This is a genomic window from Staphylococcus sp. GDB20D11A (genome assembly GCF_016893255.1).
Classification (GTDB): domain Bacteria; phylum Bacillota; class Bacilli; order Staphylococcales; family Staphylococcaceae; genus Staphylococcus; species Staphylococcus aureus.
The window spans coordinates 1-57,671 of sequence record NZ_JAFEPJ010000007.1 but is presented as its reverse complement, the minus strand read 5'-3'; the positions used below and the strand labels follow the sequence as shown (position 1 = coordinate 57,671).

The 57,671-nt window shown below is 31.9% G+C and carries 55 protein-coding genes and 2 pseudogenes (1 of these 57 running past the window's edge); 25 read left to right on the top strand and 32 right to left on the bottom strand.

Translation table 11 applies throughout. The features are described from left to right. Positions 1 to 98: the 5' portion of a hypothetical protein gene (locus JV528_RS05415; protein WP_204177541.1), read on the bottom strand. Its footprint begins 427 nt before the window's first position; 98 of the gene's 525 nt are visible here — the first part of the coding sequence; it begins with the start codon at positions 96 to 98; its stop codon lies off the left edge, out of view. Positions 99 to 218: 120 nt separating this feature from the next. Here JV528_RS05415 and JV528_RS05410 point away from each other — a divergent pair, with 120 nt between their 5' ends. Further along, positions 219 to 782: a thioredoxin family protein gene (locus JV528_RS05410; RefSeq protein ID WP_000182842.1), complete on the top strand. Its 564-nt coding sequence runs from the start codon at positions 219 to 221 to the stop codon at positions 780 to 782. A 65-nt stretch (positions 783 to 847) separates the two neighbouring features. Here the strand turns inward: JV528_RS05410 and pmtD are convergent, their stop codons facing one another. From pmtD to JV528_RS05375, 7 genes are all read right to left on the bottom strand, one after another. Further along, complete coding sequence (gene pmtD, locus JV528_RS05405) at positions 848 to 1,588, bottom strand: phenol-soluble modulin export ABC transporter permease subunit PmtD (protein ID WP_001221658.1); 741 nt, start codon at positions 1,586 to 1,588, stop codon at positions 848 to 850. Next, positions 1,588 to 2,460 carry a phenol-soluble modulin export ABC transporter ATP-binding protein PmtC gene (gene pmtC, locus JV528_RS05400; RefSeq protein ID WP_000763048.1) on the bottom strand — a complete coding sequence of 291 codons (873 nt, stop codon included), beginning with the start codon at positions 2,458 to 2,460 and terminating at the stop codon, positions 1,588 to 1,590. The genes pmtD and pmtC overlap by 1 nt, the downstream gene beginning before the upstream one ends. Further along, positions 2,457 to 3,137 (bottom strand): phenol-soluble modulin export ABC transporter permease subunit PmtB, encoded by a 681-nt coding sequence (gene pmtB, locus JV528_RS05395; RefSeq protein WP_000645730.1) that lies wholly within the window; start codon positions 3,135 to 3,137, stop codon positions 2,457 to 2,459. The genes pmtC and pmtB overlap by 4 nt, the downstream gene beginning before the upstream one ends. Next, positions 3,138 to 4,034, bottom strand: a complete 897-nt coding sequence (gene pmtA / locus JV528_RS05390; RefSeq protein WP_204177542.1) for a phenol-soluble modulin export ABC transporter ATP-binding protein PmtA — start codon at positions 4,032 to 4,034, stop codon at positions 3,138 to 3,140. Further along, complete coding sequence (gene pmtR, locus JV528_RS05385) at positions 4,031 to 4,411, bottom strand: PSM export ABC transporter transcriptional regulator PmtR (RefSeq protein ID WP_000691584.1); 381 nt, start codon at positions 4,409 to 4,411, stop codon at positions 4,031 to 4,033. Before pmtR ends, pmtA begins: the two co-directional genes overlap by 4 nt. 257 nt (positions 4,412 to 4,668) lie before the next feature. Beyond that, a complete protein-coding gene (locus tag JV528_RS05380) occupies positions 4,669 to 4,845 on the bottom strand; it encodes an SE1626 family protein (RefSeq protein ID WP_000681966.1) in 177 nt (58 codons plus the stop codon). A gap of 241 nt (positions 4,846 to 5,086) precedes the next feature. Continuing rightward, positions 5,087 to 5,185 carry a Trp-rich small protein gene (locus JV528_RS05375; RefSeq protein WP_000990056.1) on the bottom strand — a complete coding sequence of 33 codons (99 nt, stop codon included), beginning with the start codon at positions 5,183 to 5,185 and terminating at the stop codon, positions 5,087 to 5,089. Between the two features lie 198 nt (positions 5,186 to 5,383). On the opposite strand from JV528_RS05375, the gene JV528_RS05370 reads away from it, so the two are divergent. Next, positions 5,384 to 6,670 (top strand): aminotransferase class I/II-fold pyridoxal phosphate-dependent enzyme, encoded by a 1,287-nt coding sequence (locus JV528_RS05370; RefSeq protein ID WP_204254811.1) that lies wholly within the window; start codon positions 5,384 to 5,386, stop codon positions 6,668 to 6,670. Positions 6,671 to 6,939: 269 nt separating this feature from the next. Here the strand turns inward: JV528_RS05370 and JV528_RS05365 are convergent, their stop codons facing one another. Together JV528_RS05365 and eap are read right to left on the bottom strand one after the other, a co-directional pair. Further along, complete coding sequence (locus JV528_RS05365; protein WP_025174644.1) at positions 6,940 to 7,230, bottom strand: MAP domain-containing protein; 291 nt, start codon at positions 7,228 to 7,230, stop codon at positions 6,940 to 6,942. Positions 7,231 to 7,240: 10 nt separating this feature from the next. Beyond that, positions 7,241 to 8,680 (bottom strand): MAP domain-containing protein, encoded by a 1,440-nt coding sequence (gene eap / locus JV528_RS05360; protein WP_204177543.1) that lies wholly within the window; start codon positions 8,678 to 8,680, stop codon positions 7,241 to 7,243. A 388-nt stretch (positions 8,681 to 9,068) separates the two neighbouring features. Here eap and sph point away from each other — a divergent pair, with 388 nt between their 5' ends. Further along, positions 9,069 to 10,061, top strand: coding sequence for a sphingomyelin phosphodiesterase (gene sph / locus JV528_RS05355; protein ID WP_000239607.1), 993 nt, complete (start codon positions 9,069 to 9,071; stop codon positions 10,059 to 10,061). Positions 10,062 to 10,632: 571 nt separating this feature from the next. On the opposite strand, the gene lukG is transcribed toward sph, so the two are convergent. Both lukG and lukH read right to left on the bottom strand, forming a co-directional pair. Further along, complete coding sequence (lukG, locus tag JV528_RS05350; protein WP_000595389.1) at positions 10,633 to 11,649, bottom strand: bi-component leukocidin LukGH subunit G; 1,017 nt, start codon at positions 11,647 to 11,649, stop codon at positions 10,633 to 10,635. Between the two features lie 21 nt (positions 11,650 to 11,670). Further along, complete coding sequence (gene lukH, locus JV528_RS05345) at positions 11,671 to 12,726, bottom strand: leukocidin/hemolysin toxin family protein (protein WP_204177544.1); 1,056 nt, start codon at positions 12,724 to 12,726, stop codon at positions 11,671 to 11,673. Between the two features lie 435 nt (positions 12,727 to 13,161). Here lukH and JV528_RS05340 point away from each other — a divergent pair, with 435 nt between their 5' ends. Further along, on the top strand, positions 13,162 to 14,385 hold the full coding sequence (locus JV528_RS05340) for an ArgE/DapE family deacylase (protein ID WP_000206631.1): 1,224 nt from the start codon (positions 13,162 to 13,164) through the stop codon (positions 14,383 to 14,385). A gap of 497 nt (positions 14,386 to 14,882) precedes the next feature. Here the strand turns inward: JV528_RS05340 and JV528_RS05335 are convergent, their stop codons facing one another. After that, positions 14,883 to 15,752, bottom strand: a complete 870-nt coding sequence (locus JV528_RS05335; protein WP_069994070.1) for a DMT family transporter — start codon at positions 15,750 to 15,752, stop codon at positions 14,883 to 14,885. A 2-nt stretch (positions 15,753 to 15,754) separates the two neighbouring features. After that, positions 15,755 to 16,957 (bottom strand): 5-aminolevulinate synthase, encoded by a 1,203-nt coding sequence (gene hemA / locus JV528_RS05330; RefSeq protein WP_204177545.1) that lies wholly within the window; start codon positions 16,955 to 16,957, stop codon positions 15,755 to 15,757. A 688-nt stretch (positions 16,958 to 17,645) separates the two neighbouring features. Here hemA and JV528_RS05325 point away from each other — a divergent pair. Beyond that, a pseudogene (locus JV528_RS05325) lies at positions 17,646 to 18,953 on the top strand (TrkH family potassium uptake protein). Between the two features lie 571 nt (positions 18,954 to 19,524). Here JV528_RS05325 and JV528_RS05320 read toward each other — a convergent pair. From JV528_RS05320 to groES, 4 genes are all read right to left on the bottom strand, one after another. Beyond that, entirely contained in the window at positions 19,525 to 20,151 is a 627-nt protein-coding gene (locus tag JV528_RS05320) for a hypothetical protein (protein ID WP_204177546.1), read from the bottom strand. Continuing rightward, a complete protein-coding gene (locus JV528_RS05315) occupies positions 20,148 to 20,327 on the bottom strand; it encodes a hypothetical protein (RefSeq protein ID WP_000201394.1) in 180 nt (59 codons plus the stop codon). Before JV528_RS05315 ends, JV528_RS05320 begins: the two co-directional genes overlap by 4 nt. 543 nt (positions 20,328 to 20,870) lie before the next feature. Beyond that, a complete protein-coding gene (groL, locus tag JV528_RS05310; protein ID WP_204177547.1) occupies positions 20,871 to 22,487 on the bottom strand; it encodes a chaperonin GroEL in 1,617 nt (538 codons plus the stop codon). 75 nt (positions 22,488 to 22,562) lie between these two features. Next, entirely contained in the window at positions 22,563 to 22,847 is a 285-nt protein-coding gene (gene groES, locus JV528_RS05305; RefSeq protein WP_000917289.1) for a co-chaperone GroES, read from the bottom strand. Between the two features lie 174 nt (positions 22,848 to 23,021). Between groES and mroQ the strand changes: the two genes are divergently transcribed. Continuing rightward, positions 23,022 to 23,765, top strand: coding sequence for a CPBP family intramembrane glutamic endopeptidase MroQ (gene mroQ, locus JV528_RS05300; protein WP_000197646.1), 744 nt, complete (start codon positions 23,022 to 23,024; stop codon positions 23,763 to 23,765). Between the two features lie 24 nt (positions 23,766 to 23,789). Here the strand turns inward: mroQ and JV528_RS05295 are convergent, their stop codons facing one another. Further along, complete coding sequence (locus tag JV528_RS05295; RefSeq protein ID WP_000120315.1) at positions 23,790 to 25,016, bottom strand: SdrH family protein; 1,227 nt, start codon at positions 25,014 to 25,016, stop codon at positions 23,790 to 23,792. A gap of 196 nt (positions 25,017 to 25,212) precedes the next feature. Between JV528_RS05295 and JV528_RS05290 the strand changes: the two genes are divergently transcribed. Then, positions 25,213 to 25,839: a nitroreductase family protein gene (locus tag JV528_RS05290; RefSeq protein ID WP_000522380.1), complete on the top strand. Its 627-nt coding sequence runs from the start codon at positions 25,213 to 25,215 to the stop codon at positions 25,837 to 25,839. Positions 25,840 to 26,167: 328 nt separating this feature from the next. Beyond that, the gene (locus JV528_RS05285; protein WP_000867953.1) at positions 26,168 to 26,953 is read left to right on the top strand and encodes a carbon-nitrogen family hydrolase; all 786 of its coding nucleotides are present in this window, start codon (positions 26,168 to 26,170) and stop codon (positions 26,951 to 26,953) included. 598 nt (positions 26,954 to 27,551) lie between these two features. On the opposite strand, the gene hld is transcribed toward JV528_RS05285, so the two are convergent. Then, a complete protein-coding gene (gene hld / locus JV528_RS05280; RefSeq protein WP_000046023.1) occupies positions 27,552 to 27,632 on the bottom strand; it encodes a delta-hemolysin in 81 nt (26 codons plus the stop codon). A 290-nt stretch (positions 27,633 to 27,922) separates the two neighbouring features. Between hld and agrB the strand changes: the two genes are divergently transcribed. The 5 genes and pseudogenes from agrB to JV528_RS05255 all read left to right on the top strand — a co-directional run bounded on the left by agrB (position 27,923) and on the right by JV528_RS05255 (position 30,859). Beyond that, the gene (gene agrB, locus JV528_RS05275) at positions 27,923 to 28,492 is read left to right on the top strand and encodes an accessory gene regulator AgrB (protein WP_001105714.1); all 570 of its coding nucleotides are present in this window, start codon (positions 27,923 to 27,925) and stop codon (positions 28,490 to 28,492) included. Then, entirely contained in the window at positions 28,489 to 28,629 is a 141-nt protein-coding gene (gene agrD / locus JV528_RS05270; protein ID WP_001093929.1) for a cyclic lactone autoinducer peptide AIP-I precursor, read from the top strand. Before agrB ends, agrD begins: the two co-directional genes overlap by 4 nt. A 24-nt stretch (positions 28,630 to 28,653) precedes the next feature. Next, a complete protein-coding gene (gene agrC, locus JV528_RS05265; protein ID WP_031844950.1) occupies positions 28,654 to 29,946 on the top strand; it encodes a quorum-sensing sensor histidine kinase AgrC in 1,293 nt (430 codons plus the stop codon). Positions 29,947 to 29,964: 18 nt separating this feature from the next. Further along, positions 29,965 to 30,680 (top strand): annotated as a pseudogene (agrA, locus tag JV528_RS05260) (quorum-sensing response regulator AgrA). Between the two features lie 71 nt (positions 30,681 to 30,751). Next, a complete protein-coding gene (locus JV528_RS05255; RefSeq protein ID WP_041204320.1) occupies positions 30,752 to 30,859 on the top strand; it encodes a hypothetical protein in 108 nt (35 codons plus the stop codon). A gap of 187 nt (positions 30,860 to 31,046) precedes the next feature. On the opposite strand, the gene JV528_RS05250 is transcribed toward JV528_RS05255, so the two are convergent. The 7 genes from JV528_RS05250 to JV528_RS05220 all read right to left on the bottom strand — a co-directional run bounded on the left by JV528_RS05250 (position 31,047) and on the right by JV528_RS05220 (position 38,529). Beyond that, positions 31,047 to 32,006: a carbohydrate kinase family protein gene (locus tag JV528_RS05250; protein ID WP_001253306.1), complete on the bottom strand. Its 960-nt coding sequence runs from the start codon at positions 32,004 to 32,006 to the stop codon at positions 31,047 to 31,049. Next, entirely contained in the window at positions 32,003 to 33,487 is a 1,485-nt protein-coding gene (locus JV528_RS05245) for a sucrose-6-phosphate hydrolase (RefSeq protein ID WP_204177548.1), read from the bottom strand. Before JV528_RS05245 ends, JV528_RS05250 begins: the two co-directional genes overlap by 4 nt. A gap of 148 nt (positions 33,488 to 33,635) precedes the next feature. Beyond that, positions 33,636 to 34,586: a LacI family DNA-binding transcriptional regulator gene (locus tag JV528_RS05240; RefSeq protein WP_000790321.1), complete on the bottom strand. Its 951-nt coding sequence runs from the start codon at positions 34,584 to 34,586 to the stop codon at positions 33,636 to 33,638. A 180-nt stretch (positions 34,587 to 34,766) separates the two neighbouring features. Then, positions 34,767 to 36,017 carry an ammonium transporter gene (locus JV528_RS05235; protein WP_204177549.1) on the bottom strand — a complete coding sequence of 417 codons (1,251 nt, stop codon included), beginning with the start codon at positions 36,015 to 36,017 and terminating at the stop codon, positions 34,767 to 34,769. A gap of 208 nt (positions 36,018 to 36,225) precedes the next feature. After that, a complete protein-coding gene (locus tag JV528_RS05230; RefSeq protein WP_000581077.1) occupies positions 36,226 to 36,450 on the bottom strand; it encodes a sulfurtransferase TusA family protein in 225 nt (74 codons plus the stop codon). A 59-nt stretch (positions 36,451 to 36,509) separates the two neighbouring features. Continuing rightward, the gene (locus tag JV528_RS05225; RefSeq protein WP_000266892.1) at positions 36,510 to 37,589 is read right to left on the bottom strand and encodes a YeeE/YedE family protein; all 1,080 of its coding nucleotides are present in this window, start codon (positions 37,587 to 37,589) and stop codon (positions 36,510 to 36,512) included. Between the two features lie 304 nt (positions 37,590 to 37,893). Next, positions 37,894 to 38,529 carry a redox-sensing transcriptional repressor Rex gene (locus JV528_RS05220; protein ID WP_001283611.1) on the bottom strand — a complete coding sequence of 212 codons (636 nt, stop codon included), beginning with the start codon at positions 38,527 to 38,529 and terminating at the stop codon, positions 37,894 to 37,896. Between the two features lie 252 nt (positions 38,530 to 38,781). Between JV528_RS05220 and JV528_RS05215 the strand changes: the two genes are divergently transcribed. Continuing rightward, a complete protein-coding gene (locus tag JV528_RS05215) occupies positions 38,782 to 40,710 on the top strand; it encodes an ABC-F family ATP-binding cassette domain-containing protein (protein ID WP_000602047.1) in 1,929 nt (642 codons plus the stop codon). 159 nt (positions 40,711 to 40,869) lie between these two features. On the opposite strand, the gene JV528_RS05210 is transcribed toward JV528_RS05215, so the two are convergent. Then, positions 40,870 to 40,983, bottom strand: coding sequence for a hypothetical protein (locus JV528_RS05210; protein WP_072491852.1), 114 nt, complete (start codon positions 40,981 to 40,983; stop codon positions 40,870 to 40,872). An 88-nt stretch (positions 40,984 to 41,071) separates the two neighbouring features. Between JV528_RS05210 and JV528_RS05205 the strand changes: the two genes are divergently transcribed. Next, positions 41,072 to 42,682 (top strand): MutS family DNA mismatch repair protein, encoded by a 1,611-nt coding sequence (locus JV528_RS05205; protein ID WP_000106305.1) that lies wholly within the window; start codon positions 41,072 to 41,074, stop codon positions 42,680 to 42,682. A gap of 373 nt (positions 42,683 to 43,055) precedes the next feature. On the opposite strand, the gene tsaD is transcribed toward JV528_RS05205, so the two are convergent. The 4 genes from tsaD to tsaE are packed head-to-tail and all read right to left on the bottom strand — an operon-like array spanning position 43,056 to position 45,615. After that, the gene (gene tsaD, locus JV528_RS05200; RefSeq protein ID WP_000159047.1) at positions 43,056 to 44,081 is read right to left on the bottom strand and encodes a tRNA (adenosine(37)-N6)-threonylcarbamoyltransferase complex transferase subunit TsaD; all 1,026 of its coding nucleotides are present in this window, start codon (positions 44,079 to 44,081) and stop codon (positions 43,056 to 43,058) included. Further along, complete coding sequence (gene rimI / locus JV528_RS05195; RefSeq protein ID WP_000372755.1) at positions 44,074 to 44,538, bottom strand: ribosomal protein S18-alanine N-acetyltransferase; 465 nt, start codon at positions 44,536 to 44,538, stop codon at positions 44,074 to 44,076. Before rimI ends, tsaD begins: the two co-directional genes overlap by 8 nt. Then, positions 44,511 to 45,173, bottom strand: coding sequence for a tRNA (adenosine(37)-N6)-threonylcarbamoyltransferase complex dimerization subunit type 1 TsaB (tsaB, locus tag JV528_RS05190; protein ID WP_001086751.1), 663 nt, complete (start codon positions 45,171 to 45,173; stop codon positions 44,511 to 44,513). The genes rimI and tsaB overlap by 28 nt, the downstream gene beginning before the upstream one ends. Further along, positions 45,154 to 45,615, bottom strand: coding sequence for a tRNA (adenosine(37)-N6)-threonylcarbamoyltransferase complex ATPase subunit type 1 TsaE (gene tsaE, locus JV528_RS05185; protein ID WP_000590805.1), 462 nt, complete (start codon positions 45,613 to 45,615; stop codon positions 45,154 to 45,156). Before tsaE ends, tsaB begins: the two co-directional genes overlap by 20 nt. Before the next feature lie 37 nt (positions 45,616 to 45,652). On the opposite strand from tsaE, the gene JV528_RS05180 reads away from it, so the two are divergent. The 10 genes from JV528_RS05180 (at position 45,653) to ilvA (ending at position 56,854) form a co-directional block, all read left to right on the top strand. Further along, positions 45,653 to 45,808 (top strand): hypothetical protein, encoded by a 156-nt coding sequence (locus JV528_RS05180; RefSeq protein WP_001791591.1) that lies wholly within the window; start codon positions 45,653 to 45,655, stop codon positions 45,806 to 45,808. 317 nt (positions 45,809 to 46,125) lie between these two features. Next, positions 46,126 to 47,814 carry a dihydroxy-acid dehydratase gene (gene ilvD / locus JV528_RS05175; protein ID WP_001255780.1) on the top strand — a complete coding sequence of 563 codons (1,689 nt, stop codon included), beginning with the start codon at positions 46,126 to 46,128 and terminating at the stop codon, positions 47,812 to 47,814. A 27-nt stretch (positions 47,815 to 47,841) separates the two neighbouring features. After that, positions 47,842 to 49,611: a biosynthetic-type acetolactate synthase large subunit gene (gene ilvB, locus JV528_RS05170; protein ID WP_065315612.1), complete on the top strand. Its 1,770-nt coding sequence runs from the start codon at positions 47,842 to 47,844 to the stop codon at positions 49,609 to 49,611. After that, positions 49,611 to 49,865 carry an ACT domain-containing protein gene (locus JV528_RS05165; RefSeq protein WP_000196910.1) on the top strand — a complete coding sequence of 85 codons (255 nt, stop codon included), beginning with the start codon at positions 49,611 to 49,613 and terminating at the stop codon, positions 49,863 to 49,865. Before ilvB ends, JV528_RS05165 begins: the two co-directional genes overlap by 1 nt. Positions 49,866 to 50,001: 136 nt before the next feature. Then, positions 50,002 to 51,006, top strand: coding sequence for a ketol-acid reductoisomerase (gene ilvC / locus JV528_RS05160; protein ID WP_239469941.1), 1,005 nt, complete (start codon positions 50,002 to 50,004; stop codon positions 51,004 to 51,006). A gap of 29 nt (positions 51,007 to 51,035) precedes the next feature. Then, a complete protein-coding gene (locus JV528_RS05155) occupies positions 51,036 to 52,565 on the top strand; it encodes a 2-isopropylmalate synthase (protein WP_000094576.1) in 1,530 nt (509 codons plus the stop codon). A 2-nt stretch (positions 52,566 to 52,567) separates the two neighbouring features. Continuing rightward, the gene (gene leuB, locus JV528_RS05150) at positions 52,568 to 53,614 is read left to right on the top strand and encodes a 3-isopropylmalate dehydrogenase (protein ID WP_065315611.1); all 1,047 of its coding nucleotides are present in this window, start codon (positions 52,568 to 52,570) and stop codon (positions 53,612 to 53,614) included. Positions 53,615 to 53,627: 13 nt separating this feature from the next. Beyond that, on the top strand, positions 53,628 to 54,998 hold the full coding sequence (gene leuC, locus JV528_RS05145) for a 3-isopropylmalate dehydratase large subunit (RefSeq protein WP_000531828.1): 1,371 nt from the start codon (positions 53,628 to 53,630) through the stop codon (positions 54,996 to 54,998). After that, complete coding sequence (leuD, locus tag JV528_RS05140) at positions 54,999 to 55,571, top strand: 3-isopropylmalate dehydratase small subunit (protein WP_000718949.1); 573 nt, start codon at positions 54,999 to 55,001, stop codon at positions 55,569 to 55,571. Positions 55,572 to 55,585: 14 nt separating this feature from the next. Then, complete coding sequence (gene ilvA, locus JV528_RS05135; protein WP_000216850.1) at positions 55,586 to 56,854, top strand: threonine ammonia-lyase IlvA; 1,269 nt, start codon at positions 55,586 to 55,588, stop codon at positions 56,852 to 56,854. Positions 56,855 to 57,671: the final 817 nt, after the last annotated feature.

Below are 57,671 nucleotides of genomic sequence, written 5' to 3'. Positions count from 1 at the left end.
ACACCAAAAGAACAGATTAAAAATAATATAAACACAACCCAGCGATTTTGAATACGCACTGATGTCACCCTTTCTTTGTACTTATTTAAATATAGCATAAGGTGCTTCCCGTTTCATCCTTAACAAAAATTAACAAAGAATTTGCAATTAATTTATTTCATTACCTTTTATTACTATAAATTGGTATAATGTTGTAAATGCTAAAGGAGGTTTTTACAATGACAAATTTAGAAACTTATTTCAAAAATAGCCAACCCTTAAATGAATACATTGATGGAATGAAGACAAATCAAGATACCGTTCTCAGTATCTATCAATCATTTGAGTTACCAGAAGATGATTCACGCATCAAAAAAATAAAAGAGATGAATTATTCTAAAGTATTAGTAATTACTGAAGACTGGTGTGGAGATGCAATGATGAATCTCCCAATTCTAAAACACATCAGTGAAGCATTAAATTTAGAAGTACGCGTGTTCCATAGAGATGATGATACAAAACTGATCGATCAATATTTAACAAATGGTAAATCACGTGCAATTCCTATCTTCGTATTCTTGAATGATCAATTCGAACAAGAAACAGTTTGGGGACCAAGAGCAAATGAAGTCCAAAAATTTGTAACTGATGTTCGTGCTGATAAATTACCGAGCAAAGATCATCCAGACTATGCAGATTTAGAAAAAGAAACACACTTAGTTATATCAAACCGCTATAAAACTGACGCTTCATTTTGGAAAGCAGTTTATAATTCCATCCTAAATAAATTAGAAAATAAATAAATTTACAATAAGACAAACTTTGAGGTTGGGAAAATTTAAAATTCCCAACCTCAAAATTATTTTTATTAAATGTCTTTTTTAGCGACATATAAGATATTCAAAATGAAGAATATCACTATAGAACCTAATGAAATTACCCATTGCCAATTGCTAAAATCAAAGTTAGAGCTAATCATTTTATCAGTTAAGTAAGCAAAAGGGATATAATCAAAAGCATCTAAAACTTTATCACCGTATCTTGGGATAAATGTAATAAAAGGTTTAATAAACGGTACAATGAGTACTAAAAATACACCTAATGAAAATATCATTGCTGTTTTTTGTGATGCAAGTGTGATTAAGAATAAAAACAAGCCAAAGAATAGTAAAAAGATTAGGAAGAACCATAAATTATCTACATATTTATAAAACGCCAAATTTTTTCCATTGCTAGATGCCTGCACAACAATCAAAATCACATAATGAATTAATGCAAATAATATTGAAATTAAAATAATTGAAATTGTTTTCGAAATAATGTATCCAACGCGTGTTTTAACTTTACTCATATATAGTTGAATTGTACCTTGTGAAAAATCACGCGTAATTGTCTTAACAACAAACATTAATCCAATTATTAACAATAACCATTTTGCTGCAGCAAATACAGATCCATAGACAATAATATGTTTCGGGTTATCCATCGAATTTGCCATAAGTATACTTTGAGTTGCAATCAAACTAGATACGACTAGTATCGCTAAATATGTTAAAGGACTTTTAAAAATACTATAAAGATCATACTTAACTAAATTTAAAATTCTCATTATTTATCACCTCTTTGATTTATATTGAAGTACGTATCACGCAATGAACTTTTACGTGTTTCAATATATTTCGGATAAATATCTAATTCAGATAATGCTTTTAGTATAACTTGATAATTTTTTTGTGCATTGATCATTAAATGTCCGTCTGCTTTGTCGACATTTTGTAATTGGAAATGCTCTGCAAGATATTTTTCAGTTCTATCAAAGTCTTTATGATCAACAGTAACTATCGTTGTGTCAGATGCAACACCTTCCTCCATGTTTACATCTTGAACAAAATGTCCGTCTCTTAAAAATACAGCTCTATCACAAATTAATTCAATATCTTCTAACTTATGACTTGATATTAGAATTCTCATATCAAGTTCATTTACTAGAGACTTAATTGTAGTCAGCACATCAATTGAGCCATCTGGATCCATACCATTTGTAGGCTCATCCAATATTAAAAATTTAGGTTTATTCATTAAAGATACTGCAATTGCTAACTTTTGCTTCATCCCCATTGAATATTTCTTAACTTTCTTTTTAATATAAGGTCTCATACCAAATGCATCTATAATTTTGTCTGTGTATGCTTTATCAAAACCCTTACCTAATACTTGTGCAAATAATTTCAAGTTATACAATCCTGATTTATTATCATATAATTTAGGATGCTCAATTAAAAAACCGATATTATCTGCATTATCAATATCTACTTTTCCATCAAATTTAATAATATTACCATTCATTACTTTCATAACGGTTGTTTTACCAACACCGTTTTTCCCTATTAATCCGACAATTCTACTATCGCCAAAGTCAAAATCAATATCATTTAAAACGACATTTGAGCCGTATTTTTTTGTAATATGTTCTAATTTCATCGACTGCCTCCTTTAAATTTTCTAGTATTTATTTTATTGAGCTGTTTAAAATAATTAACAATAAGTATAACAATGCTTATAATTAGAAAACCGATATTTAAAATATATGAATATAGATTTGGGAATGATGATTGACTTAGAACAAAATAATTCACCAACACTATTGCAATTGAAAATAAAAATGGAACTAAAATGATAATAGTAAACACGTATATACCATATGGCACTTTGACTCTACGCAATTCTGTAAATTGACTAAATGCAATTGGTATAGACAAGAAGTTAGATATGACAAATGCATATGCAGTTGAAAAATAGATTGAATTTGGTTCAATCACATCTGCTTCATAAGCATATAAACTAATAACAAGCGTTCCAATTAATGTTAAAACAATGCATGTAATATAGTTGGCATTAAGCAATTGTTTTTTTGACACTGGTAAACTCATATAAAAATAATATGAATCATTACCACCTAATCTACGATTGAGTCTAAATAAGTGACCAGCATCTAAAATCCAAATAATCAATATTGTTGGACTTATAAAAGATTGCAATAAGTAAAAGAACTTTGTTGAGTCAAGCATTATATAAAAAGGATATAAGGTTAATAATAGAACATAGATGATAAGTGTATATCGTCGTAATTTAAAATTCCTAATTAACAATGCCTTCATTTAAAAACCTTCTTCCATCAATTTGATGTTTTCATGATATTTAGGTTTTCTCTTTTCAAGATAAACCATTAGGTTCTCAATAGAAGGTGTAGTGATATTCACTTTATGACCTAAAATTTCTTTAAATACTTGCGCATGTTCTGTTAATCCTATAAATCCCGTACGCTTATGTTCTTCAAAAATAAGTAGAGATGCTAATTCATCATCAAGGTCCTCAATTGCACCACTCACAACTTGATATCTTTGTAACAGTTGTTCTTTTGAACCATTTAAGATAACTTCACCGTCACTTAAGTGAATGATATAATCAGCTATTTTTTCTAAATCTGAGATAATGTGTGTCGACATGAATATTGTTTTATTTTCATCAATTAATTCTTGCTGAATTATCTCCAATAGCTCATTTCTAGCTAAGGGATCAAGACCTGAAGTAGGCTCATCAAAAATATACAATTCAGCATGATGTGAAAATGCAACTGCTAGTGATAATTTCATTTTCATGCCAGTCGAAAATGTTTTTATTGATTTATTGATTGGTAAATCGAACTTTTCAAGATAAAATTCAAATACTTGATGGTCCCATTTACGATAAAAAGGGGCAATCATTTTTTCAAGTTGCTTCGTAGTCCATCTCTCATTAAAATAATTTTCAGCGTAAACAAACCCAATTCTATTCTTTAACTCTATCGGATTGAGAGCCATATCCTCTTCTAATACTCTAATAACACCAGTTTGAGGTTGATACAAATCCATAATTAACCTTATTATTGTGGTTTTACCAGCGCCATTTCTACCAATAAAACCAGTGACGAATCCTTGAGGAACTTTGAAAGAGATATTCTTTAAATTAAACTGGTCACTTGAATAATTAACATTACTTAATTCTATGGTATTCATGATGATTCCTCCTCATAAATGAACGTTAAAATATCTTGAAGTTCCTCAAGTGACATTTCGATGGCTTGCGCTTCATTAACCAATTCTTTAACCAAATTTTCAATGGTAAAAAATTGTTTCTCTTTTAAAATAGAACTATCTTGTTCCTTAACAAAGGTCCCTTTTCCTCTAATTGTTGTAACAAAACCGTCTTTCTCTAAATCTTCATAAGCACGTTTGGTAGTAATCAAACTTACTTGAAGATCTTTGGCAAGTTCCCTCATTGATGGCAAATGCTCTCCAGGAGCAACATGCCCCTTTAAAATATTTTGTTTTACTTGTTGCTTAATCTGTTCATAAATCGGAAAATCACTATTGTTTTTTAAAATTATTTTCATCAACGTCCCCCTATCATCTTCTGTATATATACAATATACACAATATACACAATTTTGTAAATATGCATATCTCATTATCAACCAGTCTTCAGAAATAACACTGAGTATTGTAATATTAGCAGTTGAATAAAATGAAATGACACTACCATTTAATCTTGCATTGTCTATTTCAATAAAAAAGACTGTCAAAACGAATATTCTTATACTTTAACGGTGATTGTCGCGTCATCAAGAACAGTCGTTTAAAACAGTCAATTCTATTTGTTATTTTTACGTCGATCATTACTTCTACTTATAAAAGCACAAATCATAAACATAATTGCTGCCAATAATAGTTTTATACCTTGGCTCTCATGGTTTGTTGCTTGTAAATAATAACCAACAATAAATAAAATAATTGCTAATGCTACAAATATTTTTGTTAGATGTTTCAATTTATTTCACCTCAACATCGACATTATAACAAATATAAAGATTTATCATAACTTAATATATTGTATAGTGTAATATAACCAATCTCTCATTGGCTTACTTGATGACAAAACCATTCAATCAAAATGATTATTGATTGCGATATATTGTGTTCAATGATATTATTTAAGTGTATCCACAGAATTATACTACACAACCCCAAGTCTGGTACCAGCAGACTTGGGGTTATTTATGTGTGTAGGATCATTTTTTATTTTTCCATTTCAGTTCTAACCAAAGTCGAAAAATAATTAGTAAGCCACCTGTAATAAGTGTCATCATCCCTTCTTGCCACCACATCATTACACTACACCTCCGTTCGACTAAAGTATCATACTGAAGGATGACCTACACCTATTCTAACACAAAACAGAACATATGTTCGTATTTTGGTAGCGGATTTTACATATTATTCGTTAATTCACCAACAACACTTTATCTTTGGTATAATTGAAGATAATATATAGGCATACAATTTTTTTAAAGAGAGGTTAAGCAATAATGAATCCTTTAGCCCAAAGCTTAAATGAACAACTTCAACAGTCAAATGCAACTGCCTTTGCAATGTTATCTGACTTAGGTCAAAATATGTTTTATCCAAAAGGCATTTTATCTCAATCTGCTGAAGCAAAGAGTACAACATATAATGCAACTATAGGTATGGCGACAAACAAAGACGGAAAAATGTTTGCATCATCTTTAGATGCAATGTTTAATGATTTAACTCCAGATGAAATATTCCCTTATGCGCCACCACAAGGCATCGAAGAATTACGTGATTTATGGCAACAAAAAATGTTGCGTGACAATCCAGAGCTATCAATCGGCAACATGTCACTACCAATTGTTACGAATGCATTAACACATGGTTTATCTTTAGTTGGCGATTTATTTATAAATCAAGGTGACACTATCTTGTTACCAGATCATAATTGGGGTAATTACAAACTTGTTTTCAATACGAGAAATGGTGCAAATCTTCAAACATATCCTATTTTTGATAAAGACGGGCATTATACTACTGATTCACTAGTAGAAGCTTTACAATCATACAATAAAGATAAAGTCATTATGATTTTAAATTATCCTAATAATCCGACAGGTTACACACCTACGCATAAAGAAGTGACTACCATCGTCGATGCAATTAAAGCATTAGCTGATAAAGGTACAAAAGTTATAGCTGTTGTGGATGACGCATACTATGGTTTATTCTATGAAGATGTGTATACTCAATCATTATTTACTGCATTATCTAATTTAAATTCAAATGCAATATTACCTGTTCGTTTAGATGGTGCAACAAAAGAATTTTTCGCATGGGGATTCCGTGTTGGATTTATGACATTTGGAACGTCTGATCAAACAACTAAAGAAGTATTAGAAGCCAAAGTAAAAGGTCTTATACGAAGTAACATTTCTAGTGGACCTCTTCCAACACAAAGCGCTGTTAAGCATGTATTAAAAAATAATAAACAATTCGATAAAGAAATCGAACAAAATATTCAAACATTAAAAGAACGCTATGAAGTCACTAAGGAAGTTGTCTATGCTGATCAATATCATTCACATTGGCAAGCCTATGACTTTAACTCTGGATACTTTATGGCAATAAAAGTTCATGATGTTGACCCTGAAGAACTTCGTAAACATTTAATTGAAAAATATTCAATTGGTGTTATTGCACTAAATGCAACAGATATTCGTATTGCGTTTAGCTGTGTAGAAAAAGAAGATATCCCACATGTATTTGATTCAATTGCTAAAGCAATTGATGACTTAAGATAATTAATTTCAACCAATAATCTGATGAGTATGACTCGGATTATTGGTTTTTATTTTTAAAATTATTCCTTCTTTCAAACCATTATAAGATATATTTTATTCAGCAACTTATCAAACACTATACCTAATTAGTTTTATACATCTCTCCTAACAAAATTTAATTTATTTGGTACAAATTTATATAACTTTTAGCAAATCAATTCAAGCATCACATCTCTACAAATGTAAAAGGCACCCCACGATTGTGAGATGCCTTATTATAAAATTAAAGATTAGAATTTAAGTTCAATATCTACCTTTTTAATGTCAGTTGCTTTAAATACTTTTCCATCTTTATACTCAGTTTTTAAGTCTACATATTTTGACGAACCATTTTTAAAATACACTTTATACACTGCGCGTTCAGCAAGTCCTATGTCATGTTTAGTAATCCCTTGATCATTTGCCATTGCTGATTTAAGTTTTATACTTAAGTCATTAATTGTAATTTTGCTTGCATTATAGAACACAAATTCATTTGAAACTAAGTTTTCAAATTTATTTATTGTTACTGGGAATTTCACATTATTAGATTTATTTATTTTTTTTTGATTTAGTGTGTTGTTTTACATCAATATCAATCTTTTTAATATCTTTGGCACTAAATAAATTAGGTGTAAAGATGTCTGATTTTAAATTCACTACTTGTTTCTTTCCATTTTTGAAATGTACTGTATATTTTGCTTGTTTCGCAAATTTTAAGTCAAGATCACTGATGCCTCTTTCACTTTTTAATACAGATTTCACTTTGTCATTTAAATATTTGTAACTAATTAATTCCTTTTGAGACAGTTTTAATTTAGATAAAATTGGTGTTGATGTGCCATTTACTGCAATTGTGTATGGTACATATCTGTCTGCTTTCGCTTTAGGTCCTGTTTTAACAGTAATTTCAATTCTCTTAACATCTTTCGCATGAACTAAGTTTGCTGTGTAATTTTTTGAATTTAACTGTAAGATTCTTTTACCACCATTTTTAAAATAAACAGTATAATAAGCTTTCTTAGCATATTTTAAATCTTGTTCACTAATACCTCTATCATGCTTCAGTACTGATTTTATTTGACTAGTTAAATCTTTATAATTCTTCCAAGGTTTATTTGAAAATGAAAGATTCGATAAAATGTTTGTAGATGTACCATTTAAATTAATTGAATATGGAACTTGATAGTTTCTTTTAGCTTTATTTTCGACATGTTTTTTTGTATCTACGTTAATATTGATACTTTTAATATCACTTGAATTTATTAAATTCGCTGTGTAAATACCTGCTTTCAAATCGATAACTTTCTTCGTTCCATTTTTAAAATTAACTGTATATTTCGCTTGCTTCGATAGTCTTAAATCTATATCACTAATACCTCTATTTGATTCTAAAACTGATTTAACTTTACCCTCTAAATCTTTGTAACTAATATTTTGATTCTTATTAAATGTTAAGTTTGATAAAATATTTTGGCTTGTACCGTTCACAGTAATTGTGTATGGAACTTGGTAATTTGCTTTATCTTTCTTTTTATCTTCAACTTGCTTTTTAGTATCTACATTAATATTAATAGCTTTAATTTCACTTGTATTAATTAAATCAGCTGTGTAAATACCTGCTTTCAAATCGATAACTTTCTTCGTTCCATTTTTAAAATTAACTGTATATTTCGCTTGCTTCGATAGTCTTAAATCTATATCACTAATACCTCTGTCTGATTTTAAAACTGATTTAACTCTATCCTCTAAATCTTTATAACTAATATTTTGATTCTTATTAAATGTTAAGCTTGATAAAATATTTTGGCTTGTACCGTTCACAGTGATTGCATATGGAACATGGACTTTAGAATATCCATGGTGTAACGAACTTGATGATTTATCTAATGGCTTAGCTGCGGCAGACGCTTCATTATTATTAAAGTTTGCACCTGTTGATGCTAAAACACCTAATGCTAAAGTTGTTGTAATCAATGACTTAAATTTCATAAATTATCTCTCCTTTTTTGTGTAATTCGTATTTGCAACTTAATTATAGCCAGACTTTCTCTGTTTTTTGAATTAACTGAATATTAATAATAAATTATCTTTAACAATAATTTTTTAACACTGTTAAAAGTTCTTTTAATTTTGATTAACTAATTAATTTACAATACCTAAAATGTTGTTTGGTTTTGTTTATACCAATCTTCAAACTTAAATGTCATAACAACATTCATTTCTTAATTCCGATTACATTTGTCGGTTATATTTACAGCATCTTTATACTCAAAAAACATTTGCTTAAAAATATAAATTCGATTTAATAATTAATTTAAATTTAGTTAATCAATTTTGCATCTATTTTGTTGTAAGCTATATAAAAGGAGTGATAATGATGGTGAAAAAAACAAAATCCAATTCACTAAAAAAAGTTGCAACACTTGCATTAGCAAATTTATTATTAGTTGGTGCACTTACTGACAATAGTGCCAAAGCCGAATCTAAGAAAGATGATACTGATTTGAAGTTAGTTAGTCATAACGTTTATATGTTATCGACGGTTTTGTATCCAAACTGGGGGCAATATAAACGCGCTGATTTAATCGGACAATCTTCTTATATTAAAAATAATGATGTCGTAATATTCAATGAAGCATTTGATAATGGTGCATCAGACAAATTATTAAGTAATGTAAAAAAAGAATATCCTTACCAAACACCTGTACTCGGTCGTTCTCAATCAGGTTGGGACAAAACTGAAGGTAGCTACTCATCAACTGTTGCTGAAGATGGTGGCGTAGCGATTGTAAGTAAATATCCTATTAAAGAGAAAATCCAGCATGTTTTCAAAAGCGGTTGTGGATTCGATAATGATAGCAACAAAGGCTTTGTTTATACAAAAATAGAGAAAAATGGTAAGAACGTTCACGTTATCGGTACACATACACAATCTGAAGATTCTCGTTGTGGTGCTGGACATGATCGAAAAATTAGAGCTGAACAAATGAAAGAAATCAGTGACTTTGTTAAAAAGAAAAATATCCCTAAAGATGAAACGGTATATATAGGTGGCGACCTTAATGTTAATAAAGGCACTCCAGAGTTCAAAGATATGCTTAAAAACTTGAATGTAAATGATGTTCTATATGCAGGTCATAATAGCACATGGGACCCTCAATCAAATTCAATTGCGAAATATAATTACCCTAATGGTAAACCAGAACATTTAGACTATATATTTACAGATAAAGATCATAAACAACCAAAACAATTAGTCAATGAAGTTGTGACTGAAAAACCTAAGCCATGGGATGTATATGCTTTCCCATATTACTATGTTTACAATGATTTTTCAGATCATTACCCAATCAAAGCCTATAGTAAATAGTGCTCAACTAACTAATAACTCGCTTCGTTCTAAAAAGTCGAAGCGAGTTATATTGTTAAAATTTGAATTGACTGAGTCTAGGACATAAATCAAGTTCTAGGCTCTATAATGTTATATTGATATTAGTTGACTGCGTGGTCCCAACACAGAGAATTTCGAAAAGAAATTCGAAAAGAAATTGGAACACCAATTTCTACAGACAATGCAAGTTGGCGGGGCCCCAACATAGAGAAATTGGATTCCCAATTTCGACCAACAATGAAAGTTGGGGTGACCCCAACATAAAGAAATACTTTTTCTTTAGAAATTAGTATTTCTTATGCATAAGTTTTACTCATGTATTCCTATTTTTAAGTACATATTAGCTGTGGCTAATGTGTAAGAACCACTACATAATAAATCGTTAGTGGCTCTTTATCATTTCTGTCCCACTCCAATATTTCTTCATTAATATAGATACTTCGTCTGCACTTAAATATGATTCATACACTGCACATCATAATAAATCTATCTACTCAAATATAAATAAAAGTTACCTACTACATTCTATGTAGCAGGCAACTTTTATTACTTATTTCTTTTCATTATCATTAAGTACTTTTACAAACTTCACATCATGTGTCTTCCAATCAACTTCATATAATGCTGATAATTTTTCTTCTTTTTTATCTACATGGTTTTCACCAGACCAATAGCCCCAGAAACCATGGCGATTCCAATCTATTTTAAACTCATCCATTGATCTTTTATAATGAACAACAAATTTTGATTTACCTTCATCTTTTTTATCATGTGACATAACAGCTAAAAATTCTGGATTAAACCCTTCAGACACAGTTACAGGCATTTTGTCTTTAGGTGTGAAATTATCTTTCGCCCATAAATTTCCATTTCGTGTTAAAGAAAAGATTTCACTTTTAGTTCTATTATCACTATCATTAGTTAATTGTCTCGTATGGTCATGTCCCATATTATTTATCAAATGTGCTTCTACTTTCCAACCTACACCTTTATGTGACGTAGATTGATCAAGTAATGTACGATATGATGGTTGTTGATAACTAATCGTCTCTGAATAATTACTCTCTTTTGTAATATTTCCAGTTAATCCTCCACGATTAATCGAAAAATCTCCACCTGTTTTATAACCATACGTATATTTAACTTCTCTTGATTCATCCTGATTTTTTGGTGCAAAGTCAGTCACATTTGTATGGTTGTTGTCATCAACATTTTGAATTGAAACTGAATAAGATCCAGGCCATCTTAATGTACTATTCCAATAACCATTTGGGTCTAAAATTCTCAAACCACTACCAATAGTACCTTTTGCTTTAATAAATACTGTTTCTTTATCATAATTAGGTTCAGTTATGAAATTAAATTGTAAGCTTTGAGTAATATTTTTTTGACTATCACTTGTTGTAGCTGTACGTGTATACATTTTAGTATCACCATCAAGATTCTTCTCAGAAACAGCTTTAATTTCAGAATTAATTTTTGCATAAGAAGTTGCCGGAAATACAGTTAATGCAGTAGATATTGCTAAACTACAAATTGTGATGTTTTTGTATAATTGTTTAATCATCAGTAATCCGCCCTTTCAATATTATCCTTCTTTATAAGGTTTATTGTCATCAGAATATTTATCAACGATTTTAACTGTTTTATTTTTCCAATCAACTTCATAAGTGACAATTAATCTTTGACCATCTTTATTTTTTTCTAAAATTGGAGGTGCATAATGTATCCCAGGTCTGTTTTTCAAAATATCTTGATTTCGTGTGTATGTTACTTCAAATTGCGTTTTCTCATTTGACTTTTCATTAGATAAATAAGTTAAAAATTCTGGATTAAAGCCACTTCTTACTAATGCCGGGTATCTATATTTTGAAGCAAAGCTTAGTTCAGGGTTTTCTACAGTAGCAATTCTCGTATTTCTATAGAATAATAATTCATCATTTCTATTTTTCACTTCTCCACCATACTTCAAGTCATTCGCAATAACTGACCAGTGTACATGCCAGTTATTATTTTTACCGCTGGCAATTGTGTCATAATTTTGCTGATTATAACTAATCGTTTTGGAGTAGCTATTTGATGAAGTTCGTCCAATACCTTTCGTTGAATCGAATTTACCACCTGAGCTATATGAAAATGTACTGTCTACTTTCGCAGTTGAAATTTTATTTTTCGGCAATTGGTCTAGTATTTCAGTTTTAGGATTTCTTTTTACTTGAAAATCTACATGGTACTCACTTGGATACTTTAACCAATTTGAATTTTTTTCTTCTTTATGAGATTCAAACTTTAAATTTGAATGAATTGAGCCTTGTTTTTTAACAAGTAATACATTCTTGTCATAAGTTGGATCATCGATAAAGTCGAATTGTAAATTTTGGAGTATATTTGTTTTCTCATCATATACTGTTTCAGTTCGTTTTGTGATTTTACCGTTTTTCCCAATATCATCAGGTACTGTTGAATTTTTATCTTTATTAGTAACATTACGTTTGTCTTTTTGTTGAGACTTATCAACATGTTCTTTCTTATTTTGGTCTTGCGAGTCTTTATGAGCTGAATTTGCTTGAGTCGTTGCTGCTGATAACAATAAAATTGCACATGATAATGATGACGCTATTAAAACACGTTTTTTATTTTTCATTGTTATAACCTTCTTTCGTATGATTGATATTTGTTGATATGTATCGACATGTGAATAATATCACAAAAATAGAGAATATATATTTAACTATTTATTAAATGATTTTGTTAATATTATTAAATACTTTATCCTCTTTAAAAATAATGTGTGTACAAAGTCATTAATTTAGCAAATATTTTTATTTATTAGTTAATAACCATCGATTTGAAATTTATATTTAATTATTAGATAAATAATATCCTGCATCTTTCTCATACAATTTACTATAAAATTAAGCATACCCGATATCAGTGTTAATAAGATCGTTGATACTAGACAGTTAATTTCATAGAACGAAATCAAATAACACACTACTTTCTGCATTTTAAATTATGTTTAAGAATAAAAATTATGTTTATATAAATATATATACTACTTTGAAAAGGTGTGAGCTTAATGACAACTTTTAGTGAAAAAGAAAAAATTCAATTACTAGCAGATATTGTTGAACTACAAACTGAAAATAATAATGAAATAGACGTTTGTAATTATTTAAAAGATTTATTCGACAAGTACGATATTAAATCTGAAATTTTGAAAGTTAATGAACACCGCGCCAATATCGTTGCAGAAATCGGTAACGGCTCACCTATACTCGCATTGAGTGGTCATATGGATGTTGTTGATGCAGGAAATCAAGATAATTGGACTTATCCCCCTTTTCAACTCACAGAAAAAGATGGCAAATTATATGGTCGAGGCACAACAGATATGAAAGGCGGTCTGATGGCTTTGGTCATCACACTCATTGAATTAAAAGAACAAAATCAATTGCCTCAAGGAACGATAAGATTACTAGCTACTGCTGGCGAAGAGAAAGAACAAGAAGGTGCCAAATTATTGGCTGATAAAGGCTATTTAGACGATGTAGATGGCTTAATTATTGCTGAACCAACTGGATCTGGAATTTATTATGCACATAAAGGGTCTATGTCATGTAAAGTAACTGCAACTGGTAAAGCTGTCCATAGCTCAGTTCCATTTATTGGTGACAATGCAATTGATACACTGCTTGAATTTTATAATCAATTTAAAGAAAAATATTCAGAGCTTAAAAAACATGATACTAAACATGAATTAGATGTTGCACCCATGTTCAAATCATTGATAGGAAAAGAAATTTCTGAAGAGGATGCAAATTATGCATCTGGTCTTACAGCTGTATGTTCGATTATAAATGGCGGCAAACAATTTAACTCTGTACCAGATGAAGCTTCACTTGAATTTAACGTAAGACCAGTTCCTGAGTATGATAACGACTTTATAGAATCGTTTTTCCAAAATATCATTAATAATGTGAATAGCAATAAGCTTTCACTCGATATTCCAAGCAATCACCGACCTGTAACAAGCGATAAAAATAGCAAATTAATTACTACGATTAAAGATGTAGCTTCTAGTTTTGTAGACAAAGACGATATATTTGTTTCGGCGCTTGTAGGTGCAACAGATGCCTCTAGTTTCTTAGGTGATAATAAGGACAATGTTGATTTAGCCATTTTTGGACCAGGTAATCCATTAATGGCACATCAAATCGATGAATATATTGAAAAAGATATGTATCTGAAATATATTGATATTTTTAAAGAGGCTTCCATTCAATATTTAAAAGAAAAATAAGAACGATGCTGTCAGCTTCCTTATTCGCGTGCTGGCAGTTTTTTATTTCGAATTTTAAGTTGATAGAAATAGCGATGAATATTGTTTGAATGTAAATATTCAAATATCAACAAGCACATTTTCATTGATTAAGTGATGTAAAACTAAAATTATGGTGGTGATTTGTCATACATGTATAGACTAATGGTCATAAAGAAAGACGCCTTCCAATAGTTTAGTCGACTAATGGAAAACGTCTCATAATAAAATATATTTTCGTGTATTCTAATATTTTCGTGTTATGAATCATAATCGTCCAAAACCTAACTTTTTAGTTAATAAAAACTAGAAAATGAGATTATATTATTCCTACCATGCCATCATATTCTGTTAGTCATTTAAAGGTTTAATTTTTTATTAAATTTAAATATACACAACTTCTTATATAGTAAATTTTCACCTAATAATTGAACTATTTGATTCACATAGCCTATAAATCCACAAATATAGTTATGTTATTAACTAGGTTTTGGTTTATATAATGCTAAATATGCACCCATACATGCTAATATAATCCCGACTACTAAATTTATACTTAAATGAGTTTCTCCCATAATAACACTTGCTATACCACCAATTGCAGGAAACATAGCAACCATGTAACCACTTTCAGCTGCTCCAATATTATTAATTAATTTCAGATAGAAAAACCAGGCTAAAAATGAAGCTAGAATAGATAAATATAATAAACTAAACCAAAAATTTAATTCTAATGGAAATGAATACCTATATCCATTGAAACTAGTATAAATAAGTAAAAATATCACTGCTGATAACATACCAATTGTATTTGACAAAACAGGATGAACTTTACTTTCACTGTTATATAAAGATAAAACATCACCAATTGACGTTATAATTGTACCTAAAAGAGCAAATGCTACACCAATTATAAATTCATTTGTTAAGCTGTTTAAATCAGGATATAAGATTACAACTACACTTACAACTCCTAGTCCTCCCCCTATATATATTCTGTTAGAAATTTTCCTCTTGAATACCATACTAATAAATATAGGTGTTAATATGGCTTTCATTGAAAAAATCAATGTAACTATAGCAGCTGAACTATAGAAAGTACCGTAATAAAGAAGCAAATAACTTATAGTAAAGTTACATAGTCCAAAACCAATTATCGTAAACCAATTTGTATTATTTAATTTCAGTTTTTTAAAAATAAATATGAACATTACACCGAATAGCGAAAAAGCAATTAAAGATCTATACAATAAAGCAACTTCTAAAGGCAAACTATCTCCTTGTATCTTTACCGCTATAAAGTTTAATCCCCATATAAACATGCAAAACAGGTACATTAAATAATTCATAATTACACACTTCTCCTAATGTTCAAAAAATCAAAAACATAAACAATTGAAGAAACCAATAAATCCATTTGTTCTTTTGTGTGATTTGGCGTTACATTAATTCTAAATCTTTCAGTACCAATTTCTACAGTAGGTGAATTAATTGCTTGAACATAAATATTAAATTTATCTAGAAGTAACTTTGCTGCTTCCTCACATTTTTTTGAATCTCCAATTATAACTGGGAGTATATGTGTCTTACTTTGTTTCAAAACTTCAATACCATTTTCTTTGAATTTTTCTTTTAAGTATTTCGTTTTATCTTGCAATTCTTCTCTTAATTTATCATTACTTCTGACTATTTTTATACTAGTTAAACAACCCGCAGCAATAACCGGAGGTAATGCAGTAGTAAATATAAAACCTGAAGAATATGATCTGATTACATCTATGAGTAATTGATCTCCGGTTATATATCCTCCTATTATTCCGATTCCTTTTGCCATTGTAGATTGTATGATGTCTATATCTTCCTGAACACCAACAACATCAGAGTATCCTCTTCCTTCTTCACCATACATGCCAATTGCATGTACTTCATCTAAAAAAGTTAAAGAATTATATTCTTTTGCTAATTCGACTATCTCTACTATTGGTGCAATGTCTCCATCCATTGAATATACATACTCAAATACTATTAACTTTGGTATATTAATATCATATTGATTCAGTAATTCATTTAAATGTTTAACATTATTATGTTCAAAAATTTCAATCTTATTTTTAACACTTCGCAAAGCATTTATTATAGACGCATGATTTTTAGAATCAGAAAATACAATCATTTCTGGGAATATTCTTAATAAACCTTGCAAAGACGCATCATTTGAAGAGTATCCTGTTGGAAAAACTAAAGCTGAGTCCTTTTTATGCCATTTTGCTATCTCATTTTCTAATAGTTTAAAATATTTATGGCTTCCACCAATATTCCTTGAACCACCTGCCCCTGCACCATATTCTTTTAAAGCATCACTCATTACATTTATTACTTCTTGATTTTGAGACATACCTAAATAATCGTTACTACAAAACACAACAACCTCTTTACCATCTTCCCCTTTGGCTAATGGATATTTGTTTGCAATCCTGTTAATCTCAGTAAATATTCTATAGCTTCCTTTTTCTTTTAATTCAGCAATTTTGTCAAAAAATAAAGTTTTATACATTTTTATATCCTTTTTTTACCAAATTTTATGTTAAAAATATTACCAATGATAAACAGATTCACCCCTTTTTTATATTTATTTCATTATAAAACAAAATAAATCTTCAATCAATTGAAAATTAGCAATTTTCAGTTTTTTAATAAACTGGATTTTCTAATACTTTAAGAATCAATTAATATAATAATCTATAATTGGGCTTATTTGAAAATTTTATTATGTCATATGAGTTTAAATTTGAAAAGTCTTCTCAAATATCTTATGAATATTTTGTTGGTACAAATAATATGTGATGCAATATTATTAATTATTATTTAATAGAATAAAAAATACAAAACTGAAACTATAGCGTTGATTTGTCATACATATATTGCATTGTCTGTTGAAATTGGGAATCCAATTTCTCTTTGTTGAGGCCCCACCCCAACTTACATTGTTTGTAGAATTTCTTTTCGAAATTCTCTGTGTTGGGGCCCCACCCCAACTTGCATTGTCTGTTGAATTTCTTTTCGAAATTCTCTGTGTTGGGGCCCCACCCCAACTTGCATTGTCTGTTGAATTTCTTTTCGAAATTCCCTGTGTTGGGGCCCCTGACTTGAATTGAAAAGTAATACACATCAGTAACATTTCTATTTTCATTTATGATATTATCTAATTATTAATTTATAATATAAAGGAGTATGCAATTAAAATGAACAAAGTCCACAAACCTTTATATTTTTATTTAATGCTATTCTTCTCTACAACTATCATAGGTGCTCTTTTATTATATTTACCTTTCACTGGTAAAAAGCCAATATCTTTTTTAGATGCCCTATTTATAGCTTCAAGTGCATTTACAGTTACTGGCCTATCCCCAGTTGATATAGGATCATAGTTTAATATACTTGGTGAAATAGTAATACTATTATTAATTCAAATAGGTGGTCTGGGTATCGTGACCGTAACCCTATTGACACTAGTATTTTTAAATAGAAAGATATCAATGAAAAATAGGTTCTTGATTATGGTTACATGGAATATTGACGAACCTGGTGGTGTTATTAAGCTAATTAAACACTTGGCTATTTATAGTTTAGTCACTGAATTAATTGGTATGATTTGTTTGTGTTTATCTTTTATACCAAAATTTGGTATAGGCAAAGGTTTATTTTTAAGCTTATTCACATCAGTATCAGCTTTTAATAATGCTGGATTTGCCCTTTTTAAGAATAACTTAATAGATTATTCTAGTGATCCAATTGTCATTATTACAATCTCAATACTCATAATATTTGGAGGTATTGGACATTTTGTCGTAATAGACTTTATTAATTGTAAAAAATTGAGTAAATTATCTTTACATTCTAAATTAGTCTTAACTACAACTAGTATCCTAATAATTATAGGAGCAATTACATTCTTTTTATTAGAACAGTTTAATACTATGCAAAATATGGGACTAGTTGAAAAAATCGGAAATTCTTTTTTCCAATCAGTAACAACACGAACAGCGGGTTTTAACAGTATAGATATAGCAAGCATTAACAAATCTACCGCCTTAATGTTAATGCTACTTATGTTTATAGGTGGTGCCCCTCTCAGTGCATCTGGAGGAATTAAAATAACTACTTTTGCAGTAGCGTTTATATTTGTTCTAAATTATATACGTAAAGAAAATAATGTTTCAGTATTCAATAAAGAAATATCTGACAAACATATAAAACTATCTATTGTTACCATTAATATCTCATTTCTATTTATCAGTATCATTACTTTTATATTATCGATAATTAATCCGAACATATCATTAATCAAGTTATTATTCGAAGTGGTTTCTGCATTTGGAACAGTCGGGTTAAGTATGAACCTTACCACAGAATATCATGGTATTACTAAAATAATTATTATATTCGTTATGCTTTGCGGTAAAGTAGGACTATTAACTTTATTAAGAACATTTATACCACCAAAAAGTCCTAAAAATTACCGCTACACTAAAGGACAAATTTATCTATAAAATAACTATCCATCTTTAACAAGAAATGAACTAGTGTTTTAATCTATTACATTTAAAAAACTACCTAAACAGGTAGTTTTTTTATTTATTTTAGGCCGATTAAATGTCTTATGTCTTTAATTAAGTAAAATGCACAAGTACACCTTTAAAAAGATCTACTCAAAACTAAACTATACAATGATTTAAATATTTAAAACTTATTTTTTACTACGTCAACCTCAATTGTTGAAAAGATGAATGGAAATGATAATTTAATAATGTATACTTTTGATTGTTTAAACATGTACATTTTCTAAAATTCTAGAGATAATTTTATTGCTGTGAACAACAATGAAATTATCTTCAGTCATAAATACGGATTTTGAAGTTACTACTCTTTCATATTTACAAAAATTAATAATTGTTATGATGAACTTAAACATGAAAATAAGCAAAAGTGAAATAGCTAGACACATGGGTGTTGATATAAGAGCAGTTGATAAATATTCAAATGTCTTTGATCTTTATTTTATAAATTCTTCCATAAAAATAACCACACTCCTAAATCAATAGGTGGGTGTGGTTTTGTGCTTTATATTTTAAGAATAGCCATCTTCAAATTATTTTCACTTGTATGATCTTTGATTTCTGTAAATCCAAATTTTCTATAAAATTCTCTTAATCTATCTACATCTTCATACTCTATCCAAATATATGAACCGCCAAATATGTTCGCACCTTCTAAAACTTTCTCATATGCTAAAGTTAACAAATCGTTTCCATTTATGGATTTTGTAGCCAATGCTTCTTCAGAATAATTTTTTCCTATTTGAGCAATTAAGTATCCTTGTATGATTAAATTGTCATTTTCACTGTGAGTTTCACCCTTTTGATATAACTTCTTCTTTAACGTGTTTGATATTTTATCTAACATACGTTTTGTAAAAACTAAGGGTTTATTGCTAATTGTAAAATAGCCAACTAGTATTTGTTTGCTTTTGAATTGTGAAAAAACTAAATGAGTTCTAGACAGGTTTTGCCTATCAAATGCTATAGACTTATTTTTCAAAAATAAATCAACATCGTGCGCTGATTCACTTCCTGAAATTGATATTGTCTCAAATGAATTTAGTATATTTAAAACTGAAGGTATCTTTCGCTTAACCTCTTGCTTATCACCTGTTAACAATTCTGAAAGTGATATTACTTTTACAGTCAATTACTTCGATAGTCCTTCAATAGATTTTCAATCTCACAAGTTGATTTTATTTTAGTCGCTTTTATGTTTGTTTTGTTCACATTACTTTTATTTTCGTTAATCTCCATTGCATCTATTAGTTTTTGCGCTGATTTTTTTGTGAATTTATAATCTGTAGTAATACTTATTGTAGCCATACTACTCACTTCCTTATTTTACTTCATTTGACAACCAAGTATACATTGTATATGTTGTCTTCTTGTTTACAATGTATCATGAAAGCATCTTTTCAACAATAGATTCAATAAATTTTTTTAGTGTATATGATTTTACACTTAAACCAATTTGTTTCTTAGCATAAAAACACCCATACTGTAACTAGTGTGGGTGTTTTCAAAATGCAGACAGCTTCTTACTACAATACGCAAGTGAGTCCTCTGCAAAGCCTAATTGATTACCGGAAATCTAATTACATTACAACATACTAGAAGAAACTCCTTATATACTCAAAGTTTATACTAAACTTCTCTATATAATCTATATAATTTTAAAATTGAAAAAGCCCCCCATTATGAATCTCAATAACACATCAGCACACAATAAAGACGCCTCCCTTAAGTTTAGTCAACTAATGGAAGGCGTCTTAAATTAAAATATTTTCATACGCTCTAATATTTATTTGGAACGAATCATACTCGTCTATCATGGAATGTTCTAGTTAGTCAAAACTAGAAACTGTTTTACATCATTCCTGGCATGCCACCCATGTTAGGTTGGTCATTATTTTTTTCTGGAATTGATGCTACAACCGCTTCAGTCGTTAAGAACATTGCTGCAACACTTGCAGCATGTTGTAATGCTGAGCGTGTTACTTTAGTTGGATCAACGATACCTGCTTCTAACATATTAACCCACTCGTTTGTAGCAGCGTTAAAACCAACACCCGGCTCTGCGTTTTTCAAACGTTCTACAATAACAGAACCTTCTAATCCTGCATTTTCAGCAATTTGGCGAACTGGTGCAGTTAATGCTTTAAGTACAATATTCACACCTGTTTCAATGTCGCCTTCAGCTTTAATTTCACTTACTTTTTGGTAAACATTTACTAGTGCAGTACCACCACCTGCAACAATACCTTCTTCAACTGCTGCACGTGTAGAATTTAATGCATCTTCAATACGTAATTTACGTTCTTTAAGTTCTGTTTCACTTGCTGCACCTACCTTGATAACTGCAACACCACCTGCTAATTTAGCTAAGCGCTCTTGTAATTTTTCACGATCAAAGTCAGATTCAGTTTCTTCAATTTGAGATTTCAATTGGCTTACACGTGCATCAATGCTGTTTTCGTCACCGTCACCATCAACAACAGTTGTATTATCTTTAGTTACTTCTACTTTACTTGCAGTACCTAACATATCTATTGATGCATCTTTTAAATCTAAGCCTAAATCATCAGTAATCACTTGCGCTCCAGTTAAAATAGCTAAATCTTCAAGCATCGCTTTTCTACGATCACCAAAACCAGGTGCTTTTACTGCAACAGCTGTAAATGTGCCACGCATACGGTTAAGCACGATATTTGTTAATGCATCGCCTTCAACTTCATCAGCTACAATTAAGATTGGACGATTAGATTGAACCACTTGTTCTAGTAAAGGTAAGATATCTTGGAGTGATGAGATTTTCTTATCTGTCACTAAAATGTATGGGCGTTCTAATTCAGCAACCATTTTATCTGAATCAGTAACCATATACGGTGATTGATAACCACGATCAAATTGCATACCTTCAACCACTTCAAGTTCAGTGTTCAAGCCATTTGATTCTTCAATTGTAATTACACCATCATTGCCAACTTTTTCCATAGCTTCAGAAATATAACGCCCAATTTCTTCATCTGCTGCAGAAATCGCACCTACTTGCGCAATTTCATTTTTATTTTCAACTTTTTGAGAATTTTCATGTAACGCTTCAACAGCAACTTTAACTGCTTTATCGATACCTTGTCGTAAACCGACTGGGTTCGCACCGCTTGTAACATTTTTCAAGCCTTCTTGAATCATTGCTTGAGCTAACACTGTTGCAGTTGTCGTACCGTCACCAGCAATTTCATTTGTCTTATTTGCGACTTCTTGAACTAGTTTAGCCCCCATATTTTCATATGGATCTTCTAATTCGATTTCTTTAGCAATCGTTACACCATCGTTCGTAATTAAAGGTGCTGTAAACTCTTTATCTAATACAACATTACGTCCTTTAGGACCAATCGTTACTTTAACTGCATTTGCTAATTGGTCTACACCACGTAACATTGCTTGACGTGCATCTTCAGAGAATTTCAATTGTTTAACCATAAATGATAAACCTCCATTTGTTTAGTCATATTTCATTTTCGTTCTTTACAATTTATCTATGAATTTAGTTTTATATTATTCAATTACCGCTAAAATATCTTCTTCATTTAATACTAGATATGTTTCATTATCTCGTTTAACTTCTGTACCAGCATATTGTTGGAACACGACACGGTCCCCTTCTTTCACTTCAGGAGTCACTCTTGTACCATCATTTAATAGGCGTCCTGTTCCTACTGCAACGATAACGCCTTCGTTTGATTTTTCTTTAGCACTATCAGTTAAAACAATACCACTTTTAGTTGTTTGTTCTTGTTCTTTTTTCTCAATAATCACACGATTTCCAATTGGTTTTAGCATGATTGTTCCTCCTTAAAAAACCTAAAGTTTAGCACTTAACTTTATAGAGTGCTAACATACATTTATAATAATCAAATTTGGTCAAAATTTCAAGTCATAACCTTTCAATTAAGTTTTGTAACTTCAAGTTATTTAAGATAAAATAAGTTATAAATAAATATGTGGAGGGAAATTATGACAAGACTATGGGCATCATTGCTAACTGTTATTATATATTTATTATCGCAATTTTTACCGCTTCTCATTGTAAAAAAATTACCATTTGTACAATATAGTGGCATAGAACTGACTAAAGCAGTCATTTACATACAACTTGTTCTATTTTTAATCGCCGCCACGACGATTATTTTAATTAATTTAAAAATTAAAAATCCAACAAAATTAGAATTAGAAGTTAAAGAACCTAAAAAATATATCATTCCATGGGCATTGCTTGGATTTGCACTGGTAATGATTTATCAAATGGTAGTTAGTATTGTATATACTCAAATTTTTGGCACACAACAAACAAGTCCAAATACTGAGCGTTTAATCATTATTGCACGAAAGATTCCATTGTTTATCTTTTTCGTATCAATCGTTGGTCCTCTATTAGAAGAATATGTATTTAGAAAAGTAATCTTTGGCGAATTATTTAATGCAATTAAAGGTAACCGTATCGTCGCATTTGCTATTGCAACGACTGTAAGCTCATTAATCTTTGCATTAGCGCATAATGACTATAAATTTATTCCTATTTACTTTGGTATGGGCGTCATTTTTTCATTAGCATATGTATGGACGAAACGACTTGCTGTTCCAATTATTATTCATATGTTACAAAATGGATTTGTCGTTATATTCCAATTACTTAATCCTGAAGCTTTGAAAAAAGCCACGGAACAAGCGAATTTTATATATCACATTTTTATTCCATAATATAAAAAACGAATCAGACACGGATTATCGTCGCTGTGATTCGTTTTTATTTTTCTTTTTATTTCGCTTTACAAATAAGAATAGCATGATTGAAAATACCACCATCATAGAACATACAATTGCTAGCCAACTTTTACTATACGCAGTTGACGCACTTTTCTTATTATCTTCTTGTTTTTTAACTACTGTAAAATCGTCTTTTTCATGCGGCTCAAATGAACGTTGTTTTGAATCCGGCTTATCTTCGGGCTTTTTCAAATCTGGCATTGATCCAATTTCACCAGTAATTAATGCGAGTACTTGTTCATCTAAATTACGATAGTACCTTTCTGATTTCAATGGATTGAAATATTGGAATCTAAAGTAATTCGATTGCTGTTGTAATCCATTTAAATATGCATTTCCGCTGAAGTTTTGTTTGCGGATGATATTGTAGATGTCTTCATCAGTAACTTCTCCATAATCTTTACCCAATTGATTAATTTGATTTAAAATATACGGATTATACTTGTATGCACCATTCGCTAAGGCTAAAAATCGTTGGGATACAAAATCATTACCAGTAGGATTTTGTGAGTTTCCTTGATTTCCATTTGGTTGCCATTGACCTTGATTAGATCCATCTGAAGCATTTGGGTTCCATGTACCCCCATTTTTCGAGCCACCAGAATGATTGGAATCCCCAGGTTGATTGGGATCTGGTGACGGGTTAGGATTTGGCTTATTAGGGTCTGGTTTTGGATTCGGATTCGGATTTGGCTTTGGTTTATCTGGGTCTGGTTTTGGATCTGGTTTTGGCTTTGGTTTATCTGGATCTGGTTTTGGATTCGGTTTTGGTTTCGGGTTATCTGGATCTGGTTTTGGATCCGGTTTTGGTTTCGGGTTATCTGGGTCTGGCTTTGGTTCCGGACCTGGGTTTGGGTTATTTGGGTCAGGTTTTGAATCTGGACTTGGGTTTTGGTTGTTTGAGTCTGGCTTCACATTATTCGAATTAGGATTAGCATCACGACTATTCGAACCTGTTCCTTCATTACCCGTTTGATTTGATTCGTGAGGTGTCCCAGTCTCATTATTATTCATTTCACTATTTACTGATGGTGAAGTTATATTATGATTCAAATTAGTAGTTGGCTTTTCTCCATTTAAGTTATCCTTTGCTTCAACTGTGTGCGTTGCAAGCCCTAAACTACTACTACTTAAAATTAAAATACTTGTTGAAAGTAACATTTTCTTAAACCAATGATATGACATTTCACGAGACACCTCCCTTTTTCATGTAAGTATTAATCTAAGTATAATAAATATGCGTTGAAAATGCATTTATATTTGGAATTTGAAAATGAATATTAATATTCTTGAAATTTTCGTAAATATTACTTTACAAGTTGTAGTATAAATTTTATACTTAGTCTATTAAGTATTCTTTACTAAAGAAGGAGCAATAATTATGGGTTTATTTAAAAAAGATAAAAAAGCAATGACTTTTGACAATGCAATGGAAGAAAGACGTTCAATATATAATTTGAAAGATTCGATATCAATTAGCGATGACGAATTAGAATCAATGATTGCACATGCAGTTAAACATGTTCCTTCATCTTTCAATTCTCAATCAACTAGAATTGTTCTCTTATTAAATGACAACAATAATAAATTTTGGGATAACACAAAAGCAATTTTAAAAGAAGTCATGGGAGAGAATCGTGATTTCGAGCCAACTGAACAAAAAATCGATAACTTTAAACATTCATACGGTACAATTCTATTTTATGAAGACCAAGATGTTGTAAGTGGCCTACAAGAACAAATGCCAAATTACTATGATAACTTTGCAATATGGTCAACTCAAACAAATGCCATGCATCAATTTGCAATTTGGACTGCATTAGCTACTAAAGGCATAGGTGCTTCATTACAACACTATAATCCACTTGTTGATGAGATAACTTCAAATGAATTTAATATTCCTAAAAGTTGGAAACTTATTGCTCAAATGCCATTTGGTGATATTCGTGAAGCTGCTGGCGAAAAAACATTTAATCCAGTGGAAGATCGCTTCGTAATAAAAAAATAATCAATATATTGTGGGGAATGGGACAGAAATGATAAAGAATCATTAGTTATTCATTATGTGTACTTAAGAATAGGAATACATGAGTAAAACTCATGTATAAGAAATACTAATTTCTAAAGAAAAAGTATTTCTTTACGTTAGAGCCCACCCCAACTTGCATTGTCTGTAGAAATTGGTGTTCCAATTTCTCTATGTTAGGGCCCCATCAACTACTGTCAATATAACATTGTAGAGCCTAGAACTTTGATTTTATGTCCTGGGCTCGTTTTTTGCGTTTCAACATAACTTTTAGTAAGTTATATATAAGATCTATCAAGGATGTGATGTTATGAAAGTCCAAATTTATCAATTACCGATTATTTTTGGAGATAGTTCTAAAAATGAAACTCAAATAACGCAATGGTTCGAAAAAAATATGAATGATGAAGTAGATGTAGTCGTTTTACCTGAAATGTGGAATAATGGCTATGATTTAGAGCATTTAAATGAAAAAGCAGATAATAATCTAGGACAAAGTTTTTCATTTATTAAACATTTAGCTGAAAAATATAAAGTCGATATCGTAGCTGGGTCAGTTTCTAACATTAGAAACAATCAAATATTTAATACAGCTTTTAGTGTGAATAAAAGTGGCCAGCTGATTAATGAATACGACAAAGTTCATTTAGTTCCTATGTTAAGAGAGCATGAATTTTTAACCGCTGGCGAAAACGTAGCTGAACCCTTTCAATTGTCTGACGGTACTTATGTGACCCAACTTATCTGTTATGATTTACGTTTTCCAGAATTATTAAGATATCCTGCTCGTAGTGGTGCTAAAATTGCATTTTATGTGGCGCAATGGCCTATGTCACGACTTCAACATTGGCATTCATTACTAAAGGCACGTGCAATTGAAAATAATATGTTTGTCATTGGAACTAATAGCACTGGATTCGATGGTAACACAGAATATGCTGGTCATTCGATAGTTATAAATCCAAATGGAGATTTAGTTGGAGAATTAAATGAATCCGCAGATATTTTGACTGTAGATTTAAACTTAAATGAAGTAGAACAGCAACGCGAAAATATACCTGTGTTTAAAAGTATTAAATTAGATTTGTATAAATAAGAAGCGCCCGAAATAATAATTAACACATGTCATGACTAAACATAGATTTATGAGAGATTTTTCATAAGTCTATGTTTATTTTTTTATAATAGATAACTCAGTAAGAACCAATTTCGCCCTTAGCAAATGAATGATTTTCTTAATTATATTGATTATTTTTTGACCTTTTCCAACATTAGACTTATTCATAAATTTTAACGGTGGATCTCATAATGAGGATTAACTCTTCCCTTCTTTATTACAATAAAAAAGGCCGCGAGCTTGGGAGGGGCTCACGACCATACTTATTATTAAGGGAATGTTTTACAGTTATTTTTTCAATCTATTTTTGGGGATGTTATTAATTATGAAAAAAATTTTATTTATCAAATAATGATAAATCGATGTTGTTTACGATAGCTTACATGCTAGAAATAATTATCTGTAATGATAATTAAGAAAAATACATAGCACTGAGTCCAAGGAAACTAACTCTACTAGCAAATGTTACTCACTTGCTAATTTTACATGGTTATTAAGTTGGGATGGCTTAATAACTCATACTTTTAGTACTATACGAAGATAACAAATTTACAATGAAAGTAATTAATTATTCATCTTATTTTTTAGTGAATTTGTTCACTGTGTCGATAATCCATTTTACTAAGTCACTGATTGTTGAAATGATATCTTGTGCCATTGAAATCACTCCTTCCTTAATTAAGATAAAAAATTCTTAAAATTAAACAACTCATCAACTATTTTCCATCACATCTCTGTGATCTATTTATATTAAAACATGCTAAAAGCATTTATTTTCCATTTTTTCTTAACTAGTCGTTTTTTATTCTTAACTGTAAATTTTTTTATGTTAAAATATTAAATACAAATTACATTTAACAGTTAAGTATTTATTTCCTACAGTTAGGCAATATAATGATAAAAGATTGTACTAAATCGTATAATGACAGTGAGGAGAGTGGTGTAAAATTGAATTATTTTGATAATAAAATTGACCAGTTTGCCACGTATCTTCAAAAGAGAAATAACTTAGATCATATTCAATTTTTGCAAGTACGATTAGGGATGCAGGTCTTAGCTAAAAATATAGGTAAATTAATTGTTATGTATACTCTTGCCTATATTTTAAACATTTTTCTATTTACGTTAATTACGAATTTAACATTTTACTTAATAAGAAGACATGCACATGGTGCACATGCACCTTCTTCCTTTTGGTGCTATGTGGAAAGTATTTTATTATTTATACTCTTACCTTTAGTAATAGTAAATTTTCATATTAATCCATTAATTATGATTATTTTAACAGTTATTTCTTTAGGTGTAATCTCAGTATATGCTCCTGCAGCAACTAAAAAGAAGCCCATTCCTGTGCGACTTATTAAACGAAAAAAATATTATGCGATTATTGTTAGTTCAACCTTTTTCATTATCACACTTATCATCAAAGAGCCATTTGCCCAATTCATTCAATTAGGCATCATAATAGAAGCTATTACATTATTACCTATTTTCTTTATTAAGGAGGACTTAAAATGAATACATTATTTAACTTATTTTTTGATTTTATTACTGGGATTTTAAAAAACATTGGTAACATCGCAGCTTATAGTACTTGTGACTTCATAATGGATGAAGTTGAAGTACCAAAAGAATTAACACAATTACACGAATAATTTAAATAGAGAGTGTGATAGTAGGTGGAAACATTAAATAGTTATAATTTTGTTTTATTCGTAGTAACTCAAATGATATTAATGTTTACAATACCCGCTTTAATAAGTGGAATCAAATATAGTAAACTTGATTATTTTTTTATTATAGTAATTACGTCATTATCGTTATTTTTATATAAAATGTTTGATAGCGCATCCCTAATAATATTAACTTCATTCATAATTATATTGTATTTCGTCAAAATCAAATGGTATTCTATTTTGTTGATTATGGCTTCGCAAATTATTTTGTACTGTGCTAACTACATGTATATAGTAATTTATGCATATGTTACCAAAATTTCTGATAGTATATTAGTAATATTTCCAAGCTTTCTTGCTATTTATGTTACAATCAGCTTGCTATTTTCTTATATAATAAATAGAGTTCTCAAAAAGATTAGCACATCATATCTAATACTAAACAAAGGTTTTTTAATAGTTATTTCAACCATTCTACTGCTTACTTTTTCATTGTTTTTCTTTTATTCTCAAATAAACTCGGATGAAGCTAAAGTAATAAGGCAGTATTCTTTTATTTTTATTGGAATCACTATATTTTTAAGTATATTAACATTTGTTATTTCACAATTTCTCCTTAAAGAGATGAAATACAAACGAAATCAAGAAGAAATTGAGACCTATTACGAATACACATTAAAGATTGAAGCAATTAATAATGAAATGCGCAAGTTCCGACATGATTATGTCAATATCTTAACGACACTTTCAGAATACATTCGAGAAGATGACATGCCTGGTCTACGTGACTATTTCAATAAAAATATAGTGCCAATGAAAGATAACTTACAAATGAACGCTATTAAGTTAAATGGTATTGAGAATCTTAAAGTACGTGAAATTAAAGGCTTAATCACTGCTAAAATTTTACGTGCACAAGAAATGAGTATACCGATTAGTATTGAAATACCAGATGAAGTAACTCACATTAATTTGAATATGATTGATTTAAGTCGCAGTATTGGTATTATTCTTGATAACGCAATAGAGGCATCAACTGAAATTGATGATCCTATCATTCGAGTTGCATTTATTGAAAGCGAAAATTCAGTAACGTTTATTGTTATGAATAAATGTGCAGATGATATACCACGTATTCATGAATTGTTCCAAGAAAGTTTTTCTACTAAAGGTGAAGGTCGTGGTTTAGGTCTATCAACTTTAAAAGAAATTGCTGATAATGCAGACAATGTCTTATTAGATACAATTATCGAGAATGGTTTCTTTATTCAAAAGGTTGAAATTATTAACAACTAGCCATAAGGATGTGAATGTATGAAAATTTTCATTTGCGAAGACGATCCAAAACAAAGAGAAAACATGGTTACCATTATTAAAAATTATATAATGATAGAAGAAAAGCCTATGGAAATTGCCCTCGCAACTGATAATCCTTATGAGGTGCTTGAGCAAGCTAAAAATATGAATGACATAGGCTGTTACTTTTTAGATATTCAACTTTCAACTGATATTAATGGTATCAAATTAGGCAGTGAAATTCGTAAGCATGACCCCGTTGGTAACATTATATTTGTTACGAGTCACAGTGAACTTACCTATTTAACTTTTGTCTACAAAGTTGCAGCGATGGATTTTATTTTTAAAGATGATCCAGCTGAATTAAGAACTCGAATTATAGACTGTTTAGAAACTGCACATACACGCTTACAATTGTTGTCTAAAGATAATAGCGTTGAAACGATTGAATTAAAACGTGGCAGTAATTCAGTGTATGTTCAATATGATGATATTATGTTTTTGAATCATCAACAAAATCTCACAGACTCATTGCCCATTTAGATAACCGTCAAATTGAATTTTATGGTAATTTAAAAGAACTGAGTCAATTAGATGATCGTTTCTTTAGATGTCATAATAGCTTTGTCGTCAATCGCCATAATATTGAATCTATAGATTCGAAAGAGCGAATTGTCTATTTTAAAAATAAAGAACACTGCTATGCATCGGTGAGAAACGTTAAAAAAATATAATAAGATAATAAAGTCAGTTAACGGCGTATTCAATTGTAAATCTTGTTGGATTTTAACAAGATAACTAGCAAATGCACTGTATAGCTGGCTTTTTAATTTTAATAACAAAATTAAATATGACGCGTGAATTAAAAAATGATGTAACGTTTCTTTGTATACCTATTCCTATTACTACATAATTTATCAATTTCTATTTCACTCTACAATCCTATGGCGCAATTTTTAACAAAATGTACTAAATTTGAAATCGACAGTTTCCTTAAATAAAATGCTACAATTTCCTACCCCGTGAATCTTATTTTGTTTAAAAAAACAGTGTAGCACAAGATTCAACTTGTTTCCTACACTGTTTTATAAATGAATTATTTAAAATGCTTGTTCAACCTCTTGTAATGTTGGCAAACTATTAATAGCACCATACTTCGTTGTCACTATTGCAGCAACGCGATTGCTAAACGCTAAAATTTCCTCACCTTCATTTTCAAATAACTGTGTTAAATTTAACACATCGGTTGCTAAAATCCTGCTAATAACTGCACCAATAAAGGCATCCCCTGCCCCAGTTGTATCAACAGGTTTTACCTTATAGCCACTATGATAATGATTAATACCATTTTTCAAATATACGGCAGCACCATCTGCTCCCTTCGTATAAATGACTACAGTAACATTACCTGTAAATAATGATTGAATGGCTTCATTTTCATCATGAATACCTGTAATAAATTCTAATTCTTCATCTGAAACTTTTACAATATGCGCCAATGGCAAAAAGGTATGAATAGTTTTTCTTAAATCTTCAGCGTTATCCCATAATGGCAATCTAACATTAGGATCAAATACGACAGTACCATTTGCATTTAATGTTTTGGTAATCAATTGATAATGTGCATTTCTCATCGGACTATCGACCAAATCAACAGAACAAAAATGTACTACATCGTTTTCATTCACATCAATATCATTCACAAAACTTGGTTCAAATAACATATCAGCAGAGGGCTTACGATAAAAAGAAAAATCTCGCTCACCCGCTTCAGTCAAACTCACAAAAGCTAACGCAGTGTTTGCTTCATTAGTGCGATACACTTTTGATACATCTACACCAATACTTGATATCGTTTCAATAATGCTATCTCCAAATGCATCATTACCTAATTGTGTAATCATATACGCTTGTTGTCCTAACTTTTGAACTGTACAAGCTACATTACAAGGTGCGCCACCAATTTGCTTCGTAAATGTTTGAACATCTTTTAAATTCGCATTTGTAATATTTGGAATAAAATCAATTAACGCTTCTCCTATTGAAAATAGACGTCTCATTTATGTTCATCCTTTAAATCGTATTTAGTAAATTGTAAATATACTTGCCCTGATTCTGTCGATGTTTTAATACCTAGTGCGTCTTCTGTCGGGAAAATTCGAGATGTCAAAACACGTTCCCCATCATTACAGAAAATTTCTATACTAGATGTATCAACAAAAATTTGTAATTGCTTTAATGGCGTGTCTAATATCGTACTACGCGTCGTACCTTCAACATTTGTAGGCAATAAACCACTGTCGCTGCGATCTAATGTTATTTTATTTTCACGCTTGTTATAAGCGATTAATGTTGAAGAAGTCTTAGACGTACGTAATTCAAAGTACACTTCGGTAGCATCATTATCCAAAATATCTATGATTAATTCATACTGTTTACCTTCATACGGATGTAATTTTCGAGTAAATTTATTTGCGTAGCCTAATGCTGTCTCTTTATTGTGACGTAATTTTTCCAACGCTGGATATGGACGTTGCTTAAGTTGACCATTTTCTACATTTAATACACGAGGAATTGTTAAGCAATGGGCCCATCCTTCTTTATCAGTAGGATATTCTATTTCCGGTAACCCCATCCATCCAATTAGTACTCGTCGGCCTTTTTCATCTAAAAATGTTTGAGGTGCATAGAAATCAAAGCCATTATCAAGCTCGACAAAATTTTCATGTTCATAAGTTAACTTTTCAATATCAAACTTTCCAAGTATATAACCACTTTGATAAATATTTTTGAACTGATTGCCTTTTGGTTCAATACCTTGTGGACAAATAAGTATGACATCTTGATTATCTACATTAAAGTAATCTGGGCATTCCCACATATATCCAAAATCATCTAACTCTGGATTTATTTCACCTAAATAATGCCAATTAATTATATCTTCAGTATTATAAAGTAATAATCGACCTTGCTGATCATTATTTTGTGCGCCAATGATTGCATAATATTTCTCACCATATTTAAAAACTTTAGGATCTCTAAAATGACTCGTATATCCTTCTGGTTGCTGGCTAATTACTGGCTTTGGAAACTTTTCAACTGAACCGTCTTCTTTCAATCGTGCGATCATCTGACTCGCATGTCGTTGCCAATGATTATCTCGATGATTTCCTGTGTACATATAATATAAATGCCCGTTATATTCAAAAGCGCTACCGCTATAAACACCATGGCTGTCATATTTAGTATCTGGATTTAATATTGGCCCTTCAGCTTTAAAGTTTATTAAGTCATCACTCGTGTAGTTATACCAATACTTTAAACCATGTACTGCGCCTAATGGGAACCATTGATGTGAAACATAATACTTCCCTTTATAAAAAATAAGTCCGTTGGGATCATTTAATAAACCTGTTTCTGGTTGTATATGAAATTGTTGACGAAATTTTGATTGATCAACTTGTTGTTTTAATGTTTTAAAATACTCAGTATCAACATCCTCGATTCGTTGATAACGTTCTTCTCTAGTCCATTCGGTCATAATATTTACCCAGTCCTCCTTTTATAATTTATGCTGTTAACAATTTATATTCTATTATAGCAAATTTTACCTATGTTCTTTAACTTTTAACCTATCCATTTATACTTATATGGTATCGGTTCCACATTTATTTTAAAAAATACAGCGTCTAAATATTAACATCTACTGTGACGCTATATGGCATATCTTGCTTTTTAAGCATCTGTTGTATCTCTTCCATCGCGCATTGGCCAGCTTCAAAATAATTATAATGAATTGTTTTTATCGATGGAGACACTAATTGTGTCATTGGGTCACCACCAAAACCATATATTTGATGTGGTTTCATAACATCTTTTTTATCAGAATAATATTTATAGGCAGCTAATGCAATCGTATCAGTTGCTCCAACAACCGCATCTACTTGCTCCACATTTTCCAAAACATTTGCAACATCTTTTTGTGCTTCCACATAAGTAAAATTTGTTTCATGTATATTAGGTTTAATTTGGTATTTGGCTAACTGGTCAAGTAAACCACGTTTTCTATGTATACCAACTGCAATATCTTTTTCACTCACACTAAACACTTCAATTTGTTGATATCCCTGTTGACCAATCCATTCACCTATAATTTGACCTGCTTTATAATCATCATGCACAATACTATGAAGTTGTTCATGTTGTTGACCAACAATAACGATTGGTACATTCATTTTATTAATGACTTCTATATGTCTCTCTGTTATGTCTGTAGCCATTAAAACAATACCATCTACTTTACTGCGTGCTAATGTTTCAAGCGCTTGTATTTCTGCTTCGATATTTAATCCTGTGTAATTCAAAATTAATTGTGATTCATATTTTTGGCATTGTTTTGCCAATCCTTTGATTGTTTCATCTACTGCATATGAATTCATTCTAGGTATAATGGCACCAATAAGGTGTGTTTGTCTCGCTCTTAAACTTTGAGCAAATTGATTCGGTTGATAGTCATGTTCTGCTATAATTTTTGTTAATTTTTCACTTGTTTTTTTACTGACAGATCCATTATTTAAAAATCTAGATACTGTACTTTTTGAAACGCCTGCCAATTTGGCAATATCAGATATATTTTTCATACTTATTCACCTATCATTATTTGTGACACTTAGCCTTATTTTAGCATATGTGTAACCGCTTTAAATAATATTTCTGCTTCTTTCATAAAAAGATTTCAAAATAAAACTTTTGTATAACAAAATGTCCCAACATCAACCTTTAGTTAAATGTCAGGACAATGAATATTCTATGTATATATTTTAATATCGAATATGTTTATTGAATCTATTTAGCTCACCTTCAAAGTAAGCATGTTCACCGTGAACAATCTTGTCTAATCCTATATTCGTTTCTTGTTCCGTAACAGATAATGGTGTAATTGATTTAATTACTTTCGCAATAATAAACGTCATGACGATACTAAAAATTACAACTGCTGTTACACATAATATTTGTACAAGTATAATATGTATGTCACCAGTATAAATAAAGCCATTCTCAATTTCAGGATTTGCCTTTTTACTTTGGAAAAAAGCTGTTAATACTGCACCAATAATACCACCAACACCATGAATACCAAATGCATCTAATGCATCATGATATTTTAGCTTTACCTTGATGTAATTAATAACGATATAGCAACAGATACCGCCGATCATTGCCATGATTGTTGCACTTAGATATGTCACGTATCCTGCTGCAGGTGTAATGACAACTAAACCAGCTAATGCACCTAGTAATAATCCTAGTAAACTTGTAGTCTTTTTAAAAATATATTCTAGAATTAACCAACCTATAGCACCTGCACTGGCTGAAATGACAGTATTTGTAAATGCAAGCATCGCAATATTATCAAATGTAAAAGCACTACCTACATTAAATCCATACCAACCAATCCACACAAATATACCGCCAATCAACGTAATGATAAGATTATGTGGTGTTGATTCAGAATATTTGTTCCCTTTTCCAATCATAATAGCTAATACTAAACCAGAAACACCTGATGTAATATGAACAACAGTACCTCCAGCGAAATCTAATACACCGAGTTTGTTAATCCAACCGCCGCCCCAAACCCAATGTGCTACTGGACTGTATACAAGAGCAGTCCATATTACTACGAATAATAAATAAGGAATAAACTTCATTTTCTCAGCGATTGAACCAGATAAAATAGAAATTGCAATCGTACAAAACATCATTTGAAATAACATAAACAAAGCGAAAGGAATATGTGGACTAATATCTTCCTGAGTCGCAAAACCTACATGATTAAGAAAAGTATATTCCCAATTTCCGAACCATAAATTCCCATTCCCAAAACTAATTGTAAAACCAACTGTTATCCATACAAATGTAACAAGCACAATTGCTGCCATACTTTGCATGACAGTATTTAGCGCATTTTTAGATTGAACTAACCCACCATAAAATAAACTTAATCCTGGTGTCATTAGCCAAACTAATAATGTACACAAAAACATAAATATCGTATCGTTAAGATTCATACTTACCACTCCTTTGTTTTCATAATAATCTGACAATTTATAAAAAGCAAAAATGCGTAAAGTTTTATTACATCTTTTGGAATAAAATGTATCACGCTATATAAAATTAATTTCGTGAACTAAAACCAAAAAAGACTACTTACTCGCTTTTAAAGTAGCGGAAGTAGCCATAGAATCTAATATCTATTTTATTATTAAAATGATAACGTTAAACTTTTTGAATTGTAATCGTCCATGAAGCATTATCAATTTGTTCATAGTTTGTTACAGGATATCCATTTTCTGCAGCCCAATTTGGAATAGCTTCCGTCGCTTGTGTACAGTCAAAATCAATTTTTAATTCATCTCCAGATTGCAATGTTGCCATTTTCTTTTGCGCTTCAATTAACGGAAATGGACATACCATTCCTACTGTACCTAATTCGTGTATCATAATTATTTCTCCTTTTCCAATCACTTTTATTTGATCAACATCATTTGCATAATAATCTTCTATACTATTTGCGTTTGCTGTTGGACCTTTGCAGATTGTTGTTGTACTTTTTTCATTGGACGAACAAAGATAAAATGACTCATTGTCCATACCCCAACTATCATCGATGCTAGCGCAATCCATCCTTGCCAAGTCATCGTTGCCGTTTCAACCAAACCGTTACCGATAGAACAACCACCAGCAACTGACGCACCAAATCCCATACATATGCCACCAATAGCACTGTTTCGTATTGTAATCTTGTCTGGCAATCGCCATTTAAATTCTCTTGATCCTCTAGCTGCAATATATGAACCAATGAAAATTCCTAGAACTAAAAAGACACCCCAATCAATAAATTTAGTTTCACCTGTAATCAAAAAGTGTACTAAATTTGCTGATGGCGTTGTTATACCTAAACCGTCATTTCTTCCAGTTGATGCACTCATTGGCCAAGCTAAGAGTGCGATAAGTCCAATTGCAATTGCAGCAATAAATGGATGGTATCGTTTTTCGAAAAGGTAATATCTAATACCTGTATAACGTTGCTTTAGTTTTGGAACAGCAACTCGAACTTTCTTATTATTGAGTGTTCTTACAACTAGAAAAATGGTGATTATAGTTAATATAACGACTAATCCCCAAAACGGAATGCCAGTTGTTTGAGACATATCACTATTTATATTCGTTGGTTGATTAATTTTATCCATTACTGGCTTTAAAATCCCTGTTTTAGTGATTGCTGCAGTAACAGCATATAATACTAATGCAATCCAACTACCAATTAGCCCTTCACCAGCGCGATACCAAGTACCTGTTGCACACCCTCCAGCCAATACTATTCCAATTCCAAAAATAAAAGAACCTATAACTGTTCCCAATATTGGAAAACTATGTGCAGGAATTTGTAAAATACCTGTTGCCGTCAAAATCAATAATCCTATACTTTGAATAGTAATAGCGATTAATAATGCATAGAACATCTTATTATTCTTTTGCACATACATATCTCGAAAGCCACCTGTTAAACAAAATCTTGTTCTTTGCATCACAAAACCTAAGAGTCCCCCGACAATTAAGCCACTAAAAATCATCCACATCGTCCTAACCCCCTAATTTCCGATAAGTTTAGCATGTATTATAGGCGATGATTTTCTTGTTTTCAACCTCATACACAATATTTTTGATATTTATATTATGTTCATATAAGAAATGCGATTAATTACGATTCATCATTATATCTCTACGTGTTAATTTATTAACCTATACTATATTTATCAACACAACAGTTTTCCCTTTCATTTTCAAACACAACAGAAAAAGCCTGAGACATACTTAGTCCCAGACTGTTCTATAATTAATTAAAGATATAACAAGGTTAATCATTCAAAGCTAACATCACATTTATTCACTGTAATTTTTCATAAAGAATAATAACGACTGTAATTCTATACCTAAGTCAATTTGATGTACTTGCACATCTGAAGGCGTATTAATTCTACCAGGAGTGAAGTTTAAAATACCTTTCACACCAGCTTGGACGAGTTCATCTGCAACTTTCTGTGCAACTATTTCTGGTGTAGTTAGAATCACAACATCTATTTCTTCCTTCTTCAATGTTGTTATTAATTCATCGTTATCTTTTACAATAACGTTCCCTATTTTCTGGCCAATAACATCTTCTTTTACGTCAAACGCTTCTGTAATCGTCATATCGTCATGTATTGAAAAGTTATATGTGAGCAAAGCTTTCCCTAGGTTCCCAACTCCGACAATTGCGATTTTGATCATGTCACTCTCGCTTAGTTCAGATTTAAAGAAATCCAATAAACTATCTATATTATATCCGTACCCTTTTTTACCTAATTCGCCAAAATATGAAAAGTCACGACGAATTGTTGCCGAGTCAATTTGTAACGCATCGCTAATCGCTTTTGAATTTACACGATCTATACCTTTAGATTTTAATGAACTGACAAATCTATAATATAACGGCAAACGTTTTAAAGTTGCTCGAGGAATTTTAACTTGGTCACTCATTCGCTATTTCCTCCTTCGTGTTTGAATGAATTATATCTATGTATTCAAACGAGTTAGAGCGTAATTGTTAGATTATTAAAAAACAAATAATTGATTACAATGAATACCTAAATATTATACATTATTGAATTTTAAAAATAAATATCTTAGTTTCAAGACGGCGTTTTATACTGTAAAATGGTTATTAATGTAATAATTACGACTTTTATCATAAGTTAATAAAATTTGCGAAAGACGAAAGGTGAAGATCGAATGATACTTTTACAACTCAATCATATATCAAAATCGTTCGATGGTGAAGATATATTTACTGATGTTGATTTTGAAGTAAAAACTGGTGAACGAATTGGTATCGTAGGAAGAAATGGCGCCGGTAAATCAACATTGATGAAAATTATAGCTGGCATTGAAAACTATGATTCTGGAAATGTGTCAAAAATTAAAAACTTAAAACTAGGTTACTTAACTCAACAAATGACTTTAAATTCTAATGCAACAGTTTTTGAAGAAATGTCAAAACCATTTGAACATATTAAACGAATGGAAAGCTTAATCAAAGAAGAAACAGATTGGTTATCAAAACATGCAAATGATTACGATAGTGATACATATAAAACACATATGTCCCGTTATGAATCTTTATCGAATCAATTTGAACAATTAGAAGGATATCAATATGAAAGTAAAATTAAAACAGTACTTCACGGGTTAAATTTTAGTGAAGAAGATTTCAATAAACCTATCAATGATTTTAGCGGTGGCCAAAAAACACGTTTATCTTTAGCTCAAATGCTATTAAATGAACCTGATTTATTACTTTTAGATGAACCTACTAACCACTTAGATTTAGAAACGACAAAGTGGCTTGAAGATTATCTACGTTATTTTAAAGGTGCAATCGTCATCATCAGCCATGATCGTTACTTTTTAGATAAAATAGTTACTCAAATTTATGATGTGGCTTTAGGTGATGTCAAACGCTATGTTGGTAATTACGAGGAATTTATACAGCAACGGGATTTATATTATCAAAAACGAATGCAAGAATATGAAAGTCAACAAGCAGAAATAAAACGATTAGAAACTTTTGTTGAGAAAAATATTACCCGTGCTTCAACAAGTGGAATGGCAAAAAGTAGACGTAAGATTTTAGAAAAAATGGAACGCATTGATAAACCAATGTTAGATGCCAAAAGTGCAAATATTCAATTTGGTTTTGACCGGAATACAGGTAATGACGTCATGCATGTAAAAAATTTAGAAATCGGTTATCAAACTGCAATTACCAAACCTATCAGTATAGAGGTCTCTAAAGGCGATCATATAGCAATCATTGGGCCAAATGGTATTGGAAAATCGACCTTAATTAAAACTATTGCTAAACAACAAAAAGCGCTTAATGGCGATATTACTTTTGGCGCAAATTTACAAATTGGTTATTATGATCAAAAGCAAGCAGAATTTAAATCTAGTAAAACGATTTTAGATTATGTGTGGGATCAATATCCGTTAATGAATGAAAAAGATATTCGTGCAGTTCTTGGACGTTTCTTATTTGTACAAGACGATGTTAAAAAGATAATTAATGATTTATCTGGTGGTGAAAAAGCACGTTTACAACTAGCACTACTTATGTTGCAGCGTGACAATGTACTTATTTTAGATGAACCTACCAACCACCTCGATATAGATTCAAAAGAAATGTTAGAGCAAGCACTCCAACATTTTGAAGGAACAATACTATTTGTTTCCCATGATCGTTACTTTATTAACCAATTAGCAAACAAGGTATTTGATTTAACAATTGATGGCGGAAAGATGTATTTAGGAGATTATCAATATTACATTGAAAAAGTTGAGGAAGCGGAAGCGTTGAAAGCGCACCAAGAAGAACAGTCAGTTAACGTACAAGCACATGAAAAGTCTATGGAACAATCGTCGTATCATAACCAAAAAGAACAAAGACGTGAACAACGTAAACTTGAACGACAAATATCCGAGTGTGAAAATGAAATAGAAACTTTAGAGACTACTATCTTACAAATAGACGAGCAATTAACCCAACCAGAAGTTTATAACAATCCACAAAAAGCAAACGAATTAGCTATCCAAAAACAAGATAGCGAACAAAAATTAGAACACGCTATGTCTAAATGGGAAGAATTACAACAAAAACTATAAAAATATACATAACTCTAACTGTAAAATCGCTATAGTTAGAGTTATTTTTTTACAAATTTTAAATTTTTTTATTCACAATAAAAACGCTGATATTATAGCTATCCACAGAGTTATCCTAGTTATCCACAAGTAAATTAACACTAATCAACCATTCATTTTCTATTTTCCCACCTGATATCCACAATAAATGACGTTATCAACACCTTTTATCCACAAGTTATACACTTTTTGTTGATAAGTACGCATGTTCTCTATTGACATTGTTTTTATCAAAATTCATTGTTAAGACATTTTCTTTATGAAATAATAATAATATTGAAGTATATTTTTATTATTATTCAAAATAAATAAGGAGATAGTTATGAGCACAAATCAAACATTTTTAATATTTGTTATAGCAATTATTATACTTACATCTGTAATAGGAATTGTTGGACGATACATGAGTCGTCAACGTCTTTTTAAATCTATGGAAACATTATGGCAAACGATTTCTCCATTAGAGTCTTTTATCAGACCGAACTCACATTTCGACTATGAGTATAAGCTCTACAAGGATAAATTTGAATCACATTCATTAGTTGATGATAAAACTTGGTCCGATTTAAATATGAATGCAATCTTTCATAAGATGAATTATAATTTAACAGCTATTGGGGAAATGAAACTATATGCCTGTTTACGTGGAATGCTTTCAATTACGAACAAATCATTACTTAGTTTATTTAATGATAATGCTGAATTTAGAAAAAACGTAACATATCATTTAGCTTTGATTGGTAAAACTGTTTATCCAACATTTCCAGACCAAATCACACCGGTAAAACGTCATAATATATTGTTTCTATGCCCGTTTTTACCAGTTATCTCATTTGCAGTTATATTTATTAATTCACAAGTTGGTATTTTATTATTTCTTATGAGTTGCCTATTTAATATCATTTTATCTGCAACTTTAAAGCGTACATATGAGGATGACTTAAAGTCTATCTTTTATGCATCCAATGTTTTAAAACAAGGCTATACTATCTCAAAAATTAAACATGCTCCACAACCCGAAGTCAATTTTAAGCAATTTAGAACAGCACGTCATTTAACGAGTGTTTTAGCTGAAGTTAATGATGAAGATATCGGAGCTATGGTAATTAAACTAGTTAAACTTATTTTCATGCTTGATTATGTTTTATTCCATTCAATTCAAAAAAGCTATACAACACATATGAATGAGCTAAAAAATTGTTTCGATTACATAGCTGAATTAGATAATCATTATGCATTAGCAATGTATCGTAGAACGCTAGAATGCTATACTGAACCACAAATTGATGATTCAAATGATGGCATAGTATTCTCTGAGTTAACACATCCACTCATAGCAGATGCAGTAGCCAATGATTTCTCACTATCACAAAATATACTGTTAACTGGGTCTAATGCTTCGGGTAAATCAACATTTATGAAATCCATAGCAATAAACATTATTCTTGCATCGGCTATACAAACAGTTACCGCAAGCAAATTTGTATATCAACCTGGAATTGTGTTCACGTCAATGGCAAATGCCGATGATGTGTTATCAGGCGATAGTTATTTTATGGCTGAATTAAAATCTATTAAGCGTATTGTTGAAATTCCTGATAATCAAAAAATATACTGCTTTATCGATGAAATTTTTAAAGGTACCAACACAACTGAACGAATTGCCGCTTCAGAGTCAGTACTATCATTTTTACATGAAAAATCTAACTTTAGAGTTATTGCAGCAACACATGATATTGAGTTAGCTGAACTCTTAAAACAACGTTATGAAAATTATCACTTCAATGAGGTAATAGAAAATAATAACATCCATTTTGATTACAAAATTAAGCCTGGCAAAGCAAATACACGTAATGCCATCGAATTATTAAAAATCACTTCATTTCCAGCAAAAATATATGAACGAGCAAAAGATAATGTTTCCAATGGTTAGTATGAATCTTGAACATCAATCAATGTTCAAGTCGCAACATTGTTATATTGGCAGTCTTTGACTAAATGAAAATGCGCTTGTAATAAGTTTTTTCAATACTAGTCAGGGGCCCCAACATAGAAGCTGGCCGAAAGTCAGCTTACAATAATGTGCAAGTTGGGGTGGGGCCCCAACATAGAGAAATTGGAACACCAATTTCTACAGACAATGGAAGTTGGGGTGGGACCTCAACATAATAAATCATTAGTGGTTCTTTATCTTTTCTGTCTCAATCCCCTAATTGCAATATAAAAACGTCAGCTATCACATGACAGAAGACAGTGAACAGTTTCAATAATGTTCATCGTAATCATGTTAATAACTGACGTTTATTTTATTCTGCAGAATACTCTTCTAAATCTATATTGCTGTGCCCATTTAATGCTAAATCAGCAAATCGACCTTGCTGATACAAATAGTGGCCGGCAACGCCTATCATTGCAGCATTATCTGTGCATAATTTAGGACTTGGGATAGTTAATTGAATGTCATTGACTTTGCATTGATCCGCTAAAGATTGACGTAATCCTTTATTACTCGCCACGCCACCAGCAACAATTAATCGCTGAACACCATATTCTTTACAAGCTTGAATAGCTTTAAACGTAAGTACCTCTACAACACTATTTTGAAAGCTCGTTGCTACGTTAGCTTCAATGATTGGAATATTTTTTTGTCGTTGATTGTGAAGTTGATTGATTACGGCACTTTTCAACCCACTAAAACTAAAGTCATAACTATCTTTATCCAACCAAACGCGAGGGAATGAATAAGTATCTTCACCTTCAGCAGCCAACCGATCAACTTGTGGACCACCTGGATAATTTAAACCAATTGTTCGTGCCACTTTATCATAAGCCTCACCTACTGCGTCATCTCGTGTTTCACCAATGACTTCAAATGTTAAGTGATCTTTCATATAAACTAATTCAGTATGTCCACCTGAAACAATAAGTGCAATTAGCGGGAATGTTAATGGCTCTTCTATGTGATTAGCATATATATGTCCTGCAATATGATGAACTGGAATAAGTGGCTTATCGTAAGCAAATGCCAATGCTTTGGCTGCATTAACACCTATTAGTAACGCACCAATTAGTCCAGGACCTTCTGTAACCGCTATGGCATCAATATCTTCCATTGATACATCGGCATCCACTAGAGCCTCGTTTATTGTTGTTGTTATACCTTCAACGTGATGTCTACTTGCCACTTCGGGAACGACACCGCCAAATCGTTTATGACTTTCAATCTGACTTAAAACTGTATTTGATAAAATATCTCTGCCATTTTTTATAACACTAACGCTTGTTTCATCACAACTTGTTTCAACAGCTAGTATTAATATATCTTTAGTCATTTAAATTCACCCACATAACCATTGCGTCCTCACCTTCACCATAATAATTTTTACGTTTACCACCATATTGAAATCCTAAATTTTCATATACATGTTGCGCCACTTTATTATTAACTCTTACTTCTAAACTCATCACATCACAAGTGTGACTTGCATAGTTTATTCCGTATTTTAAAAGCATTTGACCTAAACCATAGCCTCTATAATTATCATCGATTGCAACTGTCGTAATTTGAGCTTGATCGATAACAATCCATAAACCTAAATAACCAATAATTTGTTGTTCAAATTCTAAGACAAAATATTTCGCAAAGTTATTTTGCTCTATTTCATGATAAAATGCGTCAATTGTCCAAGAACTATCATTGAAACTCCGACGCTCAATATCAAAGACTTGTGGCACATCTTCTTTGGTCATCTCTCTAATGTTTAATTGTTCTTTTGACTGTTGATCCAATTTCGTTCCGCCTCAGCTAATTTATGGTATTTAGGAGTAAATGTATGTACGTCTGAAGGTTTATCTATCAATTGATACATGACTGATGCATTTGGTAGCTGCGCAATCACATCACCTTGCAATTCATCTTGTAATTTTACAGTATCTTTCCCAATATAAATAAATGGTTGGTTTAAATCTTCTAAAAAAGCTCGCAATGCTTCTATCGACATATATTGATCTTCTAAAATAGTCACTAATTGACCATTTTGCCACTGGAATATGCCTGTATAAACTGCTTGTCGTCTTGCATCAAACACAGGAACCAATAATTTATCAGTATGATCGATTGTTGCTGCCAATGCCTTTAATGATGAAACACCATATAATTTAACATCTAACGCATACGCTAATGTTTTAGCAACAGTAACACCGATACGTAAGCCAGTATATGAACCAGGACCTTCAGCAACAATAATCGCATCTAATTGCTGTTTAGTTATTTTGCTCTGCTCAAACAGCTGACTAATCGCAGGCATTAATTGCACTGAATGATTTTGTTTAGAATCCGTAGTTATTTCAGCTAAAACTTCATCGTTTTGCATCAATGCTACTGATAATGGTTGATTCGATGTATCAATGAGCAGCGAATTCATGGATAATTGCCTCCTTAATTTGTTCATAATGTTCTCCTTGAGCGAACAACTCAATTTGTCTTGTATTTTCAGATATTGTTGAAATGTTAATAGATAAATGCGTCGCTGGAAGTAAATCTTTTATAAATTGACTCCATTCAATAACAGTAATTGCCTGATCTTCGAAAAATTCATCAAACCCTAAATCTTCATCAGAATCTTCTAAGCGATAACAATCCATATGATGCAATTTTAAATTTTTACCCCTATATGATTTAATGATGTTAAATGTCGGGGAATTAATCGTACGTCTTACACCAAGAGCTTTTCCTATAAATTGCGTTAACGTTGTTTTACCTGCTCCTAAATCTCCGTTAAGTAAAATCAAATCACCACTTTTCAATTGCTCAACTAAAAACATAGCAAATTGATTCATTTCATCTAAATTATTTATCTTTATCAATGTTGATTCTCCTATATTATGCTTTTCATTCATAAAAATGATTATCCATTGTTCAATCGTATCTAACTTTATATTTAACCTTTATATTGTAACAAATTTCAACTTAAATTTCTTATCTTTGAAACAGATTATCTCTTCAAAGTTAATTGTAAGAAAATTTAAAATATTTGTTGACATACTAAAGCAGATATAGTAAATTAAATTTATCAAATTTTTAGACAATTCTAACTATTAAAGTGATATATACCATTCACGGAAGGAGTATAATAAAATGCTTAATCAATATACTGAACATCAACCGACAACTTCAAATATTATTATTTTATTATACTCTTTAGGACTCGAACGTTAGTAAATATTTACTAAACGCTTTAAGTCCTATTTCTGTTTGAATGGGACTTGTAAACGTCCCAATAATATTGGGACGTTTTTTTATGTTTTATCTTTCAATTACTTATTTTTATTACTATAAAACATGATTAATCATTAAAATTTACGGGGGAATTTACTATGCGAAGCGACATGATCAAAAAAGGAGATCACCAAGCACCAGCAAGAAGTCTTTTACATGCCACGGGCGCGCTAAAAAGTCCAACTGATATGAACAAACCATTTGTAGCTATTTGTAACTCTTATATTGATATTGTTCCTGGACATGTTCACTTGAGAGAGCTTGCAGATATAGCTAAAGAAGCAATTAGAGAAGCCGGTGCCATTCCATTTGAATTCAATACAATTGGTGTTGATGATGGAATAGCTATGGGACATATCGGAATGCGATATTCTCTACCATCACGTGAAATTATTGCAGATGCAGCTGAAACTGTAATTAACGCTCATTGGTTTGACGGCGTATTTTACATTCCTAATTGTGACAAGATCACACCCGGTATGATTTTAGCAGCCATGAGGACAAACGTACCAGCTATCTTTTGCTCTGGTGGACCAATGAAAGCTGGCTTATCTGCACATGGTAAAGCATTAACACTTTCATCAATGTTTGAAGCTGTAGGTGCTTTTAAAGAAGGATCGATTTCTAAAGAAGAATTTTTAGATATGGAACAAAATGCCTGCCCTACTTGTGGTTCATGTGCTGGGATGTTTACCGCAAATTCAATGAACTGTTTGATGGAAGTTTTAGGTCTAGCATTACCATACAACGGTACTGCACTTGCAGTCAGTGATCAGCGACGCGAAATGATTCGTCAAGCAGCTTTTAAATTAGTTGAAAATATTAAAAATGACTTAAAACCACGTGATATCGTTACTCGCGAAGCAATTGATGATGCATTTGCACTTGATATGGCTATGGGTGGTTCAACAAACACGGTACTGCATACGTTAGCCATTGCCAATGAAGCTGGTATTGATTATGACTTAGAGCGCATTAATGCTATTGCCAAACGCACGCCATATTTATCAAAAATAGCACCTAGTTCATCGTATTCAATGCATGATGTGCATGAAGCTGGTGGCGTCCCAGCAATTATTAATGAATTGATGAAGAAAGATGGCACGTTACACCCAGATAGAATCACAGTTACTGGCAAAACGTTACGTGAAAATAACGAAGGCAAAGAAATTAAGAACTTTGATGTCATTCACCCTCTTGATGCACCATATGATGCACAAGGTGGTTTATCTATCTTATTTGGTAATATCGCCCCTAAAGGCGCAGTTATTAAAGTTGGCGGCGTTGATCCATCTATCAAAACATTTACTGGGAAAGCAATTTGTTTCAATTCGCATGATGAAGCTGTTGAAGCAATAGACAATCGTACCGTTCGTGCAGGCCACGTCGTTGTCATTAGATATGAAGGACCTAAAGGTGGACCAGGTATGCCTGAAATGTTAGCACCTACTTCCTCAATTGTAGGTCGTGGCTTAGGTAAAGATGTTGCATTAATTACTGATGGTCGTTTTTCCGGTGCCACAAGAGGTATTGCAGTTGGTCATATTTCCCCTGAAGCTGCATCTGGTGGACCAATTGCCTTAATTGAAGATGGAGATGAGATTACTATTGACTTAACAAATCGTACATTAAACGTAAACCAGCCTGAAGATGTTCTGGCGCGTCGCCGAGAATCTTTAACACCATTTAAAGCGAAAGTAAAAACAGGTTATCTAGCTCGTTATACTGCCCTAGTAACTAGCGCAAATACAGGTGGCGTCATGCAAGTGCCTGAGAATTTAATTTAATTTATTTTTATATTGGAGATGGTTAAAATGTCTAAAACTCAACATGAAGTAAACCAAAATATTGACCCTTTAAAAATGGCTGAATCACTTGAACCTGAACAACTAAATGAAAAAACTTTAAATGACATGCGTTCAGGATCAGAAGTGCTAGTAGAAGCTCTACTTAAAGAAAATGTGGATTATTTATTCGGTTATCCTGGTGGTGCCGTACTACCTTTATACGACACATTTTATGATGGTAAAATCAAACATATTTTAGCAAGACACGAACAAGGTGCTGTTCATGCTGCAGAAGGTTATGCACGTGTATCTGGTAAAACTGGCGTCGTTGTAGTTACAAGCGGTCCAGGTGCAACAAATGTAATGACAGGTATTACGGATGCACATTGCGACTCTTTACCTCTAGTTGTATTCACTGGACAAGTTGCTACACCAGGTATTGGTAAAGATGCATTCCAAGAAGCGGATATTCTATCTATGACTTCACCAATTACAAAACAAAATTATCAAGTGAAACGTGTTGAAGATATCCCTAAAATCGTACACGAAGCTTTCCATGTAGCTAATTCTGGACGCAAAGGTCCTGTAGTGATTGATTTTCCAAAAGATATGGGTGTTTTAGCTACAAATGTGGATTTATGCGACGAAATCAATATTCCAGGTTATGAAGTTGTTACAGAACCAGAAAATAAAGACATTGACACTTTCATCTCAATTTTAAAAGAAGCGAAAAAGCCTGTCGTATTAGCCGGCGCAGGTATTAATCAATCAAAATCAAATCAATTATTAACACAGTTTGTTAATAAACATCAAATCCCAACTGTTACTACTTTACTAGGTCTAGGTGCTGTACCTTATGAGGATACACTATTTTTAGGTATGGGAGGTATGCATGGTTCTTATGCTAGTAACATGGCATTAACTGAGTGTGATTTACTCATTAATTTAGGTAGCCGCTTCGATGATAGATTAGCAAGCAAACCTGATGCCTTTGCACCTAACGCCAAAATTGTACATGTAGATATTGACCCTTCAGAAATTAATAAAGTTATTCATGTAGATTTAGGTATTATTGCAGACTGTAAACGATTTTTAGAATGTTTAAATGATAAAAATGTTGAGACTGTAGAACACAGTGACTGGGTTAAACATTGTCAAAATAATAAGCAGAAACACCCATTTAAACTTGGTGAAGAAGATCAAGTATTTTGTAAGCCACAACAAACAATCGAATATATCGGCAAAATTACAAATGGTGAAGCAATTGTTACTACAGACGTGGGACAACATCAAATGTGGGCAGCTCAATTTTATCCATTTAAAAATCACGGACAATGGGTTACAAGCGGTGGTTTAGGAACAATGGGATTCGGTATTCCTTCGTCAATTGGTGCCAAATTAGCTAATCCTGATAAAACAGTCGTATGTTTCGTCGGTGACGGTGGTTTCCAAATGACAAACCAAGAAATGGCACTATTACCCGAATATGGTTTAGATGTCAAAATCGTACTAATCAATAATGGAACATTAGGTATGGTTAAACAATGGCAAGATAAGTTCTTTAATCAACGCTTCTCACACTCAGTATTTAATGGTCAACCTGATTTTATGAAAATGGCAGAAGCATATGGCGTCAAAGGTTTCTTAATCGATAAGCCAGAACAACTGGAAGAACAATTAGATGCAGCGTTTGCTTATCAAGGACCAGCTTTAATTGAGGTTCGTATTTCCCCTACTGAAGCTGTAAACCCAATGGTTCCGAGTGGCAAATCAAATCATGAAATGGAGGGCTTATAATGACAAGAATTCTTAAATTACAAGTTGCGGATCAAGTCAGCACGCTAAATCGAATTACAAGTGCTTTTGTTCGCCTACAATATAATATCGATACATTACATGTTACACATTCTGAACAACCCGGGATTTCTAACATGGAAATTCAAGTCGATATTCAAGATGATACATCACTTCATATTTTAATAAAAAAATTAAAACAACAAATTAATGTTTTAACGATTGAATGCTACGACCTTGTTGATAACGAAGCTTAATTTTAAGACAAAGGCAATGATGCGCTAATTAGTTATAGATATATCATAGGCTGCTAGTTAACATCTGCCACTATTACAAAGTTATATTTCAGAATTTTCGAAAAACAAAACATTTAATTATTTGGAGGAATTTATTATGACAACAGTTTATTATGATCAAGATGTAAAAACGGACGCTTTACAAGGCAAAAAAATTGCAGTAGTAGGTTATGGATCACAAGGCCACGCGCATGCACAAAACTTAAAAGACAATGGATATGATGTTGTCATCGGTATTCGACTAGGTCGTTCTTTTGACAAAGCTAAAGAAGATGGATTTGATGTGTTCCCTGTTGCAGAAGCAGTTAAGCAAGCTGATGTAATTATGGTGCTATTACCTGATGAAATTCAAGGTGATGTATATAAAAACGAAATTGAACCAAATTTAGAAAAACATAATGCGCTTGCATTTGCTCATGGCTTTAACATTCATTTTGGTGTTATTCAACCACCCGCTGATGTTGATGTATTTTTAGTAGCTCCTAAAGGACCGGGTCATTTAGTTAGACGTACATTTGTTGAAGGTTCTGCTGTACCATCACTATTTGGTATTCAACAAGACGCTTCAGGTCAAGCACGTAATATTGCTTTAAGTTATGCAAAAGGTATTGGTGCAACTCGTGCAGGTGTTATTGAAACAACATTTAAAGAAGAAACAGAGACAGATTTATTTGGTGAACAAGCAGTACTTTGCGGTGGTGTATCGAAATTAATTCAAAGTGGCTTTGAAACATTAGTAGAAGCGGGTTATCAACCAGAATTAGCTTATTTTGAAGTATTACATGAAATGAAATTAATCGTTGATTTGATGTATGAAGGCGGTATGGAAAATGTACGTTACTCAATTTCAAATACTGCTGAATTTGGTGACTATGTTTCAGGACCACGTGTTATCACACCAGATGTTAAAGAAAATATGAAAGCTGTATTAACTGATATCCAAAATGGTAACTTCAGTAATCGCTTTATCGAAGACAATAAAAATGGATTCAAAGAATTTTATAAATTACGCGAAGAACAACATGGTCATCAAATTGAAAAAGTTGGTCGTGAATTACGCGAAATGATGCCTTTTATTAAATCTAAAAGCATTGAAAAATAAGATAGACCTACAATGAGGAGTTGTTAAATATGAGTAGTCATATTCAAATTTTTGATACGACACTAAGAGATGGTGAACAAACACCAGGAGTGAATTTTACTTTTGATGAACGCTTGCGTATTGCATTGCAATTAGAAAAATGGGGTGTAGATGTTATTGAAGCTGGATTTCCTGCTTCAAGTACAGGTAGCTTTAAATCTGTTCAAGCAATTGCACAAACATTAACAACAACGGCTGTATGTGGTTTAGCTAGATGTAAAAAATCTGACATCGATGCTGTATATGAAGCAACAAAAGATGCAGCGAAGCCGGTCGTGCATGTTTTTATAGCAACATCACCTATTCATCTTGAACATAAACTTAAAATGTCTCAAGAAGACGTTTTAGCATCTATTAAAGAACATGTCACATACGCGAAACAATTATTTGACGTTGTTCAATTTTCACCTGAAGATGCAACGCGTACTGAATTACCATTCTTAGTGAAATGTGTACAAACTGCCGTTGACGCTGGAGCTACAGTTATTAATATTCCTGATACAGTCGGCTACAGTTACCATGATGAATATGCACATATTTTCAAAACCTTAACAGAATCTGTAACATCTTCAAATGAAATTATTTATAGTGCTCATTGCCATGACGATTTAGGAATGGCTGTTTCAAATAGTTTAGCTGCAATTGAAGGCGGTGCGAGACGAATTGAAGGCACTGTAAATGGTATTGGTGAACGAGCAGGTAATGCAGCACTTGAAGAAGTCGCGCTTGCACTATATGTTCGAAATGATCATTATGGTGCTCAAACTGCCCTTAATCTCGAAGAAACTAAAAAAACATCGGATTTAATTTCAAGATATGCAGGTATTCGAGTGCCTAGAAATAAAGCAATTGTTGGCCAAAATGCATTTAGTCATGAATCAGGTATTCACCAAGATGGCGTATTAAAACATCGTGAAACATATGAAATTATGACACCTCAACTTGTTGGTGTAAGCACGACTGAACTTCCATTAGGAAAATTATCTGGTAAACACGCCTTCTCAGAGAAGTTAAAAGCATTAGGTTATGACATTGATAAAGAAGCGCAAATAGATTTATTTAAACAATTCAAGGCCATTGCGGACAAAAAGAAATCTGTTTCAGATAGAGATATTCATGCGATTATTCAAGGTTCTGAGCATGAGCATCAAGCACTTTATAAATTGGAAACACTGCAACTACAATATGTCTCTAGCGGCCTTCAAAGTGCTGTTGTTGTTGTTAAAGATAAAGAGGGTCATATTTACCAGGATTCAAGTATTGGTACTGGTTCAATCGTAGCAATTTACAATGCAGTTGATCGTATTTTCCAAAAAGAAACAGAATTAATTGATTATCGTATTAATTCTGTCACTGAAGGTACTGATGCCCAAGCAGAAGTACATGTAAATTTATTGATTGAAGGTAAGACTGTCAATGGATTTGGTATTGATCATGATATTTTACAAGCCTCTTGTAAAGCATACGTAGAAGCACATGCTAAATTTGCAGCTGAAAATGTTGAAAAGGTAGGTAATTAATTATGACTTATAACATTGTTGCCCTACCTGGTGATGGAATCGGCCCAGAAATTTTGAACGGATCTCTATCATTGCTTGAAATTATAAGTAATAAATATAACTTTAATTATCAAATAGAGCACCACGAATTTGGTGGTGCCTCTATTGATACATTCGGCGAGCCTTTAACTGAGAAAACCTTAAATGCGTGTAAAAGAGCAGATGCTATTTTACTGGGTGCAATCGGTGGACCTAACTGGACAGATCCTAACAATCGACCAGAACAAGGATTATTAAAATTACGTAAATCATTAAATTTATTTGCAAATATACGCCCCACTACCGTTGTCAAAGGCGCTAGTTCTTTATCACCTTTAAAGGAAGAACGCGTTGAAGGCACAGATTTAGTTATAGTCCGTGAATTGACAAGTGGTATTTATTTTGGAGAACCTAGACATTTTAATAATCACGAGGCCTTAGATTCTCTTACTTATACAAGAGAAGAAATAGAACGCATTGTTCACGTAGCATTTAAATTGGCCGCTTCAAGACGAGGAAAACTAACATCAGTTGATAAAGAAAATGTATTAGCTTCTAGTAAATTGTGGCGCAAAGTCGTAAATGAAGTGAGTCAATTATATCCAGAAGTAACAGTAAATCACTTACTTGTTGATGCTTGTAGTATGCATTTAATCACAAATCCAAAACAATTTGACGTCATCGTTTGTGAAAACTTATTTGGTGATATTTTAAGTGATGAAGCTTCAGTGATTCCTGGTTCACTTGGTTTATCACCTTCTGCTAGTTTTAGTAACGATGGTCCAAGATTGTATGAGCCTATTCATGGATCAGCACCAGATATTGCAGGTAAAAACGTTGCCAATCCATTTGGAATGATTCTATCTTTAGCGATGTGTTTACGTGAAAGCTTAAATCAACCAGATGCTGCAGATGAATTAGAACAACATATTTTTAACATGATTGAACATGGGCAAACGACAGCAGATTTAGGCGGCAAACTGAATACTACTGATATTTTCGAAATTCTATCTCAAAAATTGAATAACTAAGGGGGAGATGTAAATGGGTCAAACATTATTTGACAAGGTGTGGAACAGACATGTGTTATACGGAAAATTGGGCGAACCGCAACTATTATACATTGATTTACACCTTATACATGAAGTTACTTCTCCTCAAGCATTTGAAGGACTTAGGCTTCAAAACAGAAAATTAAGACGCCCAGATTTAACATTTGCAACACTCGATCACAATGTTCCTACTATTGATATTTTCAATATTAAAGATGAAATTGCAAACAAACAAATCACAACATTACAAAAAAACGCCATAGATTTTGGGGTGCATATTTTTGATATGGGTTCTGATGAACAAGGTATTGTTCACATGGTAGGACCTGAGACAGGACTTACACAGCCTGGCAAAACAATCGTTTGCGGTGACTCTCACACAGCAACACATGGAGCATTTGGTGCTATTGCATTTGGAATTGGAACAAGTGAAGTTGAACATGTTTTCGCAACTCAAACGCTATGGCAAACAAAACCCAAAAACTTAAAAATCGATATTAATGGTACCTTACCAACAGGCGTCTATGCTAAGGACATTATTCTGCATTTAATTAAAACGTATGGTGTTGACTTTGGTACAGGCTATGCTTTGGAATTTACTGGCGAAACAATTAAAAACCTTTCAATGGACGGTCGAATGACTATTTGTAACATGGCTATCGAAGGTGGTGCCAAATACGGCATAATCCAACCTGATGATATAACATTTGAATATGTTAAAGGGAGACCATTTGCCGATAACTTCGCTAAATCAGTTGATAAGTGGCGTGAGCTATATTCTGATGACGACGCGATATTTGATCGTGTAATTGAACTTGATGTTTCAACATTAGAACCACAAGTGACATGGGGAACTAATCCTGAAATGGGTGTTAATTTCAGTGAACCATTCCCTGAAATCAGTGATATCAACGATCAACGTGCGTATGATTATATGGGGTTAGAACCAGGACAAAAAGCTGAAGATATCGATTTAGGGTATGTTTTCCTCGGTTCATGTACAAATGCTAGACTATCAGATTTGATTGAAGCTAGTCATATTGTTAAAGGAAATAAAGTTCACCCAAATATTACAGCTATTGTCGTACCAGGTTCTCGTACAGTAAAAAAAGAAGCTGAAAAATTAGGTCTAGATACTATTTTTAAAAATGCAGGATTTGAATGGCGTGAACCAGGATGTTCAATGTGTTTAGGCATGAATCCTGACCAAGTACCTGAGGGTGTACATTGTGCATCTACAAGTAATCGAAACTTCGAAGGACGACAAGGCAAAGGTGCTAGAACACATTTAGTATCCCCTGCTATGGCAGCAGCAGCAGCTATTCATGGTAAATTTGTGGACGTAAGAAAGGTGGTTGTTTAAATGGCAGCAATCAAACCTATTACAACATATAAAGGTAAAATAGTCCCTCTTTTCAACGACAATATCGATACAGACCAAATCATTCCTAAGGTACACTTAAAGCGTATTTCAAAAAGTGGCTTTGGTCCATTTGCTTTTGATGAATGGCGGTACTTACCTGATGGTTCAGATAATCCTGATTTCAATCCAAATAAGCCTCAATATAAAGGTGCATCCATATTAATTACTGGAGATAATTTTGGATGTGGTTCAAGTCGTGAACATGCAGCTTGGGCACTTAAGGACTATGGCTTTCATATTATTATTGCAGGAAGTTTCAGTGACATTTTTTATATGAATTGTACAAAAAATGCAATGTTACCAATTGTTTTAGAAAAAAATGCACGTGAACATCTTGCGAAATATGTTGAAATTGAGGTCGATTTACCAAATCAAACTGTGTCATCACCAGACAAGAGTTTCCATTTTGAAATTGATGAAACTTGGAAGAATAAACTTGTAAATGGCTTAGATGACATTGCAATCACCCTACAATATGAATCATTAATAGAAAAATATGAAAAATCACTTTAAGGGAGTTGAATATTATGACAGTCAAAACAACAGTTTCTACGAAAGATATCGATGAAGCATTTTTAAGACTTAAAGATATTGTCAAAGAAACACCTTTACAATTAGACCATTACTTATCTCAAAAGTATGATTGTAAAGTATATTTAAAACGAGAAGATTTACAATGGGTACGTTCTTTTAAATTAAGAGGTGCTTACAACGCTATTTCTGTTTTATCAGATGAAGCTAAAAGTAAAGGTATTACATGTGCGAGTGCAGGTAATCATGCTCAAGGTGTTGCCTATACAGCTAAAAAACTTAATTTAAACGCTGTTATCTTTATGCCAGTCACTACACCTTTACAAAAGGTAAATCAAGTAAAGTTCTTTGGAAATAGTAACGTTGAAGTTGTACTCACTGGTGATACATTTGATCACTGTTTAGCTGAAGCTTTAACTTATACAAGTGAACATCAAATGAACTTTATAGATCCATTCAATAATGTTCATACAATTTCTGGACAAGGTACGCTTGCTAAAGAAATGCTAGAACAAGCAAAGTCTGACAATGTTAACTTTGATTATCTATTTGCCGCAATTGGTGGTGGCGGTTTAATTTCAGGTATTAGTACCTATTTTAAATCCTATTCTCCCAACACAAAAATTATCGGAGTTGAACCTTCAGGTGCTAGTAGTATGTATGAATCTGTTGTCGTAAATAATCAGGTTATCACATTACCTAATATCGATAAATTTGTCGATGGAGCTTCTGTAGCCAGAGTTGGCGATATTACTTTTGAAATTGCCAAAAAAAATGTAGATAACTACGTACAAGTAGATGAAGGTGCTGTATGTTCAACAATTTTGGATATGTATTCAAAACAAGCAATAGTAGCAGAACCCGCTGGCGCTTTAAGTGTAAGTGCGCTTGAAAACTATAAAGATCATATTAAAGGTAAAACAGTGGTTTGTGTCATTAGTGGTGGTAATAATGATATTAATCGAATGAAAGAAATTGAAGAACGTTCATTACTATACGAAGAAATGAAGCATTACTTTATCTTAAATTTCCCTCAACGTCCAGGTGCATTGAGAGAATTTGTAAATGACGTGTTAGGACCTCAAGACGATATTACTAAATTTGAATACTTAAAAAAATCTTCTCAAAATACAGGTACTGTCATTATTGGTATTCAACTTAAAGATCATGATGATTTAATACAACTCAAACAACGTGTAAATCATTTCGATCCTTCCAATATTTATATTAATGAAAATAAGATGTTATATTCATTGTTAATTTAACACATATTAAGAAAAGCAGTCATAAATTGATTTCTAATTGAAATCATCTTATGACTGCTTTTTATTATGCTTTACATTATTGAGGTTGCACGCTTTGTATACCATCGTATATTTCTTTGAGCCTTAAATCTTCTTTGTCTTTACTTTTTTACTATGTAACTTTAGACATAAAAAAAGAGACCTTGCGGTCTCAACTTGCCTGGCAACGTTCTACTCTAGCGGAACGTAAGTTGGCTACCATCGTCGCTAAGAACCTTTCTTGACTTGTGACAATCGCTTGCTTCTTTCCTCTTCTTCGGCTCTCGCTTACTCATTTAGCTCTACTAAACTCGTTGCGCTCTTTTCTCGTTTCGTCAGATTCAAACGTTTTCACTTCGCCAAGCCATTTTTCTTTGTGTTAACTTTTTACTATGTAACTTTAGACATAAAAAAAAAGACCTTGCGGTCTCAATGCGGCTCATCGCATCCATTTTTTGCCTGGCAACGTTCTACTCTAGCGGAACGTAAGTTGGCTACCATCGTCGCTAAAGACCTTTCTTGACTTGTGACAATCGCTTGCTTCTTTCCTCTTCTTCGGCTCTCGCTTACTCATTTAGCTCTACTAAACTCGTTGCGCTCTTTTCTCGTTTCGTCAGATTCAAACGTTTTCACTTCGCCAAGCCATCTTTCTTTGTGTTTGCTTTTTACTATGTAACTTTAGACATAAAAAAAAAAGACCTTGCGGTCTCAATGCGGCTCATCGCATCCATTTTTTGCCTGGCAACGTTCTAATCTAGCGTAACGTAAGATAGCTACCATCGTCGCTAAGAACCTATAT

Excerpts from the sequence above, each read along its gene's own strand:
- leuD (WP_000718949.1), top strand. The coding sequence starts at position 54,999 with ATGGCAGCAATCAAACCTATTACAACATATAAAGGTAAAATAGTCCCT.
- JV528_RS05165 (WP_000196910.1), top strand. The coding sequence starts at position 49,611 with ATGACAAGAATTCTTAAATTACAAGTTGCGGATCAAGTCAGCACGCTA.
- JV528_RS05240 (WP_000790321.1), bottom strand. The coding sequence starts at position 34,586 with ATGAAAAATATATCTGATATTGCCAAATTGGCAGGCGTTTCAAAAAGT.
- JV528_RS05215 (WP_000602047.1), top strand. The coding sequence starts at position 38,782 with ATGATACTTTTACAACTCAATCATATATCAAAATCGTTCGATGGTGAA.
- JV528_RS05180 (WP_001791591.1), top strand. The coding sequence starts at position 45,653 with ATGATTATCCATTGTTCAATCGTATCTAACTTTATATTTAACCTTTAT.
- ilvA (WP_000216850.1), top strand. The coding sequence starts at position 55,586 with ATGACAGTCAAAACAACAGTTTCTACGAAAGATATCGATGAAGCATTT.
- pmtD (WP_001221658.1), bottom strand. The coding sequence starts at position 1,588 with ATGAGAATTTTAAATTTAGTTAAGTATGATCTTTATAGTATTTTTAAA.
- hemA (WP_204177545.1), bottom strand. The coding sequence starts at position 16,957 with ATGTATAAAACTTTATTTTTTGACAAAATTGCTGAATTAAAAGAAAAA.
- pmtR (WP_000691584.1), bottom strand. The coding sequence starts at position 4,411 with ATGAAAATAATTTTAAAAAACAATAGTGATTTTCCGATTTATGAACAG.
- tsaB (WP_001086751.1), bottom strand. The coding sequence starts at position 45,173 with ATGAATTCGCTGCTCATTGATACATCGAATCAACCATTATCAGTAGCA.
- JV528_RS05340 (WP_000206631.1), top strand. The coding sequence starts at position 13,162 with ATGACAACTTTTAGTGAAAAAGAAAAAATTCAATTACTAGCAGATATT.
- ilvB (WP_065315612.1), top strand. The coding sequence starts at position 47,842 with ATGTCTAAAACTCAACATGAAGTAAACCAAAATATTGACCCTTTAAAA.
- sph (WP_000239607.1), top strand. The coding sequence starts at position 9,069 with ATGGTGAAAAAAACAAAATCCAATTCACTAAAAAAAGTTGCAACACTT.
- JV528_RS05255 (WP_041204320.1), top strand. The coding sequence starts at position 30,752 with ATGCACTGTATAGCTGGCTTTTTAATTTTAATAACAAAATTAAATATG.
- tsaD (WP_000159047.1), bottom strand. The coding sequence starts at position 44,081 with ATGACTAAAGATATATTAATACTAGCTGTTGAAACAAGTTGTGATGAA.
- JV528_RS05290 (WP_000522380.1), top strand. The coding sequence starts at position 25,213 with ATGGGTTTATTTAAAAAAGATAAAAAAGCAATGACTTTTGACAATGCA.
- JV528_RS05295 (WP_000120315.1), bottom strand. The coding sequence starts at position 25,016 with ATGTCATATCATTGGTTTAAGAAAATGTTACTTTCAACAAGTATTTTA.
- groES (WP_000917289.1), bottom strand. The coding sequence starts at position 22,847 with ATGCTAAAACCAATTGGAAATCGTGTGATTATTGAGAAAAAAGAACAA.
- ilvC (WP_239469941.1), top strand. The coding sequence starts at position 50,002 with ATGACAACAGTTTATTATGATCAAGATGTAAAAACGGACGCTTTACAA.
- JV528_RS05315 (WP_000201394.1), bottom strand. The coding sequence starts at position 20,327 with ATGGCTACAATAAGTATTACTACAGATTATAAATTCACAAAAAAATCA.
- pmtA (WP_204177542.1), bottom strand. The coding sequence starts at position 4,034 with ATGAATACCATAGAATTAAGTAATGTTAATTATTCAAGTGACCAGTTT.
- groL (WP_204177547.1), bottom strand. The coding sequence starts at position 22,487 with ATGGTTAAACAATTGAAATTCTCTGAAGATGCACGTCAAGCAATGTTA.
- hld (WP_000046023.1), bottom strand. The coding sequence starts at position 27,632 with ATGGCACAAGATATCATTTCAACAATCAGTGACTTAGTAAAATGGATT.
- leuB (WP_065315611.1), top strand. The coding sequence starts at position 52,568 with ATGACTTATAACATTGTTGCCCTACCTGGTGATGGAATCGGCCCAGAA.
- JV528_RS05285 (WP_000867953.1), top strand. The coding sequence starts at position 26,168 with ATGAAAGTCCAAATTTATCAATTACCGATTATTTTTGGAGATAGTTCT.
- JV528_RS05375 (WP_000990056.1), bottom strand. The coding sequence starts at position 5,185 with ATGATGTGGTGGCAAGAAGGGATGATGACACTTATTACAGGTGGCTTA.
- leuC (WP_000531828.1), top strand. The coding sequence starts at position 53,628 with ATGGGTCAAACATTATTTGACAAGGTGTGGAACAGACATGTGTTATAC.
- agrD (WP_001093929.1), top strand. The coding sequence starts at position 28,489 with ATGAATACATTATTTAACTTATTTTTTGATTTTATTACTGGGATTTTA.
- lukH (WP_204177544.1), bottom strand. The coding sequence starts at position 12,726 with ATGAAAAATAAAAAACGTGTTTTAATAGCGTCATCATTATCATGTGCA.
- JV528_RS05245 (WP_204177548.1), bottom strand. The coding sequence starts at position 33,487 with ATGACCGAATGGACTAGAGAAGAACGTTATCAACGAATCGAGGATGTT.
- JV528_RS05205 (WP_000106305.1), top strand. The coding sequence starts at position 41,072 with ATGAGCACAAATCAAACATTTTTAATATTTGTTATAGCAATTATTATA.
- lukG (WP_000595389.1), bottom strand. The coding sequence starts at position 11,649 with ATGATTAAACAATTATACAAAAACATCACAATTTGTAGTTTAGCAATA.
- JV528_RS05235 (WP_204177549.1), bottom strand. The coding sequence starts at position 36,017 with ATGAATCTTAACGATACGATATTTATGTTTTTGTGTACATTATTAGTT.
- pmtB (WP_000645730.1), bottom strand. The coding sequence starts at position 3,137 with ATGAAGGCATTGTTAATTAGGAATTTTAAATTACGACGATATACACTT.
- JV528_RS05335 (WP_069994070.1), bottom strand. The coding sequence starts at position 15,752 with ATGAATTATTTAATGTACCTGTTTTGCATGTTTATATGGGGATTAAAC.
- JV528_RS05220 (WP_001283611.1), bottom strand. The coding sequence starts at position 38,529 with ATGAGTGACCAAGTTAAAATTCCTCGAGCAACTTTAAAACGTTTGCCG.
- JV528_RS05410 (WP_000182842.1), top strand. The coding sequence starts at position 219 with ATGACAAATTTAGAAACTTATTTCAAAAATAGCCAACCCTTAAATGAA.
- ilvD (WP_001255780.1), top strand. The coding sequence starts at position 46,126 with ATGCGAAGCGACATGATCAAAAAAGGAGATCACCAAGCACCAGCAAGA.
- mroQ (WP_000197646.1), top strand. The coding sequence starts at position 23,022 with ATGACAAGACTATGGGCATCATTGCTAACTGTTATTATATATTTATTA.
- JV528_RS05230 (WP_000581077.1), bottom strand. The coding sequence starts at position 36,450 with ATGATACACGAATTAGGTACAGTAGGAATGGTATGTCCATTTCCGTTA.
- pmtC (WP_000763048.1), bottom strand. The coding sequence starts at position 2,460 with ATGAAATTAGAACATATTACAAAAAAATACGGCTCAAATGTCGTTTTA.
- JV528_RS05225 (WP_000266892.1), bottom strand. The coding sequence starts at position 37,589 with ATGTGGATGATTTTTAGTGGCTTAATTGTCGGGGGACTCTTAGGTTTT.
- JV528_RS05155 (WP_000094576.1), top strand. The coding sequence starts at position 51,036 with ATGAGTAGTCATATTCAAATTTTTGATACGACACTAAGAGATGGTGAA.
- eap (WP_204177543.1), bottom strand. The coding sequence starts at position 8,680 with ATGAAATTTAAGTCATTGATTACAACAACTTTAGCATTAGGTGTTTTA.
- JV528_RS05370 (WP_204254811.1), top strand. The coding sequence starts at position 5,384 with ATGAATCCTTTAGCCCAAAGCTTAAATGAACAACTTCAACAGTCAAAT.
- JV528_RS05250 (WP_001253306.1), bottom strand. The coding sequence starts at position 32,006 with ATGAGACGTCTATTTTCAATAGGAGAAGCGTTAATTGATTTTATTCCA.